The organism is Methanorbis furvi (assembly GCF_032714615.1).
Lineage (GTDB): Archaea > Halobacteriota > Methanomicrobia > Methanomicrobiales > Methanocorpusculaceae > Methanocorpusculum > Methanocorpusculum furvi.
On sequence record NZ_JAWDKA010000007.1, the window covers coordinates 1 to 57,671 of the forward strand.

Here is a 57,671-nt window from a genome sequence, read left to right on the forward strand (position 1 = left end):
GATGGGGACACGATTGCCGGCAGAGGTCGGGCGGCGAAGCCGCCTCAGACCGAGCATGACGCGAAAGCGGCATGCGAGACAATTCTACTCCCGTTCAAATCGGGAACTTGGCTTTTCCTGAGAAATCAGGATACCAATGAATTAAACAAACAAAAAATAACATGCCAAGTTGGTGAGATGGAGACACGATTGCCGGCAGAGGTCGGGCGGCGAAGCCGCCTCAGACCGAGCATGACGCGAAAGCGGCATGCGAGACAATTCTACTCCCGTTCAAATCGGGAACTTGGCTTTTCCTGAGAAATCGGGATACCAATGAATTAAACAAACAAAAAATAACATGCCAAGTTGGCGGAGTGGCCACGCAATTGCCTGCAGAGCAATTTTACGCCTGTTCAAATCAGGCACTTGGCTTTTCCTGAGAAATCAGGATACCAAATGAATCAAACAAACAAAAAATTACATGCCAAGTTGGCGGAGTGGCCACGCAATTGCCTGCAGAGCAATTTTACGCCTGTTCAAATCAGGCACTTGGCTTTTCCTGAGAAATCAGGATACAGAAAAAATTCCAAGCACCAGACCACTCCCGAAAAACACGGGAAAATCGAAACCAGCCGCACTGTATCCATGCGGGATAGCAAATGAACCGGATATGCACCTGATACTATGTCACAAAGAGCTATTGATGCGGTGTTCACCGGTCTGTATCAGCTGACCGACATCCGTGCCGTTCTTCGCAGAACCGCACCCCTGCATCAGCTGAACGATTCGGAGAAAGAAAGTACGAAGAAAGCGATCGAACAGGTTCGAAAACAGCTCATCATTCTTGAGGAGGAGCTGTTATGACCGTCCGATGCGCAGCAGGAATTGAAACGCGAACCGTTGAAGAGGGATCGATTAACTTAGACCCCATTCAGGCGGCAGGACGGCTTACCCCTGAAGCAATGAAGGCCGTTATTGCCTGGGGCGACGGCTACTCGGTCTGCGACCACTGCCACAAACCATTCCGTTTAGACTATGTCACCAACCCGCCGATCGCAGACTTTCACACCGATCTCGCCCAGTGGCTCGGCATGGACAAATCCCAAGTGGTGCCGGGCGCACGCCGTGCGTTTCAGGAGGTAACCGGAGCGCTCGTCGGCAAAGGCGAGCCGGTGATGATGACCGGTATGGGCCACTACACCGCATACCTCTCGGTCGAGGTGGTGAACGGTGTCGTCCGCGAAATTCCGCAGACACCGGATCATCACATCACCGCAGACACCGCCGCCGAACGAATCGAGGCAGCGGTCAGAGAGTTCGGATACGCGCCCAAGCTGCTCTTCATTGATGCGGTGGACTTCATGTATGGAAATATGCATGATGTGAAGGGCGTTGCAAAGGTTGCGCACCAGTACGATATCCCGGTACTCTACAATGGTGTCTACACGGTAGGCGTTCTGCCGGTGAACGGCAGAGAGCTTGGCGTTGACTTTGTGGTCGGGTCCGGCCACAAGAGTATGGCAGCCCCTGCGCCGTCGGGTGTTCTTGCAACAACCGATGAGTACGCTGATGTTGTTCTGCGGACGACGAAGATCTCAGGCGACGTGACCGGCAGAAAATTCGGCATTAAGCAGGTGGGCATCCTCGGCTGCTCGCTGATGGGTGCGCCGATCGTGGGACTGATTGCGTCGTTTCCGGCGGTGAAGGAGCGGGTGAACCACTGGGATGAGGAGCTGGCGAACCATAAGATTGTGATCGATGCATTACAGTCAATCGAAGGGACGAAGGTGGCTTCCGAGTTCCCGCGCCGTCATACGCTGACGAGAATGGACACGGCTGGATCGTTTGATGTGGTTGCCCGCACGCATAAGAAACGCGGATTTTTCCTCTCAAGTGCTCTTGCAAAGCGTGGTATCACCGGTATTATGCCCGGGGTTACGAAGCAGTGGAAATTCAATACGTATGGTCTCACACGGGAACAGGCAGAGTATCTGGCTGATTCCTTTGTGGATATTGCAGAAGAGAACGGCCTGCGGGTTGGATAAACCCTTGGACTATTTTTTTGTATGTGGTTTTGCTTGAGCCTCCCACGGAAAAACCGAACACGCAGAAAATCTCACGGAAAAAAAACATCACGGAGCAGACGTGAACATCACAGAAATATCGTTTCAAATCTGAGTTCCGTGATGTTCACGTCTGCTCTGCGATGTTTTTTTTCTGTGATATTTCAGTGTGGTCCTGCGAAGCAGTAAGCAGGCCGAAGGCATGCGTTCCGTGTTTTCCGTGGGCTGAATTTTGTTTAGAATAAAGCCGAAAATCACCCATTCCGCGAAAGGCTGCCAAGGAAAAGATCCTCTTCGGGAGCGATGGACTCGATCACCGCATGTTCGGAGAATGTGTAGCGGTAACCCCGGACCAGCACGACCGGCACGCCCTCATTTGCTTCGCCCATGAGAAGCTCGGCGGTGGAGGCGAGCGAGTCGGCAATAGCACGGCGGGTGACCTGAAGCTCGTGACCGAAGAGGTCAGCCTTGCCGCGTTCGTCGGTGATTGGAAGAATGCCGGAACAGCCGATGGCAACACCGGAGACACCGAGCCGCATGGCATGTGTGCGGGAGTCGATGATGATGACTGCGGTCTCTTTGCCGGTTCGTTCCCGTATTTCTTTTCGAATTCGCGCCGCACTTGCATCGGCGTCTTTGGGAAGGAGGGTGACCCAGCCGTCAGGAGCGTTGGACTCATCAACTCCTGCGTTTGGAAGCACGAGGTTGCCCCGCGATGCGAGTAAAAAACCGGGGATGCCGCCAAGGATGCGGTCGCTTTCATCGATAACAACCTGGGCAAGACGGGGGTCAAGCGAATATTTTTTTCCGAGCGTTTCAGCCTGCGACCCGGGCACGACGTCGGCGAGCCGGATGTTTCGTCCTTCGGTGGTGGACAGCGGAGACTCGGCGAAGAGGAGAATATCATTGTCGGCGATTGTTTGTGCGTCGGTTGCAGATAGTGCCGTAAGCACGCGGTCGACAATGTCGTCCCCCGGTTGCAGGAGGCCGGTGGATATCCCATAGACGGAAAAACCCGGATTCATTGTGATAATAATTGGCGCTGAATACCTATGTGGGTTGTGTTTGAGCGGTTGTGTGATCTTGAAACGCGAATAACGCGAATAGAACGCCTCCGGCCAAACGCGAATGGCGCGAATAGCGCGAATAGCATGCCTTCGGCCTGCTCACCGCTTTGCACGCCGTTCCGTCGTGCTCACTGCTTCGCAACTTCACGGAATAAAAAATTGCCAAAGGCGATTTTTAGAGGAAAAAAAGACTTGGTATTTTATTTTAGATAGAAGCATCCAAAGAAACAAAAAAAATTGAAAAAAATCGCCATTGGCGATTTTTCATTCGCGTTATTCGCGTTTGACCGAACGCATCAGTTGCTCAAACACCGAAACAACATCCCGCACTGCCGCAACATCATGCACCCGGACAACATCCGCACCCTGCTCAAGAAGAAAAAACAGCACGCCAAGCGTACCATACAGCCGCTCTCCCGCAGGTTTTCCCACAGTATCTCCGATAAACGCCTTTCGAGAAACCGCCGCAAGCAGCGGACGGTCAAACTCCTGCAACAAAGAAAACCTCCGGCACAGCTCCCAGTCCGCATCAAATGACCGCTCCTCAACCCACTTCCCCACTCCGGGATCAAGAATCAGATCACAAATCCCAAACCGCTCCGCCCGCTCGCACACCAGCCGCAGTGCAGAAAACGTCTCAGAAAAATCAACCGGATCACCGGGCCTGTTCCCTGCCGCCATCGCAATCACCGGAAGGCCGGAATCAGCCGCAATTTTTGCATACAAAGGATTCCCAAGCCCGTTAATATCATTGATCGCAGCAATATCATACCGCAGCGCAGCATCCAGAACCTCAGGATGCATCGTATCAAGCGACAGAACAGCTCCGCAGCCGCGAAGTTCCCGCAGCGCCGCAACAACCCGTTCACGCTCCTCAGAAACACTCAAGGGCGGAGCAGAAAGCGCAGTGCTCCGTGCACCAAGATCGATTACGTCCGCACCCTCCTGCAGCAGATCCAGCGCCCGCGTAACAATCCGGTCGCACGGAGTAAACGAGTCCGAAAAAAATGACTCGGGGCTGATGTTCAAAACCCCCATAATCTTTGGTGAACTCCCTGACCCGATCGTCACCCCCTTAACATTTACAACCATCAGAACCGCCGGAAAACCTCACTCCCGAATCTCAGGGTAGAGAGGATAGCGCAGACAAAACGTCGTGACCTCCTCTTTTGTCTCCGCAAGAACCGCCGCATCATTTACATTGTGCAGCACCCGTGAAATCCATGCGCCCACCTGCTTGCACTCCTCCTCACGCATGCCCCGTGTTGTGATCGTCGGCGTGCCAAGCCGCAGACCAGATGTCTCAAACGGTGAGAGGTGTTGACGAGGAATCGTATTTTTGTTCACCGTAATACCGGCGCGGCCGAGCGCAATCTCAGCCTGATGACCGGAGATTCCCTGTTCCGACAGATCCAGAAGGCATAAGTGATTGTCGGTTCCGCCGGTCACGAGTCTGAATCCTTCGTCCATCAGGGTTGCAGCAAGCACTTTACAGTTTTTCACCACCTGATGTGCATACTCTTTGTACTCATTGCTCAGCGCTTCGCGGAAACAGACCGCTTTTGCTGCGATCACATGCATCAGCGGGCCGCCCTGAAGTCCGGGGAACACCGCTTTGTCAATCGGGTTCGCATACTCTTTGTTGCACATGATCACTCCGCCGCGGGGACCGCGAAGGGTTTTGTGCGTCGTGGACGTAACATACGTCGTAACGCCGACCGGTGAGTTGTGCAGGCCGGTGCAGCAGAGACCGGAGATATGAGCAATGTCGGCCATGGAGCGTGCGCCCACATCCTCGGCAATTTCGGCGAACGCCTTGAAGTCGATCTCACGCGGGTACGCAGAGGCTCCGCAGACGATGAGGTCAGGTTTTACTTTTCGTGCGGTTGCTTCGATTTCTGCGTAGTCCAAGAGTTCAGATTCAAGGTTCACGCCGTAGGGGGTGATGGTATAGTATTTGCCGGAGATGTTTGCCGGGTCGCCGTGCGAGAGGTGACCGCCGTTGTTTAAGCTCTGGCTCAAAATTTTGTCACCGGGTTTTAAAAACGAGAGGTAGACCGCTTCGTTTGCCTGACTGCCGGAGTGCGGCTGAACGTTGGCATGCTCTGCGCCGAAGAGCCGGCAGAGCCGGTCTCTGGCAATGTTTTCAATCTGGTCGTGATATTCGCATCCGCCGTAGTAGCGTTTGCCGGGATACCCTTCCGCGTATTTGTTGGTGAGAATAGTTCCCATCGCTTCCATGACTTCGCGGGCAACGACGTTTTCGGATGCAATGAGTTCCAGGCCTTCGACCTGACGTTTGTACTCTTTGTTGATCAGATCTGTTATTTCAGGATCAAACTGCCGTAAGAATGACATATCAGTGGTCTGGGCAAGAAACGACATATCCCTCATATTTGTTACAGAATCATATAACCATCGCGGTCGCTATGAGGTTTGTTGAGGTATGTCGATCAAAAAACGCGAATCGCATGTCTTTGGTCAAATGCGAATTGCATGCCATCGATCAAACGCGAATCGCATGCCTGCGGCCTGCTCACCGCTTTGCACGCCGTTCCGTCGTGCTCACTGCTTCGCAGCTTCGCGGAATAGCGCGAATAGCACGAATAAAAAATCACCAATGGCGATTTTTCAAAAAAAAATAATCTTGATTTTTTCCAAACGAAGAGATTTATCTAAAAAATACATTTAGTAATATCTCAAAAATCGCCATTGGCGATTTTTTATTCGCGTTATTCGCGTTTTTGACCAGACAAATGATCCTCAGCGAACCGGATCATCGAGTACAGACCGTCAGAGATCGGATGAATCTCAAGCATCGGCGAAAACTCATGCACCGTAACACCTTTGCGCACCAGATATCCCAAATACGTCCCCACAAGACCCGTGCCCGGTCCGGAGCTTGAAAATCCCAAAATTCTACCATCCAAAGGATCCACATTCAGCTCCATCGTCCCGACCGACCCGTCCGACACATGCCACACTGAGCCGGGGCCTGCAATATTCGGCGACGCAAACGATGCTCCCTCCGCGTCCGCATCGCGGCAGACCGTATAATCAAGACCCAGCACCACGGTAAACGGAATCCGCGACAGATCAACTGTTCGCGAAACCCCGAGAATCGCATCAGCCGCCGCAAATCCCTGAAGGCGCGACACCGGCGTAAAATACGGAGCACCAACCACATCCCCGCACGCATACACTCCCGGAACCGACGTCTCCATTTTCTCATTCACCGCAATCGACCCGTCCGCATTCTTCAACAATCCCCGCACATGCGGAGAGTGCGGCTGCACACCAGTTGCAAACAGCACCGCATCACACGCAGTCGTCACGCCGCCTGCAACCACCCCTTCCACATGATTCGACCCAAGAACCCGCTCGAGCGGCGCATTCTCATAAATATGAACCGATGAGAGATCTCTCTGAGCCGCTTTATGCATTCGCGTCGGCAGCATCGAAAGAAACGAGCTTCGCGCAAACACCGACACCTCAACACCAAACGCAGAAAAAATATACGCAAACTCAGCCGCAGAAATACTGCCTCCCACAATCGCCATTCTTTTTGGCAGTTCAGGCATCGACCGGATCGACCGTGCCGTATACGTCCCGGGAAGAGAAACTCCCGGCACATCAGGCACATACATCTCTGCACCGGACGCAACAATCACCGCTTCAGCATCGTCATACAAAACGCCGTTCGCAATCACCGACCGCCCGTCAACCTCGGCAGTCACCCCGTACTCAATCTTCACTCCGGCATCCAGTGTCTCGCGTTCAAGAATCAGGGATAGCCGTTCCTGAATTTTTTCCAGACTCCGCATCACCTCAGGATACCGCACACGCACATCGCCCTCGATGACGCCCGTCTTTTGCAAAAATTCGGTGCCGCGAATACTGCGGGCAACATCATTCAGCCCGCACACCAGCATACATCCGTCATGCACGCACTGGCCGCCCAGCGCACGCTTCTCAAAAAGAGTTACATCCCTGCCGGCAGAGGCAAGCCGCACAGCCGCCATCCTGCCGGCCGGCCCTCCACCGACAATATAGATCATTTAGAACACTTCACAGCCTTCATCCGACGGAACAGATAGCTCTTCGCCGGTATAGGCATTCACTTCAATGATATCCTTTTTCCCGCGAACCTGCCACACCGGCACATACACCTTCTCAACCGTAACCTCAATATCCTCAGGTGCCGGCTTAAACTCCTTCTCCTCAGCAAAAATTGCGTCACCGGCAGTGGTCTTAATCCGCACACGCTTCGTTAACTTCTGCATCAGATCAGACCGCACCTTCTCTTCGGTATCGGCTTTCGAGTTCACCGGATTCATCACATCAGCATCAGCCGGAACGGTTCCTGCCATCGGAACAACATCGCCGAAGTCAGCTTCAAGACCATTGATGGCATTGACCCATCCCGACCCTTCAGCATCAAAACTCACCATCTTGCCCTTGTAGCTTGCTTCACCCGAACTCACATACTGATAATACCAGTACGGGATCATGCGGAGCACCGTCGGCCCCTCCTGATGAGCAATACGAACAGCGTCGCGGTCTGTGATACGAATTGGAAGCAGCTGGTCGCCGCTTGCACCGGGAATCGAACCAACCGGCGAACGGCTGAATGCGCTTGCCGCAGGAGCAGCTGCAACCTCATCCAGATCAAAATGCTCTGAATAGATACGTGCCATTGCAGATCGTGCAATATACTGCTCAAGCTGGTCGCGTGACCACATCTCCGCCTCTTTCGGACGGAAATACGCGTTGCCGGTAAAAATCAGCTTGTCACACCGGACCTTCGTCTCGCTGAGCATAATAGTGTACGGCGTCATATCGAACCGTTGAAGGAGATTGAGATCATCGGAACACAGGACAATGAGGCACTCTCGTCCCCGAACTGCCGAGAGATTAAACGCCCCGGTCTCCTCTTCCGTATCATAGCCTGCAGTCTCAAGAATGCGGCGGATCTCAATAACTGCATTTGCGTGTACAAGTTCAACCATACTATAGTAGTACTATAGCTTTGGATACCAAAAATACTTTGCAAAAAACCGGATTGGTCTCCAAGCAAGTATTTATGCACATATACTCATAAATTAGTTATAAGAACCAATTTAGGTGTTTTCTTTGAAACTTCGGAATTCAGCCCTGATAATTGCAGCATGTCTCATGCTCGTGCTCATTGCAGCACCGGTATCTGCGGCCCAGGTTTCCTATTCAACTGCGGGAATTGAATTTTTCACATCCGTAGACGGTGGAAACGAACTGGTCCCAGGAACCGAAACAGACTTTACGATTAAACTCATGAATAATGCCCAGTACCAGGTAGTTGCTGCCGAGGCTGGGATGCAGCGTCAGTACGATGTTGCAACGCCATACCAGTTGCGCGTTTCTCTTGAGGATGCGGACGGAGTTACCGTAAAGACCGGCATGCAGACTGTTTCCCAGATCAGCCCGGGACAGAGTGCTACTCTGACCTACCGTGTGTCTGTTGATCAGTATGCAACCCCCGGACCGCGTACGATGACGGTGCATGTTGTTTATAATGAACTCTACTCTGTTGAAAACTACGGCGATGCTCTTGGATACTACTGGGTCAACGATCGCGTGAAGGATGTACCTCTCGGCGTGTCGGTCAAATCCCAGGTAGCTCCTGAGGTTCTGTCGATTTCCGGCGATGATATTAGTGTAGGTACGTCTGGATTCCTGACTCTTGAGATCATGAACGCAGGCGGTATGAATGCAAAGAACGCCTACGGACGGCTCATTACTTCCACCGGATCGACGACCTCGGTCATTGTCCCGGTTGAGAACAGTGTGTTCATCGGTGATTTCCCGGCAGGGTCGACCCAGTCGGTTACGTTCAAGATCTCTGTTGCAAGCAATGCAGAAGTGAAGGAGTACCCGATCGGTCTGCAGATTGTCTATCAGGATGATTACGGTGTTGATCAGACCTCTTCCCCGGTTATCGTGGGAGTGCCGGTCAATGGAAAGGTTGAGTTCAAAGTAACGAATGTTGAGGCTGCTCTCGCACCGGGAGACAAGGGACTGGTAAAGGTTACGTATACGAATACCGGAAACACCAAGGTCTACAGTGCAACAGCACGTCTCAGCGCAGTTGATCCGTTCTCTTCCAATGATGATTCGGCATATTTAGGCGATATGGCACCGGGAGACTCGGTTGTCGGCAGTTATGAGGTGAGTGTGGATAAGGCGGCGACGGAGAAGGAGTACGGTCTTGATACCGAGATTCGCTACCGTGATGCAAATGATAACAGTATTCTTTCCAAGTCGATGAAGGCTGTTGTTGATGTAAAGGATCAGTCCGGACCGCTGTCATTCTTCACGAGTCCGCTCTTCATTATTATTGTGGTGGCAGTCATTTTAATCGGCGGCTACTATGTGTTCATGAAGCGCAAGGGTAAGGTTTAATCCTCCCTTTTTTCTTTTTGCTTTTTTATTTCTGTGAGAATTTTTTTGTAGTGTGGTTATTCCAAGTGAGACCGAGGACAAAAAAAAGTTACAGTAAGTTTGCTGCCGGTGTTCGTTTATGGGAACTTTTCTTGACGAGTGCGAGCACGGTCTCTTCAAGCGGAGTTTCCGGGACGAAGTCGTGAGCCTCGAGGCTGATGAGGGCTGCATCAAGTTCGCAGTAGGTTATGCCAAGCTCTCTTTCATCACTCTGGCCGGGCCAGAATCCTGCACTGGGTGCTTTTTTTATGATTGATACAGGAATTCCAAGCTCTTCAGCAACTGCATAGACATCCTTTTTCCACAAGTGCAGGAGCGGCTGAACGTCTGCTGCTGAGTCGCCCCATTTGGTGGTGTAGCCGATCATGTACTCGGTTTTGTTGGAGGTTCCGCAGACGAGGGAGTCTCGTGACGCGGCGATGTTGTAGAGGGTTGCCATCCGCAGTCTTGCGGTATAGTTTCCGCGGAGCAGGGGGGTGTCGGTCATGCCGGGATGTTCAAATGCTGCGTCGACGACCGTTCCAAGCGGAACGATGATCATTTCAATGCCAAGCGTTTCGCAGAGTTCGGCAGCGTCGATCTGATCCTGCGGGCTGCTTGTGGATGACGGCAGGTGAACGGCAAATACATGTTCTGGTCCGAGCGCTTTTACTGCAACTGCTGCGGCGACGGCTGAGTCGATGCCGCCGGAGACGCCGACGACGATGCCTTTGGCATGTGACGCCCAGAGTGTCTGGCGGATAAGGTCTTTTATGCGGGTGACGGCACACCCGATATCATTACACTGCATGATTCTGTCTCTCCAAATAAAGGTCCGGCAGCTGATCAGAGATCCGCTTGAGGGCATAGGCAGCTGACGGGTGGTCGGCGGAAAATGTTTTGAGGAACGCGGCGATGTCAGAGCAAAACGCGGAGCTGTCCTGCGTGGAACAGTCGCCGGTCCATCCGTGATGGCGGGCATAGAAGCAGACCTCGGTTCGCGGCACAACCGATAACGGACGAAGGGTTTTCTTTTCCGGTACCGCCAGAAGTTCGGCGGCGTCTCCACGGCATACCTGACAAAGAAGGTGTTCGGCGATGTCGTCAAGCGTGTCTGCGGTCACGACGGCGGTTGCAGATGCAACGTCGGTGGTAAACGTAACGTCGCGCCTGCCTGCAAGGATCACCGACAGCAGAGTTGAGAGGGCATGCGACTCGGCACTGCTTCCCCCCATGATAAACAGTTTTTCGCCTGAGGCGATGCCGCCGCATTTGCGGACTTCACGTTTTGCTTTTGCTTCGATGTCGGCTGCGGCGTGGCGGGAACAGAGGGCAACGCCTGCGTAATCCTGCACAATCACTGCATCGTTTCCGCACCGCGAGCATTTCATAGTACATCAATAGTTGGCGTTCGTCTGATATGTAGATTGCACTGGTTTGTGGCGAGTGGAGCACAACAAAAAGGAAAACGCGAATGGCGCGAATAGCGCGAATAAATAAATCGTAGCGTCATTTAAGTTTGGAGCGAACACTGATTTCAAAAAATGAAATATATTTCTTCTTTGAAAAATCGCCATTGGCGATTTTTTATTCGCGTTATTCGCGCCATTCCGCGAAGCTGCGAAGCAGTGAGCACGACGGAACGGCGTGCAAAGCGGTGAGCAGGCCGCAGGCATGCGATTCGCGTTTCAAAATCTCATCCCACCCACACATCACGGATCATCATGATACTTTTATCCCTACAAAGTCAATCAATACCTAATGCCTTTGTCAGCCGATGACATCAAAAACCTTCACAAATACGAAATCCGCATCCTCAACGCCTTAGAGCGAATGATGCGCCGCTACCGCTGGGTTCCCGAAGACGATCTCAGAACAGCCGTCCACCTCTCCGCCACCGAAACAAAATACCGTGTCGGTAATCTCATTCACCTTGACATGGTCAGATCCGACTCAGTCCCCTACAAAGGATACTCGCTTGTCTTCAAAGGCTACGACGCGCTCGCCCTCTCAGGCCTTGCCGCAAAAAAATCCATATCAGCACTCGGCTCCATGATCGGTGTAGGCAAAGAATCTGAAATATACGAAGCGCTCGGCTTTGGCGTCGTCGTACTCAAACTCCACAAAATCGGCCAGCGCTCATTTCAGACTGTCCGCACCAACCGCGACTACATGCCTGAAGAAGGGCACTGCCCTTGGATATTTGCCTCCGCAAAATCCGCAGCCCGCGAGTACGAAGCGCTCACCGCACTCAACGGAAAAGTCAACGTCCCGGTCCCGATCGATATCAACCGCCATGTAATCGTCATGTCCTTCATCCAAGGAGTGAACCTCAACCGTTGTCAGCTCGAAAACCCGGACGCCGTCTGGCAGGAGATACTCGAACAGGTAAAAATTGCATACAGCGAAGGCTACATCCACGGCGACCTCTCCGAGTACAACATCATGTACGACGGAGCTGTTGTCTGGATCATCGACTGGCCGCAGTGGATTACTCCGGCTCACCAGAATGCGGATGCAGCACTCCGGCATGACCTGGAAACCGTCGGCGCATTCTTCACCAAAAAGTACCAGAAAACCTACGACATCGATGAGGCAATCAGATTCGTAACCGCAGTTGGGAAGGAGGAATGAACAGACTCATCTTTGGCATCGACATTATCAACGGCTCGGTCAGGTCGGGAACCGTGCGTCCCCATTACGCCCTCGTGCGCGTAGAAAACGGAGCCGTCGTTTCCGAAGAAAAAAACGTCACCCAGTACCGACTGATTCGGTATCTCAGAACCGAACGACCTGAGATACTCGCAGTCGACAGCATTCAGGAACTTGCAAGCAACACCGCCGCACTCTATGCGTTTCTTGCAGAAATTCCAAACGACACAAAACTTGTACAGGTAACCGGCGACTGCGTTCACATGGAAAGTCTGCCGCGGGTTGCCGCACGATACAACCTCACGTTCGACAAGCAGAACCCGATCGAAGAGGCAAAAGCCTCGGCACTCCTTGCCTCCTTTGGCGCAGGATACGAGGTCCTCGCCTACGAAGGCGTCACCGACATCGTGGTCTCGCGGTGCAGATCGCCCGGTCGCGGCGGATGGAGTCAGAATCGTTATGTCCGCAAAATGCATGGAGCGGTTCGCAGCCATGCCCGCGAAATTGAGATGAAACTGGTCGCGGCAAACCTTGAGTACATGGTTTCTGTTCGTCGTGCGTTCGGCGGTGAAAGCCGTGCGGTGTTCACGGTGTATGCGCCCCGCCGCGACATTCCGATCTCGTCCTCCAAAGGAGGCGATACTCAGATACGCGTGAGTGGAAGGCGGCGGGAAAAACTTGAGTTCCGGCAGCTGACCCGCAAATCAAAGTATCTGATTCTGGGAATTGATCCAGGCACGACCATCGGCGTTGCAGCGCTCGACCTCGATGGAAATCTCGTGTATCTCGCAAGTACAAGACTGTTCTCTGCGGCTGATCTTGTATCTGAGATTGCGGGCCTTGGAAGACCATTGGTGATTGCGTCCGACAAAGCTGAGATGCCGTTTGGTGTGGAAAAAATCCGGCGAGCGTTCTCTGCGGTTGCGTGGAGTCCGAAGAAGGACATCTTGGTGAAGGAAAAATATACGCTTGCAGGCGGTCATGACTTCAAAAATGATCATGAACGTGACGCGCTGTCTGCTGCTATGTATGCTTACCGGACCTACAAAAATAAATTTGAGAGTATTCTCCGGCGTGCACCGGCAGGGTTTGACATCGATGAGCTGCGGGCACTGGTGGTCCGCGGCTGTTCACTCGAACAGGCTGTTGCGAAGCTGTCCGGCGAAGAGCCTGCGCCGCAGGCGAGGCCTCAACTCTCAGAGGCTGAGGTTGAAGCTGAAGCTGTCATCTTCGATGAGCGCGATGAAAAGATCACCCGACAGGAGGAGACGATTCGCAGACTGCGGACTCTTGTTGCGACGCTGTCACAGGAGTCGGCGGGAAAGGACAAGACGATCTCAGCTCTTCACCGGCGGCTGAATGCCGAGCGGGAGGAGCAGCGTGCAAAACTGCTTGCTTCATCCGAGATTATCGAGCGTGACAGTGAAATTTCGTCGGTGAAAAAACAGCTGCGAAAGGAGGAGAGGCGGTGTAAAAATCTGAGAACGCGGCTGGAGCGGATGAAGCTCTATATTTCTTTGCAGGCAGGAGAGGGATGCTCAGCACTGAAGGTTCTGCCGCTGCTTGCCCGCGATGCTGTTCGGAGTCTTGATGATGAGATGGGACTGTTTGCCGAGGATATTTTGTATGTTTTGCAGATTGACGGGTGGGGAAAATCTGTGATCCGCGATATTGCGGATGCGAAGGTGAAGGCGGTGATTCTGCCGAGGCATGTGTTTGCGCGTGCCCGCGAACAGCATCTGATTGAGGAGTTTCGGGAGGCTGGACTGCCGGTTCTCTCAGGGGCTGAGCTGTCGCCGCGGGTGAAGGGAAAAATCGGGGTTGTGGATACCGCGGCTCTTGATGCGGCGCTTGAGGCATGGATAGCGACGCAGACGGTGTATCAGACAGAGCGGCAGAGCGAGGCGCTGGACTCGATGGTGAAGGAGTATCAGGTGGAGCGCGAACGCGAGGTGCGGGAGCAGGGAATCGATCCTGCAACAATTCTGCCGGAGAAGTATCTGCGGACCGCACCGGAACAGAAGCCGATAGTGGTGGTGAAAAAACCGCCGAAGGTGTCTGAAGTGAAGGCGAAGGATGTTGTGCCGACAGTTTCGCCGGTTGCTGCGCCACAGAGCGAGCCACAGGTAATGGAGGTGCCTGCGGAAGAGAGGGATGTCCTTTCGTCGGTGCTGACTGCGTACCGCAAGCAGAGAAAAAAGGAAATTTCAGGTGATGAGTAATGGATGACCGTGAGCTTTTGGAAACGATCCGAGATCTGATCGGACGCGACGAGACGGCTGATGACTGTGCAGCGACCGCGTTTGAGGAAGGAAAAATACTTCAGGTTGCGACAACTGATATGCTGCATGAGACGACCGATTTTCCGAGCGGGATGACCGAGTGGGAGATGGGATGGATGAGTGTGGCGGTGAGTCTGTCGGATGTTGCAAGCTGCGGGGCACAACCAACACAGGTGCTGGTGGCGGTCGGTCTTGACCGGCCCGAGCGGTTGAGGCCGATCATGGAGGGAGCGGTTGCCTGTGCAGAGCGGTATGGGGCAAAAGTTGTCGGCGGAGATATTGACAGCCATACGGAGCTGACGATTGTAACGACCGCACTCGGTCTCGTTCCGCAGGAGTTGTACCGCAGGCGGTCCGGAGCGAAGATTGGGGACAGAGTCTGCTGCACCGGAACGCCCGGTGCGGCGCAGGCAGGTCTTGACGGATTTACCAAGTACTGGAAAAATCTGGTGACGCCGGAGCCGCAGGTTTTCGAGGGACAAAAAATTGCCAGGGCCGGGGCAACGGCGATGATGGATGTCTCAGACGGCATTGCAGTCTCGCTGTATGATATGGGCGCTGCGTCAGGCGTCGGGTTTGTGCTGTATGATGAGCTGCCGACGCTTGCGATCGCTGATGCAGAGAAGTACTTCTTGTACGGCGGGGGAGATTTTGGTCTGCTGTTTACCATTTCTCAGGAAAATCTGGCGCGGCTTGATGTGCCGGTGTCGGTCATCGGCGAGGTTGTTGAAGGAAACGGTGTTGTGCGGGGCGGCGAAGCGGTTGAAAACCGCGGGTATGCTCATGTGTGGGGATGAGTGTGGATGAAAATCTGAAACGCGAATGGCGCGAATAAAAAAATCGCCAATGGCGATTTTTCAAAGAAGAAATATATTTCATTGTTTGAAGTCGGTGTTCGTTCCAAAATTATGTGATGCTATGATTTTTTTTATTCGTGTTTCAGAAAAAAACACAGACAACTTCTTTTTTTATTCGCGCTATTCGCGTTTGACCAGAGGCATGCTATTCGCGTTTCAAAATAATAATTCAAAAAAAAATTATTTCCGATGTAAAAGCAGCTTCGGAAACTTCACCGCAATCCAGGGATTATTCTTCAGCATCGCCGCAAGCACCGACGGCACCGTCACCTCACTCAGATGAAGATCCGGAACCGACTTGATGACCTCAGCAAGCATCGTATCATCCATACGGAAAAACACATCCTTAATCAGATACGACCGCGACAAAAATTTCCCCATCCTGCTGGACCGCCACGCACCATCATACACCATCAGCGCACTCTTTGAACAGTCACCCGCAGCAACAGTCTCAGCAGCAGTACGACCCGCAAGCTGTCCTGAAAACAGCGCCTGATAAATTCCGCCGCCCGTAAACGGATCAGACATCCGGGCAGCATCGCCGCAGACGATCAAAGAATCCGCAACCGTACAGGAAAGTGGCCTACATGTTGAAACACCGCCGACAACCAGCTCGGTCACCTTACCGTTTGGAAAATGCTTCTCCATATACCGGTCAAGATAATCCTTCGCACGGTGACCGTCGCCTGACATCGTCCCGGGAATTCCAATACCAATGTTCGCCGTCCTTTGGCCTTTCGGAAAAATCCAGATATAACCGTGCGGGCACTCAGCATTACTCCAGAAAAAGACATTCATCTCAGGATCAATATCAATATCAGTCACCAGATACTGTGCACAGGAATCAAGATCAGCGAGCGGCACCGTTGTATCAATACCCGCAGCCTTCGTAAACTTCGACTCAATACCATCCGCCGCAATCACGACCTTCGCACGAACCGTGTGCGAAACACCGTGCTGATGAATCACTGCTCCTGCAATGCGGTTCCCTTCAACAAACGGCACCGCCCGTGCATGCACCGCAACCTCAACACCCGCATCAGCCGCACGCATCACCAGCTCGCGATCAAAAATTTTCCGATCCAGCGTATACCCAAGCACCTCATCACCGGACTTGCCGGAGATAAGAAAACCGGTACCATCCGGACCCGTAAACTTCGCCCGTTTGATAACTGCGGAGACCCATTTCGGATCAGGCGTGACAAACTCCAAAAGATCCTTGGTCACAATCCCTTCCGCACACCGGACCGGAGATCCGACCGCCGGACGTTTCTCCACAAGAAGAACAGACGCTCCGCGTGCCGCCGCCTCCTTCGCAGCCATCGCACCCGCAGGCCCTGCGCCGACTACCACTACATCATACGCGTCGTTCATCGTACCAGAAAAAAATAATTTTGGTTAGAGTGCTTTCAACAGATGCGGCAGCTCAAGAGCCAGCCACGGATTTGCCTTGAAGATAGCAAGCACCAGCTTTTTCACGCTCAGATCATCAATCTTCAGATCCGACATCGAGTGAACAATCGAGTTCAGTTTCTTGTCATCCATCTTGATGAACGACTCCTTCACCGCATAGTTGCGGGCAAGCGTCGTACCGACCGGACCATTGCGCCAGGTCTTATCATAGATCATCAGCGCTTTCTTGGAGGTATCGCCGTTCTTAATCGCAGTTGCCGCAATATTTCCGGCAAGGTTTCCGGTGTACATCGCATTATAGATACCGCCGCCCGTAATCGGATCAGACAGACGTGCAGCGTCTCCAACAACAATCAGATTGTCAGCAACCGTACACTCAAGCGGCTTACAGACCGACACACCGCCGACAATCAACTCGGTGACTTTGCCGTTCGGGAACTCTTTTGCGAGATACTTGTCAAGATAATCCTTTGCACGGTGGCCTTCGCCGGACTTTGTTCCGGCAATACCGATACCAATGTTCGCACACCGGGGGCCTTTCGGGAAAATCCAGATATATCCCCAGGGACATGCTTCATTGGAGACATGGAACACATTTGCCTTACAGTCAAAGTCAATATCATTGACAATATACTGGGCACAGGTTTCCAGTTCCCAGAGCGGAACGGTTGTATCAATGCCTGACCATTTCGCAAACTTCGACTCAACACCGTCAGCTGCAATCACAACCTTTGCACGCACCTCATAGGTCTTGCCGTGCTGGTGAATGATCGCGCCCGAAAGTTTTCCTTCGATAATAATTGGTGCAGACGCACGTGCATGTACCTGAATCTCAGCACCTGCCTCAGCCGCACGCCAGATAAGTTCGCGGTCGAAGATTTTGCGGTCAAGTACATATCCAACTTTACCGCCGGCAGCCTCGCCGCCGATCGTGAACCTTGTTCCGTCCGGACCAACAAGCACTGCACGTTCAATATCAGCAGATATCCATTTCGGATCCGCAGCAATAAACTCAGCAAGAGCCTCCTTGCCGATACCCTCCGCACAGCGGACCGGGGCACCAATGGCAGGACGCTTCTCCACAAGGAGAACGGACAGTCCGGCTTCAGCTGCGGCCTTTGCCGCAAGAGCGCCGCCCGGACCTCCGCCCACAACCAAAACGTCGTATGTTTCCTTCATTTCTCCACCCATTCAATAGCACCAAGAGGACAGACGGTCGAACAGATTTTGCATTTGTCTTTGCAGGTCTCGGTATCAACAGTCAGGTATGCGTCAATGAGTTCAAGCGAACCCTGCGGACACACGGACACACATGCACCGCAGTAGCCGCAAACGTCTCTACGAATATTGATCATTGCTCTATTATTTGGGGGGCGCAACGCATAAACTCTCTGGATGAGAGATAGATAAGGAGTATGGAACAGGATACTCCAAAACCCGGACTGATGTACATTGTGTTGATGATCGTTGCGATCGCCTGCGTCATCTATGGTATATCACTGATGTTTTAAAATCCGAAGATTGCCTGAGCAACAACATAGCAGATTCCAGAGACTGCTGCTGCTGCAGGAATGGTTAGAACCCAGGCGGTTATCATCTGACGGACTGCTCCCCATCGCACCGCTCCGGTCCCGCGGGTCACGCCTGTTCCCATGATAGTTCCCGTTGCAACATGGGTGGTTGAAACCGGAACACCGAACATGGTCATAAACGACAGCACAAGACCGCCGGACATCGATGCCGAAAATCCCTGATAGGGGCGAATCTTTGTGATGCCGGTACCCATTTTTTTGATAACCTTCCATCCTCCCGAGAGAATACCAAGCGATATTGCCAGAGCCGAGAGGATGATTACCCATAACGGCAGTTCGCCGTCCGCGGCAATGAATCCTGCGGCGATCAGAATTGCCATGATGATACCCATGGCATTCTGGGCATCGTTTCCTCCAAGACTCATTGCCTGAAATCCTGAGCCGACAATCTGTGCACGCTGGAACCATTTGTTCATCTTGGACGGGTGGCGGCTGTTTGCCATGATTTTAGTGAGAATGGTGGTGAAAAAGTAGGATACGATCAGACCGAGCGCGGGCGAGACACAGATGAAGAGAAGAATTGCAAGCAGGCCTTTGATCACGAACAGGTCGAGGATCATAAGGAGCGGTATTGCAATGATCGCGCCGGCGCATGCGCCAAGGATTGCAAAGGTTTTGATTTTGTCATGGGCGAGGAAAGCGACGAGCGTCATGATAAGTCCGCCGACCAGAGCGCCTGCGGCAAGATAGATGATCGTCCATGTGGTCATGGTCGGGTCAGGCCAGAAGACCGCAGAGACTCCGCCAGCGGCAAGGCCGACACCGATCAGTCCGCCGACAAGCGCATGGGATGAAGAGACCGGAATGCCGTACTGAGAGCAGGAGTTAACCCAGAGCACTGATCCAATAAGTCCGATGAAAAGTAAAACAGGTGTGAAAATTCCCGGGTCAATAATACCCTTACCAATCGTTTTTGCAACTGCGGTTGAGAAAATGAAGGGACCTGCAAGACAACAGACTGATGCGATAAGAATCGCGGTCCTTGGTGCGAGTGCACGCGTTGCTATGACGGTTGCTATGGTGTTTGATGCGTCGTTTCGTCCGTTCGAGAAGTTGAACGCGAGTGCGATCACAATGCCGAGGATGATGATTATGGTGTTGGCATCCATTGAATTCACGTGTGGCGGATGAGAATCGAGGCGAAAACGTCAGCAACGTCTTCGCATTTGTCGGTCGCGATCTCAAAGTGTTCGTAGATGTCTTTGAGTTTGATGATTCGAACAGGGTCTTTTGTCTTGAACAGATTCTGGAGGGCTTTGGACAGGATGTCGTCAGCCTGATTTTCTAATCTGTTGATCTCAATACAGCATCCTGTGATGGTTTCCGGGTCATTGAGTGTGCGAAGTCCGGCGACACCGGTTCTGATCTCTTCGGCTGCCTGACGGATGACCGAGGCGAACTCTACCATGAACTCGTCCGGCTGTTCGATCTCATAGATCAGGAGCATGTTGGTTCCCGAGTCGATGAAGTCGATTACGTCATCAAGGGCTGTTGCAAGACGGGAGATCTCTTCAGGTTCGATTGGGGTGATGAAGGTGCGGTTCAGTTCCTCGTAGACACGGTGCGCCATTGCGTCGCCACGGTGTTCGAGATCCTTCATTTGCCGGTATTTTTCCGGAATGTCGGTATAGTCGGTGAAAATTGTCTGTAGATGATCAGCTGCTTCGCAGACGATTTCCGCCTGTTCTTCGAAGAGCTCAAAAAAGATTTTATCCTGCGGGACAACCCAGCTTTTCAACCCCATGAACACGTAACCTCTATACAAGATACATGGTAGGGTATCTGACATGAACCTTTGCCTTTGCCAGCTACGGGTTGCAATTCGTTAATCAACGCATAAAACTCGTCATTTGTCGTAGCACCCTCTCGCAAAAAAAATCGGATAGGGTGATGTCTGGGAAAATTTTTGCCGGATTTTGGGAAAAGTTGTGATGAGATATTTTTAGAAAGGAGGTGGGCGGTGTAATTTTCAGACAGGGGATTTAGCCCAGACGAAACTTGAGGTCCCCAAAATTTCGTTCTGCCGAATAGTACTTATCTGAGTATGAGCATATGTGGAAAAAGAGATGACCATGCAGTACTTTTCGTACGGAGAAAAAGAGATTGCCGTACTTGCGGCAGAGGATCCGGTACTCGGAGCTGCAATGGACCGGCTCGGACGCCCCGAACGCGTGATTTTTCCGGATCTGTTTTCTGCTTTGATCAGAAGTGTTGTCGGTCAGCAAATTTCAACCAAAGCCGCTGATACCATCTGGGGCAGGATGGAGGATGCGTACGGCGATGACATCACTCCTGAAGTGATTACCCGTGCCGGAGCTGATGAGATACAGCAGTTTGGCATGTCAAAGAAAAAAGCAGGTTACATCTGCGGTATTGCTGATGCAGTCGTCACCAAAAAAGTTGACATATCCTCTTTTAGAGAAAAAAGCAATGAAGAGATCATCAAAGAGCTGACCATACTGCCCGGAGTCGGGGTGTGGACTGCGGAGATGATGCTCCTTCTTTCACTGGAACGACCTGACGTGGTAAGCTGGAATGATCTTGGGATCCGGAGAGGAATGATGCGGCTGTATAACCTTTCATCTCTGTCGAGAAATGAGTTTGAAATTTTACGCAGTCGTTACTCACCGTACGGGAGTGTTGCCTCCATCTATTTATGGGAGATAGCACACATTGATTCTTGGTAAATTTAACAAACATTGATATTTTTTCCAGTAACAACTCTCTTTAATACTACTCTGTCGTATTAGTATGTATGAGACCGATGCGGCGCAAAGCCTCACAGCTTTCAGATGCTGATACCAGAGATATTCTCCAAAACGGAGTCTGGGGGACGCTTGCCACCGTGGACGGTGACGGGCAGCCGTATGCGGTTCCGCTCAATTATGTTCTTGTCGATACCACCCTCTACATTCACTCGGCTCACGAGGGACACAAAATCGATAATCTTCGGGAGTGTCCGAAGGTGTCATTTGCCGTAGTTGCGTCAGAAAAGATGCTTGCAGATAAATTTGATACCCAGTACCGGTCTGCCATACTTTTCGGCACCGCCAGGCTCGTGACCGACCCTGAGGAAAAACAGGCTGCACTGGAGGCGCTGATGAATAAGTACTCTGCTTCGTTTCATGACAAGGCCATGGAGTACATCCGGAAAAACAGTGACCGGACAACGGTTGCTGCGATCAACGTGGTTCACGCGACCGGCAAGGAAGGAAAGTAGCATTGTATGACGTGATCATCTCAGGAGCCGGGGCGGCGGGATGTGTTGCGGCAAAGATACTGGTTGATGCCGGATACTCGGTGCTGGTCGCAGAAAAGATGTCTTTACTGCGGGAAAAGTCCTGCAACGGAATTTTGATCAGAAAAGCGGTGGCAATTGCTGAGGATGTGTTTGGTCAAATTCCGCAGGCGGTCCGATGCGATCCCCAGATCAATATGGGGTATACCCTGCAGAACGAACGGCATGTGATGTTTACGATTGACGGGCTTGGGATGAATGTCTGGCGTAATCTTTTTGATTACTGGATGGCTGTTGAGACGGATGAAGCGGGAGCCGAGATCAGGGAGAATACGGAAATAATCGGATTTCGCAATGAAGGGGATCATGTTGTGGTGAGTCTGCAAAACGAAATCGTTACAGAGGAGAAGGGGCGTGTTCTTGTCGGATGCGACGGGGTGGTGAGTGCTGTCCGACAGATACTGCGGAACGAAAAAAGAGAGTCTATTGTAACGTATCAAACCTACAGTACGGGTTCAATCGATCTGGATCCAAACTATTTTCATGCCTATCTTCAGCCTGAGTTTTCCGAGCATGCGGCATGGTGCTGTATAAAGGATGAGTTTGTAATTGTGGCAGTGAGCGCGAAGGATCAGTCGATGCTGCCTGAGTATTACCAGAGGTTTAAGGAGTATCTGGTCAGGGAGCTTGGTGCAGAGTTTGGGGATCTGGAGCGGGAGGAGTACGGGCTGCTTCCGTCGGTGACCCCAACTGATATGGGAGAGGACAGAATTTTTCTTGCAGGGGACGCGGCAAATTTTCTGAGTCCGGTCTGCGAAGGGATTGCTCCGGCGTTTGTGAGTGCGTCTGCGTTTGCGGAGGCGTATAAGAGAGTCTGCACGCCGGGAAATAATCCTGACACTGCCCTGCTGAGGAACGCATATGAGAATAATCTTGCATCAAGCAAGGAGTTCATGCGCCGGCAGTGGACGATGCTCGGACATGCGTCGCCGAAGTTTTCGTATATCACCAATGTCTGAGCTTGGGCGTTGTGGAAAAACGCGAATGACGTGAATAGCGCGAATGAAAAATCGCCAAAGGCGATTTTTAAGATAAAATAACATGGTTCGATTTTTTTTGGCAGAATAAATCATTTTGGTGTACCAAGCCCCGAGTCCCGCAGGGACGAGAGGTGCCGAGCCGGTTTAATTCTGTGGGGGTTCACCGCCTCAGGCGGTGAACCCCCACATGAGAATTGGAGCGGGGCGGCTGTCTTTATAGGGTTACAAAACCAACGCTATTGCAGAGATTTTTCTATGTTTTTGATTGGCGAAGCACTCGTTGGCGATGGGGCAGAACTAGCCCACATCGACCTCATGATCGGCGACAAAATGGGCCCGGTCGGAACGGCATTTGCAAACGGCCTGACCCAGCTTTCCGCAGGTCACACCCCGCTTCTCGGCGTTATCCGCCCGAACCTCCTCCCAAAACCGGCAGTCCTGATTGTGCCAAAAGTTACCCTTAAGCACACCGAACAGGTTACCCAGATCTTTGGCCCTGCACAGGCAGCAGTTTCCAAGGCTGTTGCCGATGCACTTGAAGACGGTGTCTTCACCGGCATGGACGTGGACGAGGTTGTTATTGTTGCAAGTGTTTTCATCTCTCCTGATGCAAAAGACTTCAACAAACTCTACCGCTTCAACTATGGTGCAACCCGCCTCGCACTTTCCCGTGCACTCGACAAGTTCCCGGACACCGCAACTGTCCTGAAGGAAAAAGACCGTGCAGCCCACGGTGTTATGGGATTCAAAGTTCAGCGGCTCTGGAACCCGCCCTACCTCCAGGTCGCCATGGACCTTGTCGATATGAGACAGGTGGAGCGTGTACTGCGTGAGGTTCCGCAGAACGATCACGTCATCTTTGAAGCAGGAACTCCGCTCATCAAACAGTTCGGCTTAAACGTCATCGGCGAAATTCGCAAGATCCGCCCGAACTGTTTCATCGTTGCAGACTTAAAGACCCTTGACACCGGCAACCTTGAAGCACGCATGGTGTCCAACGCAGGCGGCGACGCAGCAGTGGTATCAGGTCTTGCTCCGGTTGAGACGATTGCCGCATTCATTAAAGAAGCAAAGAAGTGCGGAATTTATGCAATCATCGACATGCTGAATGTTGACGAGCCGGCAAAGCTGATCGAAAGCCTTGCAAAGATGGGCGGCGCAGCACTTCTCCCGCAGTATGTTGAGATGCACCGTGCAATCGACAAGGAAGCAAGCGGCGAGTACAGCTGGGGCGACATCAAGAAGATCAAGGCAGTCGCAGCAAAGTACAATGCAAAGATCCTTGTTGCAACCGCAGGTGGTATCCGTGTGCCGGTTGTAAAGAAGGCACTCACCGCAGGTGCGGATGTTGTTGTTGTCGGCCGCGCAATCACGGCAAGCAAAGACATCAAGAACGCGGCCGAGTCCTTCCTTGCAGAGCTTGACTCTGAAGAGATCGACCAGTTCCGTGTGATGACCGATTTCTAAATCGGAATTCTTTTTATTTTTCTTTTTTTGTTTTGAATAGCACATCCTGTTTTCCCGTAAAAGAGATGTTGCCTATTACGTTCTGCCACCCACGGAAAAGCGGAACACACGGAAAAATATCACGGAGCAGACGTGAACATCACAGAAATAGAATTTTAGAGTTCCGTGCTGTTCACGTCTGCTCCGTGATGTTTTTCTGTGAAATTTCCGTGTACTCCGTTTTTCCGTGGGCGGAGTTACGACGAACGTTAGTTGTCATAAACGAATTTATGGGCAAACCACAAAAACAGATACTTTAAACACTGCCGTGCCCAATATAATCACAGTGTGAATTTATCGAGTGAAGAGAAAATGATCCCAATACTTACCAATACACTATCCGGAGAAAAGCCGTGACCGGCGGATCAGTCGGCGACGTAGTAACCAGGTACCACACCCTGAGATCACCGCTGCATCTTGAATCAGGAGCGGTGCTCGGGAATGTCGTCATCGCCTACGAACAGTACGGCTGTTCGCCAGCGCCCGGAAACACCATCCTTGTCTGTCACGCACTTTCCGGCGATGCGCACGCAGCCGGCATGCACAAAGGAGACAAACATCCCGGATGGTGGGACGGTGTGATCGGCCCTGGCAAAGCTCTTGACACCGACCGGTACTGCGTTATCGCAACCAACGTGATCGGCGGCTGTAAAGGATCGACCGGGCCTGCCTCAATCAATCCTGAAACAAAACTCCCGTACGGCCCTGACTTTCCGGTGATCACTATCCGCGACATGGTCGCAGCGCAGCACAGTTTCCTGACCGAACTGGGCATTCATGATCTCTACGCAGTGGTGGGCGGTTCCATGGGCGGCATGCAGTCTTTGCAGTGGAGCGTTGAGTACCCGGGATTTGCCCGCCGCATCGTCGTGATTGCCGCGGCCGGTTACTCAACACCGATGCATATCGCATTTGGCGCTGTGGGACGCGCTGCCATCATGACCGATCCCGCATGGAAGGGCGGCCGCTATCCAATGGACGAAAAACCCGACCACGGCCTCTCCCTCGCACGCATGATGGCTCACATCACCTATCTGTCGGATCAGTCGATGCACAAAAAGTTCGGACGAAGGCTTCAGGAAAAAACCGAGTACGGTTACGGGTTTGAGACCGAGTTCAGTGTGGAAAGCTATCTGAAGCATCAGGGCAGAAGTTTTGTGCAGCGGTTTGATCCAAACTCCTATCTCTACATCACCAAAGCCATCGACTACTATGATCTGACCAGAAACGGATCTCTTGCCGAAGGGTTGGAGGGAGCTGATGCCAAGTTCCTGATTCTCTCAGTCTCCACCGACTGGCTGTACCCGCCGTACCTGTCTGAAGAGATCGTGATGGCTCTAAACAGCCTTGGAAAGGATGTGCAGTACACCGAAGTGATGTCAGGATTCGGGCACGACGGATTCCTGCTTGAGGATGATCAGATGAACTATCTGATCGGACGGTTCCTCACTCCGTTAACGGTTGAAGATATCATGAACCGTGACCCGCCGACCATCTGCGGATGTGCAACAATTCGTGCAGCGGCCGCGACAATGATAGAGCGTGAGGTCAATCATCTGCCGGTCCTGCACACAGACGGAACACTGTGCGGAATTGTGACGTCATGGGACATTGCAAAGGCGGTTGCAGGCGAACATGTGAAGCTTGATGAGATTATGACAAAGGATGTATTGAGCGTGTCGTCGAATGATACGCTTCGTGATGCGGCACGGATTTTGGATCAGCATCACATCTCAGCCCTGCCGGTTGTAACTGGGGGAAAAGTTGTCGGTATGCTGACCAGCGAACAACTTTCAAACATTGTGGAGAGGAGATAATATGAAAATACTCGGCATTCATGCGGATCGTGTCTGGTATAAGGTGACGAAAAAAACCAAGATGGCAGAGCCTGAACCAATCCCTGAGGATGAGATGCTGGACTGCGTTCTGCTGTTCTGTTGTGTGGAAAAGTCTGATGAAGTGAATCCGGAGCTGACGGTGTCTGCAACAGTTGAGAGTATCTGCGTGCGGCTCGGGCGGCTGAAGGCAAAGAGGGTGATGCTGTTTCCTTATGCACACCTTGCGTCCGATCTTGGTTGCCCCGGAATTTCGCAGTGGATTTTGAAAACGATTCAGGTGAGGCTGAGCGAAGAAGGGGTGGAGACCAAGCGTGCGGCGTTCGGCTGGTACAAGGAGTTTGAGATCAAGAGTAAAGGTCACCCGATGGCTGATTTTTCGATGTCGGTCTGTCCTTTCATCGGCGGTGCATGCGAGGGGGAGTGCTGCCCGAAAAAGCAGGAGCATCTGGAGATCATTGGTCAGTCATAATTTTTTTCTGTTGTGGACGTACGCATCAGCCCACGGAACACACAGAACACACGGAAATTTCACAGAAAATGTACTCTCACAAAAAGATTTAGTAGATTTTTTTCTGAAAAAAGGAAATGGATAAGTGGCGAATGGGCATGATGAGAAAAGGAAACCGCAAATCCACGCAAATCTCGCTCGCTGATGCTCGCTCCGCAAATCGCATTTGCGAACCGTCGCTCTCATCCCGCCGGATTCCGGCGGGCTCGTTGCTATCGCAACCGCGACTGCAAATGCTGGGCGGCGCCAGTCGGGCGCCGCCATGGGTTGAATGGATTGCATTCGAAGTGTAGGACAATCTGAAAATTTTCGACCCCACGACATTTTACGCAGTGACACACCATGAATATTATCGATAAACAATAGGCGGCGCCTGACTGGCGCCGTCCAGCGTTTGCCGTCGCGTTTGCGATAGCAACGAGCCCGCCGGAATCCGGCGGGATGAGAGCGACGAAAAGCAAACGCGATTTGCGGAGCGAGCGTTAGCGAGCGAGATTTGCGTGGATTTGCGGTTCCTTTTTCAAGCGAAACCACGCTCACCACTTACCCTCTTACTTTTCCCAGAAAAAATCGACTAAATCTTTTCGTGGTATCACAAAATTTCACAGAAAAAAACATCACGGAGCAGACGTGAACATCACGGAAATATTTTTTCTAAATTGAAATTCCATTATGATGCCACAAAAAATTTCGTTGGTTTGCTTCAGGAAATTTTTCAAAAAAAATAATTGCAGAAAATATTTTCGTGATGCCGCATCAAAATATTTCATCACAAAATCTCAGAAAAAAAACCGTTGGTTTGCTCTTGAAAATTTTTCAAAAAATAATTGCAAAAAATATTTTTCGTGATGCCGCATGAAAATATTTCATCGCGAGATTTCTGAAAAAAAAACACCACGGAAATATTGTTTAAATTTATACTTCCGTGCAGTTCACATCTGCTCCGTGATGTTTTTCAGTGATATTTCCGTGTTTTCCGTTTTTCCGTGGGCGGCAAAAAAAATCACACAACAACCTTCACCGTACTGCCGTCAGGATTTTTCACAACCACGATTTTTTTCTCAATCCGCTGCCTGAGATCCTCCACATGGGAGATGATACCGATCAGCCGGCTGCCGGTCCTGGGCGCCGCAAGAGTTGCCAGTGTCTCGATCGCCTGATCCAGCGACACCGAGTCAAGAGACCCGAAGCCTTCGTCGATGAAAAGCGCGTCCAGCTCAATGCCGCCCGAGGTCTCCATGATAACATCCGACAGACCGAGGGCAAGAGACAGTGCCGCCTTAAACGACTCGCCGCCTGAAAGTGTTGAGGTCGGCCGCTGTTTTCCGGTGTAAAAGTCGATCACATCCATCTCAAGCCCCTCCTTTCTTCGCTGATCCGTTGCCGCACTCCGTTGCACAATTCTGAACCGTCCGTCCGTCATCGCATGCAGACGGATGTTCGCCTTCTCAAGAATGCGGCCGAGGTATGCGGACTGCACGTACTCCTCAAACTTCATCCGAACCCCTGAGCCTGCCGCATCACCGTTCGCCGCACGCGAGAGATCAGACAGCTCTGTGTACCGCGCAGAGACCGCCGCATACTTTTCCAAAAATCCTGAGATCTCAGACAGGGCCGCAGAATTCTGCATGATCCGGTAACCGAGATCTTTTTCCTCCTCCTGAAGCGCTGCATACCTGCGTTCCTCTTCGGCAAATTTTGCGGTAAGAGCAGGGATGTCAATTGCGGTACATCCTTCGGTCTTTTTCTGCAAAAGCACAATCTGACCGTCGGTCGAGGAGCGAAGTTCACGATACCGTTTCAGTTTCTCCTGCGCTGCGAGAACGTCGGCGTCACTCATCAGCGCACTGCGGTATCCGTCGCGGGTGAGACCGCGGGTGAGAAGCGCAGTGTTGAATGCCTCCTCGCTGGTGTTCTTGGTGCGCTCTGCATCGGCAAAGATCTCCTCAGCAGCGGTGCATGCCGAGGCCGCATCATATCTGGCGGATTTTATCTGTTCAAACGTTTTGATCAGATCAGTCTCCCGCGTCCGGCGAAGAGACATCTCGGACTCACGTTTTCTGATGTCTTCGTTTAGTTCAGCAGCAGAAACGTAGCCGGGCAGAAGCTGGCCTTTCAACGTCTCGGCACGTGCCTTTGCGTACTCGGCACGCTGTTTGATATTGGCAGCTGTTTCGGCAAGCTCGGCAAGTTCCTCTTCGCGGCGCGGGAATGAGTCATGCATCTGGCGGAGCTCTGCATCCAATGATGATTTTTCGGTGAGTAAATTCTGAAGCCCGGCAATCTCCGCAGTGATCAGTTTCAGCTGCTCCTCAGACGTCTGCACCTCCTCACGAATCAGTCCGTCCAGAATTCTCGCCCAGTCGGAACGCTGTGGAAGAGTAAACAGCAGCTCAGCTGCAGTAAGGAGATGCTGTTCGCCTGCACGAAGCATGCTCCGTGCTCCTGAACATTCTGACGCGGCTTTGCTTCGTGCATTTTCTTTGGCGGCAAGCTCGGTCTTTGCAGCATTCAGTTCCGCTTCGGTTGGAATGCCGGCAGGGAGGTTTGCGGGACGCGGATGAAGGGTTGAACCGCAGACCGGACAGGGAGAGCCTGCACGCAGACTTTTTGCCATGATGCCTGCCTGACCGTCGAAGAAGGCACGCTCTTTTTTTGCGACGATATCTCTGGTCTCCTCGTAGGCATCCGCTGCTCTGGTGTAGGCGATCTCTTTGAAGGAACATTCCTTCACCGTTTTCTGATGCGTCTGAAGTTCTCTTGCAAGAGCGGTGAGGGATGCGAGCCGTGCGGTTGTCTTGGCTTCGCGATGTTTTGCCTCGGCAAGTTTTTCAGGGACACTGCCCAGCTCGGAAAGCCGGTTCATGAGCCGGTCGCGCTGCACGTTCATCCGCTTCAGATCAGCCTTCCGCTCCGCAAGATCCTTTTCAATTCTCTCAAGCTCACTGCCGCCGCGCAGCTGCTGGCCCTTCACGGTCTCGTACTCGGTGAACTGAGTGACGAAACCTTTGAGTTTTCCAATCTCCTCCTGCATCAGCGGGAGGGAGAGATTGTCGCGCTGGGTTTTGGAAAGTTCAGCAGCCGCAGCCTCGGCTTTTTCCTGCGCAGCAGCAAGCCGGGCTTTTGCCTCCTCCAGCCCATTTCGTGCAGCACTCAACCGCTCAGCGGCTGAGTCCGCACGTTCTGCGTACGGCACAATCTCACGGACACGCTGCGACATCTCAAGTTTTTTGCCAAGCTGTGCCATCTCCCCTTCCTGCTCCCGCAGTTGTTGTGCGATTGCTTTCGTCTCTGAGAGCCGGTCAAGGTCTGCATTGATCTGTTTTGCATTTTCGATTGATGCACCGATCTCTGCGGCACGGTTTCTTGCAGACTGGCAGTCTCCTTTGAGAACAGACGCATGAGTCCTGTCGTCGCGGAGCTGTTCGGCTGCGGCGGCGGAGAGGTCGCTGAGACGGAAAAATCCGTCGGGTGACCCCCGCACTTCAGCTAACAGATCAGCGAACGGTGTGTTAGGAACTGCAATAAACCGGTCAGCACGATCAGCACATGACTGCCGGATCGTTTCGGTTTCCTGTTTTGCAGCCCGTGCCTGTGCAGCGATTCTGTTTTGAAACTCCTCAAACCGTTCGGTTGCGAACAGTTTTCTGAGGATGTCGGCACGATCTTTGCTGGTGCTGAACAGAAATTTTTCAAAGTCGTTCTGGGCCAGCATCGCAACCTGACGAAACTGCTGGCTGTCCAGACCAAGGAGGAGGAGGACCTCTTCGCCGACATGTTTGGGGCCGGAGATCTCTGTTCCGGTCGGCAGGACAAGGCTTGCGGTTGCTTTTTTTTCGGTTCCCTGAACAGTGTAGGCAGGAGTGCGCCTGATGGTGTAGGTCTCCTTTCGGTGAAGAAACATCAGCTCCACAAAGGGAACAGTGTCCGGTGCGGCGAAGTCGCTTGCAAGAGTTTTTGCCTCGCGGATGCTGCCGCTTGCAACACCGTAGAGGGCGTAGGTGATCGCATCAAAGATAGTGGTTTTTCCTGAACCGGTGTCGCCGGTGATCAGAAAAATTCCCGAGCCGTCAAATGCAGAAAAGTCGATCACCGTTTCTTTGGCATACGGACCAAACGATGAGATCACCAGACGAATTGGTTTCATTTCTCTCCACCCATCTCCTGTAAAATTTCCTGGACAACCGTTTCTTGCAAAGCGGTCATGGGTCTGCCGGAGACTTCTGAGAAAAATCCTGCGAAGAGATCCCGGTCTGATTTTTGCAGATCCTCCATCCGGGCACCGGCGGCGACCGCTGCCGGAGTAGAGTCGTTCACCCGTTCAACGCCGATGACCGCCGGATATTTTGCACGCAGTCTGGCCATGGTGTCTGCGGGCGGCAGCGGGTCGGTGAGTTGTACGAAAAAGAAGTCGTCGTGGGGCATTGGAACAGCGCCCGCAGTGGTGAGGTCGTCAACTGTTCCGCAGATGATGCGCAGATCGCGTAACGGTTTGAGCGGAATCTGGCGGATGGTGACGTTGCCTTTTTCAAAAAATTCCACGACGGTGACTGATTTTGCCGGGCCGCATTCGGATGGTGAGTACTTGAGGGGAGAGCCTGCGTAGCGGATGGTGGCAAGGCCGACTTTCTGCGGTTTGTGCAGATGACCAAGAGCTGCATACTCAAACTCGGCGAAATGTTTTGCATCCACCTGTTCGATGCCGCCGACGGTGATTCGTTCAGATTCGGATGACGCCGGCATCGTGCCAAATCCTGCAACGAACTGGTGCGCAACTACGGCGTAACGTTCGCCTGATTTGAGCGGGATCGAGGCAATCACTGCGGCGACCGCTTCGTCAAAGGTTGTAACGGTGATGTCGCCGAATTTTCCCGAGCTGCGTACCATCGCAGGGTCGATGTACGGCAAAAGGCAGAGGTGCAGCGGCCCGAACTCGTCAGAGAGGTCGATGACTCGAACGTCGCGCTCGCTGTCGTAGATGCCGTTGATGTAAATGCCGCAGTTGTCCATGATGCTGCTGCCGTAATGAATTCGTTCCGGCGAGTCATGATTACCGCTGATCATGAAGACGGTGATGTTTGATCGCTGAAGGTACGTGAGAAATTTGTTCAACAGATCAACTGCCGCACGTCCGGCAACCGGAGTGTCAAAAATATCTCCGGCAAGCAGTATGCCGTCTGCGTTTTCAGATACGGCAAGCTGTGCTATCCGGCGGAGAATGAATGCCTGATCCGCGAGAATATTGTATCCGTAAAACTGTTTTCCGAGGTGAAGGTCGGCGGTGTGGATGAATTTCATGAAGTGGTCACGCCGGATTTTCGTTGGTATATTTTCGGTGTGTGAGTGATTAAAGATTTACCAGTGTCCTATGGAACAAAATCACGATCATGCTAATGTGCCACATGATAACATACCACACTAATTTATATCCAAGAAACGGCAACATGGTAGGAGATTCAGATGAACGAAAGCGACACCCATTCTTACAACGGTTGCCAGGCTGCGTTCATCGTCTTTTTCTTCTTTAGCTTTAACTAAGGAACGCCGTCACGCTTTCGTATGACGGTTTTTTCAATGCTGTTTTACGAAACTGATGCTGCGCAAAAGACGCGAGTCCTTCGATAAATTGGTGGATGCTCAACATGTTTGGAATTAGTGACCCGGGAGTGTGGATTACCTATGTTATCTGCATCGTCTCGTTGATTGGCTGCTTTATTTACGGATACTTCTACTGGAACAAGGATAGTGACGACGATGGCAGTAAGTACTGAACTCACAATTGTCATCGTGCTCTTCTATCTGGTGATGATCCTTGGCCTTGGATACTACGGATACAAGAAGACGAAAAAGGTTGAAGACTACATGGTCGCGGGGCGCAACACGCATCCGATAATTATTGCCTTATCATATGGTGCGACGTTCATCAGTACGTCTGCGATTGTAGGATTTGGTGGAACCGCTGCGCAGTATGGTATGAGTCTGATGTGGCTGACCGTTCTCTGTGTAGTTGTCGGTGTGATCATTGCTTTCCTGTTCATGGGAAAACGCATCCGGCGCGTGGGAAAAGAACTTGGTGCACTGACGTATCCTGAGCTGTTTGGAAAAATGTTCGGATCCAAGTTTTTGATCTATGCATCAGGTCTGATCTTTGTTGCAGCAATGCCGCTGTACACAGCAGCAGTTCTCATCGGCGGAGCACGGTTTATTGAGACGACGCTTGGGATCCCGTACATGACGGCACTGTTCGGGTTTGCAGTAATTGTTGCGCTCTATGTTGTCATCGGCGGTCTGATCGCAGTGATGTACACGGACGCTGTGCAGGGAGCGATCATGCTGGTGGGTATGGGACTCTTGCTTGTTTTGACCTACATCTATCTTGGAGGTGTTGTCACGGCAAACAGTGCACTGGAGGCAATGGCACCACTGGTTCCGGAGAATCTTGCGGCGGTTGGTATGACCGGCTGGACGTCGATGCCTGAGTTCGGCTCACCGGTATGGATGACGGTTATCACAACGCTGGTGCTTGGTGTGGGTATTGGGGTACTTGCCCAGCCGCAGCTTGCAGTCAGATTCATGACGGCAAAGGACGGTAAGTCACTGAACCGCGCTATTCCGATGGGGGCACTCTTTATTGTGATGATGACCGGTGTTGCGTTCACGGTTGGTCCGCTGACGAATGTCTACTTCATGGAGACGACCGGCCAGCTTGCTCTTGATGCAGCCGGAGGAAATGTTGACTCGGTGATTCCGCTCTACATCAACTCGGCAATGCCTGAGCTGTTTGTGATAATTTTCATGCTCACTCTGCTTTCTGCGGCGATGTCAACGCTTTCGTCGCTTCTGCATACGATGGGAACAACGCTCGGCGGCGATATGTTTGCACGACTGAAAGGAAAGAGATACTCGGTCCGGGCAAATCAGATCGGTATTATTGTGATGATGATTGTGAGTATTGCCATTGCGGTTGCAATGCCGGGTAGTATTATCGCCCGTGCCACGGCGATGTTTATGGGGCTGTGTACGGCAGCACTGCTGCCTGCATTTATTCATGGTCTTGTGGCGAAACGTCCGTCACTTCTTGCGGCAAAGTGGAGTATGATTGCAGGAGCGGTAGGCTGGCTTCTCTGGACAGTGTTTGCCCATACCGCGGAGTCGAAGGCGCTTGGTATCTGTAATGCAATCTTCGGCGTTGATTCGCTGGTGTCAAGTCCCTGGAACTATCTGGATCCGCTGGTTGTCGGAACAGTTCTCTCAATCCTGGTGCTGGTTATCCTGATTCCTCTGGACAAACATCGTGTTACCCGCGAACAACAGCACAGTTTTGTGTGAAAAACTTTCAATACTTTTTTTTTGAAAATAGATTTTTCCCTGACTCAAGCAGACGGATTTTCAAAACTGGCTTTTTGTTGTGCCCTGTCAGTAGAGAAAACTGATGTCTGAAAAATATTCTCAAAAAATGAAAATATATTTTGGACAGAGAGAGATTAACGAAAAATCGAATTAGGGGAAAACATCTGAATGGCACTCCAATATATGGCGGTAAAACTGCGAATATTTTGCATTTATGAGTATTTTTGAAGTGTATCTCAATCAATAGGTTTACGGGGACCCAGAAATATTTATTAACAAATGTACACTATTATAGTATGCTGAGAGAATGTAAAACCTGCATGTGCAATTACGAGCCGCATGCAGTTCATTCGTTCCGGCGACATTCGGACTCCATGCGACACTCTGAAATTGCGGAAAACCGCAACTAATCTTCAGATTACGTGGGTCATCGCATAATTACGCTCTCGTAAATATATTTGCATGAAGCCGGTCGACACCGGAAATATTTTTTAAGATTTTGTCATGAGAATATTTTTTGGTTTTTTTTGAGATGACATTGCCATCTTCATTTTCCAAAAAAATAGGTGTTGTCTATTAATTCCTAGCCTCCCACGGAAAAACGGAACATACAGAATAAAAAAACATCACGGAACAGACGTGAACACCGCGGAACTCCTATCAGAAAAAATCTTGACGAAAAATTTCCGTGATGTTCACGTCTGCTCCGTGATGTTTTTTTTATTCTGTGTGTTCCGTTTTTCCGTGGGCGGAGCTACGATCAATGCCGAACAGTGTGTGCTAATAAACGATTTTATGGGCAAAGCCAAAAAAATAAAAAAAAATAAAAAAAATATTTTTGAAAAAAAATTACGCGGATTTTGTATCCGCAGTCCATGAAAGGATCATGCCGACAACCAAAACAATGATCGCTGCAATGACCGTTGCATGCATCATGACAAGGAACACATCCACATAATCCACACTCATCTTCGTACCGGCACCAAGGACAAGATTCGTCAGAACGGTCATCATGCCGATTGAGATAGCCATGCCAAGCATCCGTGTGGTCGAAAGCGTTCCTGACGCCATGCCGTACTCCTGCTCGGTGACCGAGTTCATGATAGCGGTGCTGTTCGGCGTCACAAAAATTGCAATGCCCACACCGAAAAGTCCCTGTACCGCAATCATCGTCCAGATCGCCTGCTCTGATCCGCAGGTCAGCAGCAAGACCATACCGAGTGCAATGATCGCGAGGCCCGTCGTTGTCGCGTACTTTGGTGGAGCGTTTGCAACAAATCTGTCGATGATCGCAAGAACAATCGAGCCGCATCCAAATGCCGCAACACTTGCCGCAACCACTGCCATCGCCAGCCATGAAGGATCAGCGGACGGAGCTCCGAGAAGAAATGCTGCCGCACCACCGACAACAGCAAGCACAATGCCTGGGAACAGCAGCCACTTCGGCAGAAGATGATCGTAAAATTTTCCTGCAACAATCGTAAACAGCACAAGGACCAGTCCCTGCGTGGTGACCACAAGTGCTCTGTCGAGTGCGGAAAATCCCCATGCATGCGTCATGTACATCGACACAAGCGAACCCATCGCATAAATTGCCACATAATACAACAGGTTCGCCGAGTTGTTGAAGGTGAATCCCCGATTTTCCAGAATCAGCCGCACCGGAATGAGAGGGTTTGCCGCAGTCTTTTCGTACCGGAAAAATAACCCGAGAAGGATCAGACCGGCAATCAGCAGTACGAGAGCAAGTGCGTCAGGCATCTTGGAAAATCCGTACAACCCGAGTGTCATACCGACCGTGAAAAGAACAGCGCCGGTCCAGTCATAGGGCTTGGTGTCCGTCGGCTTGTCACGCGGAATAAATGGTACCGCAAGGATGAACGAAAGGAGAGCTATCGGCACGAGAATCAGATACACCATCTGCCATCCCCAGACATCAGTTAAGGCTCCGGCAAGCAGCGGACCTGCGAGCTGACCGAGGAACACACCGGTCATCGCAATACCGATTGCAGTTCCGCGAAGTTCGACCTTCACTGCTGAGGTCACCAGAGCAATCGCGGTTCCAAACATCAGCGCATTGCCGACGCCTTCAATCGCCCGCATCAAAAGAACCATCTCACCGGTCGTCGAAAGACCGATACCAAGCGAGCCAATGCCGAGCAGCAGAACGCCGATCGTGAAAAATAATTTTTTGCTGATCTTGTCCGCGTACCGTGCGGCAGGAATCAGAAATATCGTCGAGGTCAACAGATAGATCGTCAGTATCCAGCCGAACATGCCCATCGGCAGCTGGAGATCGGCAATCAGTGACGGCAGTGCAATGTTGGTTGCCTCGCCAATGAACGGCGGCAGAAAACATGCAATCGCAACAGTTATCGCCACCAGATACTGTTGACGATTCAGGCGCAGGGATTCCATACTATTCCATTGGCAGGAGCTATCGTATTAAGATGCCGGAATGATTAGCAACTCAATTGTGAGTTATTGATTTGAGTGAGAATTACGCGGTGCGGTTCTAAGACCGATTACAGAAAAATTCCAAACAATGGAACTCATCACCACATAACTTTTTCAAAAAAAAATGAACGAAATTTTTTGCGGCATCACGCAGCGTTGCGGTTCAAAAATATGCAACCACAGAACTTCGGTCAGGAGTTTCTCCGTCCCTCTTCGATCACGGCATCGGCACGATCCGAATCAAGATGCGGGCAGAGAGTATACCACTCGGTTTTGATCTCACGCTCATCAGCGGGATCGCGGAATTTTATCAGTGTGGTAACAGCACGCTGACAGGTACGGCAGAGCGGAACCGGATGTGTACTGCCAAACATCGGGAGATCAGTCGAAGAAGAAGCACCGCAGAGGTAGCAACTGCGAAGCGAGGGGGAAGGAGATGATGAGGAATCCTGCATCTGTCGAACTCCTGACGGCGGCGGAGGAGGAGCAACGGTTTTCACGGGCGCGTGATCAGGAGCCGGGCGCGGTGCAGGTTTTCGGACCGGCGGTGTTACAACCTCCTCCTCCTCAAAGAGATCCTCCGTTTCCTCGCGGGAAATCTCAGGCACTGCTTCGCTGTACTGCGGCTCATCATACTCGTATGCATCATACTCATACGTATCAGACTCGAACTCGGCATCAGCCATCCGGTCAGCGATACCGGTCTCCATAACACCGTCGCGAATACTAAGCTCAGGATCACGGACATGCTTTGGAACATAGGACTCGGGCATTTCCTCTGAATCTGCCGCAGACTGTCTCTTCCCTTTTGCCGGCTGTTTCTTCTTGCCTCCTCCAAAGAGTGAGGAGAAAAATCCCTTCTTCTTTGGTTTGGATTTTGTGGATGAACCGCCGGTCTCCATCAGAAAATCAGATGATTCGCCAAACGAGGTATCGGCATACGTATCAAACGACTCCTTTTCCACCGTATGTTCTCCGCCGAATCCTCCGCCAAGGACATCAAAAGATTTTCCTTTGGATTTTTTCTTTCTCGATCCGCTGCCGCCTATCGAACCTCCAAGCGGATCAAACTCCTGTTTTTTCCGTGCCATAATGATGCTTCGCCGTATTTTTCTACTTTCATATGCAACGCCCATCTATTAATACCTCTTGAGTGAACTCTTACTATAGATGAGTGGCAGTGCTGAGATGAATGATGACGCCTACTGGTTTTCCCGCGGTGAAATGGAACGGGACGCGGGAAACCTCCGGCAGGCACGCCTGTGTTTTGAACGGGCGGCCGAACTGAACAAAACCATTGCAAAGTACTGGGCAGAGCTTGGTCTTGTGCTGAGCGAAGAAGGCGAAGACGTTGAGGCGGTCAGATGTCTGCGGCGGGCAACCGAAGTTGATCCGAAGTGTGCGGAGAGCTGGTGCGGCCGCGGAGTTGTCTGCTGTAGATCAGGCGACGTTGATGCGGCACTGTTTGCATTTGATCGTGCGGTGCGGCTGAACCCTGAGGTGTCGGACTACTGGCTGAACCTTGGTCTGATGTTTGCCGAACAAAACGAGTTTACCAAAGCAGTGACTGCATTTGAATGCGGTCTTGAGATCAATCTCTATGATGAGGAGCTGTGGAAGCAGAAGGCAAAGTGCCTGATGAAGCTTGGCGAGGATGTTCGGGCACGGCACTGCTTTGAACGGGCCGGAGAGATTGAGATGGAGCGGGCAACTCGCCCCTATTGAATTATGAAAAAAATACTGTACGCCCTGAGCTCATCGCTGCTGTAGAAAAACAGTAATAAAAACGAAGAGAAAAATTGAGTGGACCCGCAGGGATTCGAACCCCGGACCTCCAGCATGTAAGGCTGGCGTCATGACCAGCTAGACCACGAGTCCAGTAATGCCTTAATCTATTCTCGCTGCAGAGTAATTAACTCTGCGAAACAGCCCCAAAAGGATTGGGGGAGAAATCCCCCTGCATTTGGTATATTATGCAAGACCGAAGGACTTGAGCGTGACTTCGGTGTTGACTTTTCCGACCTGGTAAACCTTGCCGGAAGAGATCTCATTGATGATGACTTCAGCTGGAGAGAAGAGGCTCTTGTCGATCTTGTAAAAGTCGTAGCCTGCTTCCTTGAAGATATCATTGAACGGCTTGCCGTATCCGTTGGATGAGCAGCTCGGGATCTTTTCCAGATAGTCAACGATCTCCGGAGCATTCATCGTCAGATTGATCTGTCCGTGGTAGATCGTTGCGTCGTTGGTGACTCCCATGGCAAGCTTTGCGCCGCGGACCGGCGGAATTGGTGCGGTACCTGCTGCTGCAAGAATCTTGCGGGTGTCAAAGCCAAGCTCGTTTAACTTGTACACAGCGGTCTCAACACAACGTCCGGCAACCTGAATGGAGCCGACAATAGAAGAGGTCGGTGCAACAAGTGCACAGACATTGGCAACGTCAACCTTACACTTCTCTGCAATCTTTTCCATCACAGCACCGTTCGGCAGGTGGTCTGCCTCAAGACAGATGACTGCTGCGTCGCACTCATCCTCGTAGCCGATGACTTCATAAGTGTGTTTCGGCTGCAGGGACAGAGCACGTGCGGGCCCAGAACCCATTGCGAAGAAGTTTTCGTGCTTCACGGTCCAGCCTGCTTTCTGTGCACCAAGGCAGGAGATTGCCGGGAAGTCGGTGTTTACATCAATGAAGGTCATCGGGAACTTGCCAACCATGCCCTGGCGGAATGCAATATCGCCAAGACCGCCCATGCAGATACGGGTGAAGTAGTCGCCGGCGCCGAAGCCTCCCGGAACAGCCACACCACAGTCCACGATACGGGCGCCGTTGTCAAGCTCATGATATGCTACATTGAATAAGTCTGCATTCTCTACGAGTTCTTCGAAGAGATCGAGTCCGAGTTCATTTACACTAACCAAGATTATCCCCCTTAGGAATATGATTCAGATATGGGTGAGGAACATAGATAATTGTTATGTGTTAGGGTTTTGCATTTTTAATCCAGAGCCGTGTTAATCACGTGTCGCCCACGAAAAAAACATCAGTGAGAGTGAAACATCATGAAAATATTTCTGATACATCGTGTCAAGTCTCTGAATGAAATGGGATGGGGATTTTATTTTCGTACCGAATGAACTCTTTTCTGACTCAGTGATATTTTTTCTTCAGTGCACCTTGTATTTTTCTGGGGAATATGGCGAGTAACGATTACTCGAAGTTAGTATGCGAATAAAAATTAATTCATCCCCGGTCGAAACCTATTTTTGGTTTCGATTGAAATAAGGTAAGAAGAATTTGAGGTATTTGAAATGGTAGCAGTAGTTGATAAAGACAAATGTACTGGTTGTGCAACATGCGTGGATATCTGCCCGGCAGCAGCAATTGAACTGGAAAACGATATCGCAGTTGTGGACGCAAGCGGATGCGTTGACTGTGAGACCTGTGTTGATGAGTGCCCGGAAAGCGCCATCCACATGGAATAAATCAAAAATTTGTTTTCTTTTCTTTTTTAAAACTTGATCCGGTTCTTTTGGGTTCGCTATACCAAGACTTTTTGTCTACCGCGTCAAACTAATACTACTATGTTACCGCAGAGAAACGAGTATTCCAATGAGATAGAATATCTCTATCACAAATCGCTTATTCTCGAAAATCCATCAGAGATGGACCCGGTGTTATACTTTTATTTTATTGATACGATCGCCCACCTTGACTACACCTTAAGTGCGCTTGCCTACAATATCGACTCAATACGCTGTACCATGACCGCAGAGTACCTCAGGCATCGTGTGGATCTCGCAAAAGACGGGGACAACGCTCTCTTCCCTGAGTTCATGATCTGGCTTCGCGACACCAATCAGGAGATGTTTGAGAGTACGCCAATCCTCTGGCAGCTGGTCTACGACCCTGACGACCCGGCGCGGTATGCCGGATTCAGAATTGTGATGGACCCTGCCTCAAGAATTCCGCTGCCGCCGACATTTTTCCGTGATATGACTGATGATCTGTTTGCCATGCCGCTTTTGCGCAGTCTGTATCCGGCAGGTGCTCTTGGAAAACTCTTTGCCGAGTTCAAAGAAAAGCGCTGCACGAGGTAAGTGATGGATGTCGCACGCGTCTGTTCGGATCTGGTAAAGATCAAAAGCGAAAATCCCCCCGGCGACACGAGGGAGGCGGCCGAGTACATTGCCCTGCTCCTTGACTCAATGGGAATCCGTTCTGACATTACGGAGGGAACGCCCGGTCACTGCAATGTTATTTCCCGGGAACAGAACCGTACGCTGATGCTGTCCGGCCACATCGATGTGGTGCCGGCAATGGAGGAGGGCTGGGATATACCTCCATATGCAGGCGTCATCGATGACACGTATGTGCACGGCCGCGGCAGTACTGATATGAAGGGCGGATGCGCAGCAGTACTTACTGCGGTTGAACGTGCGATCAGTGAGTTTGGTGAGGTTCCTGTCTCTCTTGCGTTTGTGTGCGATGAGGAGGGAGGAGGCCGGTCAGGGACGCGGTATCTGATTGAAAAACAACTGATTCATCCGTGCGATGTACTGATTGCAGAACCAACTCCTGCATTTGCTCCGTCGGTTGGTCAGAAAGGAATCTGCCGGTTCGAGGTGGAGTTCACGGGAACGCCCGGACACTCCTCGCTGTTTCCGATTGTAGGGGACAGTGCGATCATGCAGGCATTTTCGTTCATGAAGCTGATGGATGAGCTGCACAATCGTGTGTATCCGCAGTCCGAACAGCTTGAACAGCTGATCGATCACTCCATCTCCATCAGCGATGTTGGCGGGGGACAGAATCTTGCACCGATTTTCCGACAGATTATGTACAATCCCGGTTTGATCTCAGGCGGGGAGCGGGTGAATATTGTTGCGCAAAAATGTCTGCTCACAATGGACATGCGGCTGCCGTGGGGATGCGACTGCGAGACGATACTTGCTGAGATCTGCAGATCTGTGCCGAAGTCAGCGAAGGTAACACCGATTACGAGGGCGAACGCTTCACTTACGGATCCTGAGTCATTCCTTGTGCAGAGTACGTGTGATGCGATCAGCAGCGTGTATGATGTTTCGTCAAAACCCATGGTGCAGTGGGCGGCATCTGATGCAAGGGCACTGCGAAAAGCCGGCTTTCGGGCAATTGAGTACGGGCCCGGAGAGTTGTCGTGCCTTCACGGACTGAATGAACGGGTGAGAATTGATCAGCTGCGTTTCGTTGAAGAAATTTACTTCCGGCTGATTGATACTTACCGCAAACGTTACGGATTGTAAACTCACCAACTTTTTTTTAGAATAGGAGTTACGCGGTGTACTGTTGAGTGGTGAGATCTCGCCTCGTGAGAAAAAACCGCCACGGATTCACACGGATTCCAAATTTGCCAATCGTCATTATCTTGCGTTCGGTCGGGACTCCGGCTAATCGCCTGCGTCCTTTTCGACCTCACTGGATAATGACTGGCAAATTTTTTTCGGTTTTTTGTTGAGTGGTACATGTGGTTTTGCTTGGAAAAATCAATAACATAATCACACAGATTGCATTTTCGGAAAAAAATGTGCGTGAGTACGATGCAAAAAACATACTCATCATTTCAACAAAAAATCGAAAAATTTGCCAGCTGGTATCCAGTGAGGTCGAAAAGGACGCAGGCGATTAGCCGGAGTCCCGACCGAGCGCAAGATAACAGCGATTGGCAAATTAAATATCTGTGTGAATCCGTGGCGGTTTTTTTCACACGAGACCACGTTCATCAGTTACCTGCTTACAATTTTCAGAAAAAAGGAACTGAGATCTTTTTGCAATATCACACCGCGTAACTCCTATTAGAAAAAGAAACTCAATCGTGTTGCGGTAATGCAATCGTAAAACACAGAAAAATAGTGTGATTGGTTTCTCTTGGGAATGGGATCTATTTGCGGCTCCAAGTTTATCGGATCAAATCCGATGCCATTACCAAAAGGAAACAATCCTTCTATTTCGCAGGCACAATTTTCAGGGGAGCTGGCATGCCATTTTATGGGTACACACTTCTGACAGTTCCCAGAAACACCTGAAACTGTCAGAACCATCACCAGAATCCACCTACGCCAACAGAACTCCCCAGCTCTGACGTATAGGTTCTATTCGACACTGGTCTCGCATTATGCGAGCTAGTACCAGGGTATAACCCTGATATATTGTAGGGCAGGGTCCTATATAAATATTTTAGAAGTGTCAATATACCGATGAAGTACTAAATCTGCTGATGATATATTTTATGCATCGATAATTTTTTGGAAAACCTCTCCATCTCTTGCAATCCAAAGCTCGGCTGTTGCGGCTGCGGCTTCGATAAGATCTGATAGATTCAGTTTTGCTTCCTGTGCCTCAATCAGATCAACATCAGATCTGGTAGCAGGCTTTTTTGGAACTGCACGGCATCCGGTATCTCCCGGGCACTCATGGAACGTTCCGATTTTTCGGGCGATAGCAACCGTGTCCTCCTTATCATACGTGAGAATCGGCCGGAGAATCGGCGTCTTTACCGATGCCGTAATCACTCCCATATTCTGAATTGTCTGGGACGCAACCTGTCCGAGATTTTCTCCTGACGCAAGAGCATCGTACTTTCCATGGAGCGCGAGCCGGTCTGCAACCCGCATCATAAACCGTTTGCAGTAGATGCAGGTGTAATGCGTCTCGCATGCGGATGAGACCGCATCAAAAAACGGCTCCATGTTCACAACCCACACCGGAAAATTTCTGCCGGGCGACCAGGTCGAGAGAATTCTTGCATTGTCAAGCGCGAGTCCCTTCGTTGCAGGACCCGCCCATCGTCCGCCGTCCATGAACACACCTGAGAGTACAACACCGCGCCGCATCAGAAGCCATGCCGCAACCGGCGAGTCGATACCTGCTGAAAGCAGTAGCATTGCACGGCCGGCCGTTCCAAGCGGCAGACCGCCCTGACCCTGGATGCGTTCATCATACACAATTCCGCCGTACTCGCGTGCCTCAACAAAGAGCTCGTACTCAGGATTGTCGAGGTCCACCACAAAGTCAGGAACTTTTTCCCAGACCGCGTCTGCAACAATTCGTGCAAGCTCCTGACTGGTGATCCCTTTCACCTGCTGACGTCTTGCACGCACCGCAAACCGCATGCCGGGTTTGAGTTTTTTCTCTGCAAGCGCAACGGCTGCTGAACAGATCTCCTCAGGACTGTTGCCGCAGGTTGTACAGATACTGACGTCCACAATTCCAAAGATCCGTGCAACCTCGGGAGCGATTTTTTCTGCGTCCCCATAGATCAGAACCCGTCCGCGATACTCCTCGGTCTGGTATGCAATGTCTTTTGCATCAAGAGCCGCACGAATGTTTCGCATGAGGGCTGTCATGAACTGTTTTTTTACCGGCTCACTCTTCAGCCAGAGCTCACCGATTCTCACCATTACTGCTGTGTTTGTTTCCATCGAGTAACACCTCCCGAAATATAGCCCGCAACCCTTACCCGCGAGAAACCAAATCTCTCAAGCTCTGCTGCATGTTTTGATGCAAGCTGCATTTCTCCTGCCTCAACCTCCACAACCGCCTCATCGCCGATCAGCCGCACGCGAAGGATGCCGGCAATTCCCTGTTCATGAAGAAATGTCTCTGCTGCTGCAACACGGTTGAGTTTTTCCTCGGTGATCACAACTCCAAAAGGAATCCTGGTCGCAAGACATGATGAGGGAGGAATTATCGGAACGCCGAGAGTTTCTGCAAGTGACAGAACCTCTTCTTTGTCAATCCCTGCCTCGGCAAACGGACTGCAGACGCCAAGTTCCAGAAGGGCCGCGTGTCCAGGCCGGTCTTCAGGCATATCATCCGCATGCGTGCCGTCACAGATTTTGCAGCCTTGTGCTTTCGCGAGGTCAGCAAGTGATCCCATGATCTTTTTCTTGCACAAATAACAGCGGTCCACCGGGTTTGCGGCAATGGATCTATCCTCCAGAATTTTGATCTGAATTGAATGCCATGGAACTCCGAGTTTTTTGCAGAACTTTTCCGCACGTTCTGTTTCGCCGGGCACCTCGAACTCCGAGACGACGGTTGCGGCGATTACTGAAATGTTCACCGCTTTCGCTGCGGCGAGAAGGGTCAGACTGTCCTGCCCTCCCGAGAGTGCGATCAGTATCGGGGAGTTTTTCTGCAAAATCCCGGAAAGTTTTGAAGGAACTGTTTTCATGATAAAATTCACTGTGTGAATTAGGTCTCTTTATCAGTATATGCTCTAACCTGATAAATATGCGGCGGCTTTACCTGAGGATTTTGTGGATGATGATCTGTGCTGCCTTGTATCACAACATCTATAACAATCAGGACTGAACTTATTAAGAGTGAGAAATGGCTGCAAAGAAATCCTCCAAAAAAAGTGAAGAACCAGAAGCATCAGCAAAGCTCTTCTATATCTTCTATAATCAGGAGCGTTGGGACAACTGGCTGAACACCCTTGCGGAAGCGGACTTCTCGGGCGATGATGAGAGTGAAGAGATGCCGGAAGGATACCGCATTCTTGACGGTTTTTCCGATGACATTACTCTTGCGACAATAAAGATCATCAGACTTTTCCAGAACGGAAGAATATCTCTGGAGGACGCGAGGGCCAAACTCCGCGGCGTGGAAGAGATCGTCATGAGTGAGGTGCAGAACGAGGATGTTGCTGAGATTATCGGGTCCATGCAGGTCTCCATGCTGGTGCTCTTTGCAGCAGGACAGAAATATCTTGAGCAGGCTTATCCTCCGTCTGAAGAGGTCAAAAATCTTGTCAAGGACGGACGCAAGGTCTTTGACAAAGATCCGGAAAAGGCTCTTGACATGGCATCGTCGATTGGTGCTGCTGTGATTAATGGTGCAAGCTGCTGCGGCAAATATGTGAAGGACACGGATGAGCCGACGCTTTTTGATGAGTGGCTGGTGGAGGTCGAACGCATTGCCGATGCGATGAAATCTCTGAAGAACTTCGACGAGGAAGCCGGAGAAGCCCAGTGATTGCAGGCCGCGCAAGATTTCGTTACATCAAAAAGTTGCAGCGAGCGGCAGGCTACCGGTTGCCGGACGGGGCATTTCATCCGGCGAACCTTGAGGCGATTACCGGTTCGATGAATATTGACAGTCTTGATCCCGGAACAAGGGATCAGGTCATGCGGTTTTACAAGGATTTTCTTGAGTGCAGCTGTCGCGACTCGCCGCTCTGCGGATGTCCGGAGCGCAAGTTTGTTATTGCGATTCTGGAGCTGCGCGAGATGGGACTCAGTCACCGTGAGATCCACAACCATCTGATCGATGAGTACGGTGTTGATCTTTTTCCAGCAGATATCCTGAGTTTTCTTGAGGACTCTGTTCATCTGCTGGAAGCAATCCGCAGTGTTGCCAATCTTGCGGAACAAAAAGAGCTGGTTGAGTTATCGGATGAACATATCCGTCAGATCGCACGATGAGATTTTGAAACGCGAATCGCAGGTCTTCCACACGACGTTCCGTCGTGTTTAACTCCTCCCTTCGGGAGTCGTTTCGGCCTGCTCACCGCTTCGCGGAATAGCGCGAATAAAAAAATTATTTGTATTTTTTCTGAGCAGAGATGTTCGTCTAAAAATATATGATTCAGGCCCTTCCTTAAAAATCGCCATTGACGATTTTTTTTATTCGTGCTATTCGCGTTTCAAAATCTCATCGTGTCCACAGAACATTTTCTGAAAAAATCTATTTTTCCAGACCGCATACATACTCAGCAGAAATGGCGAGGTTGTTTATTGCGGTGGAACCCTCTTTGGAGATCCGGAAAAATCTTGAGAGTACAGCACAATCACTTCTGGAAACCTCTGCACGCCTGACAATCGTGCAGGCTTCCCAGATGCATATCACGCTCAAGTTTATTGGCGAGGTCCCTGACACAAAAATTCCAAAAATCACCGATGCATTCTCCAAACTCTCCGGAGAACCGTATCAGTTTTCCGCATCAGGCGTCAGTGTCTTCGGCAGACCGCCGCGGGTGATCAAAGCTGATGTTTTGGATGGCGGAGTTTCAAAAGAGCTTGCCGCACAGATTGATGCACTCCTGTCTTTAGTCGGCATCCCAAAAGATCCAAAACCGTTTTCCCCTCACCTCACCCTCGCCCGCGTGAAGCTCTACTCGCCGGATCTTCTTCCAAAAATTGCCGCAGTGAAGGATACAGAGTTCGGCTCCTGCATAATTGACTCGGTCGCACTCAAAAAGAGTACATTAACCCCCAGTGGACCCATATATGAAACAGTTGCCGAGGTAAAACTGTGACAAGAAGTATCATAGAACAGGAGGTCTTGGACCGCGTGCTGCCAACCGACGCGGAACGTTCCGCAGCACAGGAGATGGGAAACAAACTGATCGCCGCAGTCTACGAAGTTGCAGGCGTTCCTGCAATGATGACCGGCTCGGTTGCCCGGGGCACCTGGGTTCGCGGTGACAAGGACATCGACATATTCATGCTGTTTCCACCGGAGATCTCCCGCGAGGAGCTGCAGGAGAAAGGACTTGCCGCAGCGTATGCGGTGGTCGAAAAGTTTTCAGGAACAGCTGAGGAAAAGTATGCCGAGCATCCGTATCTCAACGCGGTCATCGAAGGATTCGATGTGGATCTCGTCCCCTGTTATCATGTCAGCTCCACTGCTGAGATGCAGTGCGCTGTGGACCGGACGCCGTTTCACACCCGCTACCTTCTCCCTAAAATCGGAAATCTTCGTGAGGATGTTTTGCTGCTCAAACAGTTTGCCAAAGGCGGAGGCGTGTACGGCTCAGATCATATGACCGGCGGTTTTTCCGGATATCTTTGCGAGCTTCTTGTGTTGGCCTACGGAGGATTTTCAGAGTTCATGCAGGCCGCGTCAGAGTTCCGGTACGGCGAGGTTGTTGACATCGAAAAATATTATGCAGATACAAAAATCGTGAGAGGAAAATTTTCCGAGCCGCTTATTGTCATCGACCCAACCGATAAGGACCGAAATGTTGCAGCAGCCCTGACCCCGACGCGGTTTGCCGAGTTCATGGAGCTTGCCCGCGACTACTGTGCCTCTCCCAGTCCGCAGTACTTTGTTGCGGATCCTCCAACTCAGATGGGGATGAACGAGTTTGCCGCAACGCTTCAGAAGCGCGGGACGGCAATGCTTGCGGTACGGATGAAAACTCCTCCATATGTTGCGGACACGGTTGTTCCTCAGCTGCGGAAAACCATGGAGTCTATGAAGGCCATGCTTGTTGCCGAGGATTTTCAGATTCACCGTGCTGAAGTTTCCATGGGTGCGGAAAATTCTCTGATTCTTTTTGAGCTTCTCATTGCCCGGCTGCCGGAGATTGTTGTACGCTCTGGCCCTCCGGTCTGGAATCATGAAAATGCGGACCGGTTTGTGGAAAAATATCTGATGCAGGAGCAGTTTGCCGGCCCCTGGATTGAGGAGGATCGCTACTACACCGAGGTGCTCCGCAAGTACACGACTGCTGAGTCTCTGCTTTCGGATAAGTCGAAGATTTTGTCAGGTTCACTTGGAAAACATGTGCGGCAGGTGATGGAGGAGGACGGTTATGAGGTTCTCGCGGGCGTTGATGTCTGGTCGCTGGAGTTTTCGTTTTTCCTTTCGGCATTTTTTGCCAGGTCTTCGCATGCGATCCGCAAGCTCAGGGAGATCAGAGGCGGGCAGGAATGAGTTATGACTGGATATTTTTCTGAACACTGATTCTGCTGCTGCCTCTGGTTCTCATTGTCGGTGCGGTCGGGCTTTTGAAGTATCCGCCGGAAAAAAAATTCCCGAGTGATCGGGTACCGAACACGACGATCCAAAAAATCTCCGGAGGCATGGGATGCAGCGCAGAAAATGTTTGGAAAATATTCTTTCGTCTATGGAATTTTTCTTCTGATAGCTGTTCCACTTGTGGCTCTCTGTGTTGGAACGAGGATTAATCCGTACACTCTTCTGGTAATGATCGTTGTCGCTGAACTCATTCTCTTGGCGCTCCCGATTCTTGGTGTTGAGTGTCAGCTGAAAAAACAGTTTTCAAAATAAAAAAAATTTATGCGATCTTTTCTCCTGCAGCTGGTCCCGGCATGCAGGTGTAGATCTCTTTTACTACAAGTTTCAGCAGTTCTTTTTTGGGAAGTCCCGGCTTTTTTGCTTCCATTAACTCCCGCATCTTTTTGTAGTCCTCGGTGTCGGACTCAAGGCTTGCCGTTCCCTTTAGCTGAATACAGTTGCCGAGCTCTTTACTCCAGACAAGCAGAGCTGCCTGGGGGTTTTCGTGAACATTTTGCGCCGTCTTGTTCATGAAGTTGTTGGAGATCCAGATGGTGTCGTTGTCCATTACCCACAGACCGCCCATCGGTGCTGCGTTTGGAACGCCGGTCTTTGAAGCGGTGATCAGATGACAGACCCCGACTTTTGCGATCTGTTCTTTTATCTCGCTGGTAATTAGTGCCATAGAGATAACTTGGGCTTACTGTTATGTCTACTTTGCGGAGTTCCCCAACAACAAAATTGTTTGTAATAGGAGGTATGTGGTTTCTGTTTCAAAAAATCGTAATGCAGTACCCTACTGAAGAATTTGACTCATCACTAATTTCATGTTTCAGACCTCTCACTACCTTGCAGCATCACCCTCACATAACTCTTCTTGTAAAAAAAACAGCCAATACATGCGAGTGCCGGAGAACAACTCCGGTCAACGCATGATATTTGTGGCAGGCGGATGTCCGGGAAAAATTCCGGACAAGGGTGTCACACATTCAACAATCTGTACCTTTCTACGGGAAAGAAATTTAGTTCTTTTTTGCGCTCTTGGGTGCTGCCTTCGGTGCCTCAGTTTTTACTGCTGCTTTCGGTGCTGCCTTTGGGGCTTCTGTCTTTTTTGCCTCTTTGTGTGACATAATCTTAGATCTGATTCTTCGGTGTATAAACCTGTCTGTCATGACAGAAAAAATGCGGCTCAGATCACGTCAATTGGAAAATAACCAAAAATACGGCGATAAATCCTGACTGAAAAAGCCCCGGATTTTCTCACGCGCAAAATATTTTGAAAACGCGGCATTTTGCGCGAAATTTCTCTGTTGAACTAAGGAGATGCCGCAAAAAAATGAGATGCTTCAGAAGTGAAGCGTTGACTCAAGACTGCCGAAGGCAATCGTCTTGCCGTCGCGGAACTCTGCAATAACCTCATCCATTTTCGCATCCGGAGAGATCACAATGCGCTCAGCCCGACCGAACACGTGGAAGAGCATTCTCTCATCACTTCCGAGTTTCGGCTCAGGTCCGTGCCAGCCATGCTCGCCGAAATCGTTGAGACCCTGAATCGCAGGGAACGGGAAGTTTGGTACCGGGCCTGCTTCATATCCCGGCGGGACATGCCCGACCGACGGAATATTCCAGATTGACCAGATACACTGAGTTTTTCCGTCGCCGGATTTGTTCTGCACAATGACGGCGATATACTTTACCTCGGGAGGGATGCCGGAGAGATCAATTTTTGGCGAGATATTTCCACCGGAGAATGTACTCGAAGGGGTAATACCATTTTTTCCAAGATGAATGGTAATCTTTTCCATAGTACATACCCTCTGCCCCAAAATATTATAGATGTATAGATTGAGGATAATGTCTCTGTCAGTTCAAACCTCATCCATAAATAGGGTGAAAGGCAACACAACTCACATGGACTGCCTGACAATATATACGGACGGGGCAAGCCGAGGAAACCCGGGCGAAGCCGCTGCTGCATGGCTGATTCTTCGTGGGACCGACGTTCTTGAGTCTGATGTACTTGTTCTTGGAAAACAGACGAACAATGTCGCCGAGTACACCGCACTCATTCATGCCATCCGCTCGGCGAAAAAATTTGCTGAACCAAAAACAACCGAACTGATCATCTACTCGGACAGCGAACTCATGATATCACAGATGAACGGGACCTACAAAGTTCGCTCAGCCTCACTTCAGCCGCTGCATCAGGAGGCAAAGGAGAGTGCTTCAGCATTTGCGAAGGTCACGTATCATCATGTCCCGCGGGAAAATCCGTACATCGGATCATGTGACTGGCTGTGCAACAATGCTCTTGACAAACGTTCCGCCGCGGATCTGATCGATGACCTTCGCAAGGGTAGAGAGCCAATTGAGTGTAAGCCCATTGGAGTTGTTCACTCACCCTTTAAGGAACGCGGAAGTGCGCCGAATCAGGGCAGAAATACTCAGGAGATTAGTCGCATCGAAATTTTTCCCGAGTACCGCGACGGCCTCACCGGACTTTCCGCAGGGAACGCAGTCTTCATCCTCTGCTGGTTTGACCGTTCCGAACGTGATATTTTACAGGTTGTTCCGCACGGCAGAAAGGAACTCACCGGCGTTTTTGCAACCCGTGCGCCGGTCCGCCCGAATCCCATCTCACTGACTCTGGTAACCATCGAATCAATAGAAGGAACCACCCTGACCGTCCGGGGACTCGAAGCCTTTGACAACACGCCGGTGCTTGACATAAAACCCTACCATGCAGGGATAGATACTCCGGAAAACGAGTGATATGTGTGATTACACTTAAAGCCGGTACAAACAGATGAGAATTGACACAAATTACAATTTTTACACTGATGCGAGGGGTGGAGATCCCGATTCTACCAGCCCCACTCTTCGAAAATATCATAAGAAATTATGGAGCAAACCATTACCCAATGGAAAACATTTCGAATTGTATGACGATAAAAATGGGATTTATTTATACCATAAATCAGAATTAGGGGAGTTTCGTTTTGGGAGCGATGCTATTACACACTCATACAAAAATCAGAAACGAAAACAATGGATTGTAGAACAAATTCCCAGTGAAGTAAATGAACTTTTTGATGCAGGTTCCACTATCGGGGCCTATATTATTTTTCCAAATAACAGAATTAACGGCAACCACACAATCAATCAGGCACGCGGAATTAATCATTTCATTGACGACCGATTTGACTTGACCCTCGAATGTATCCGCCGATTTTATTTAGATCAAGACAGTCCTCTTTATGATACTTTATTGAGATATAAGGATTTTTTCGATTTATTTGATAACTTTATTGGCTATGTCAATTTCTTTTTATTGGAGGATCTGATTGAAGAAAATCACGAAATTAAATTTTATTCACCGTTCGATGAGTTCAAAACTCCTCCAAGGTTTTCTGACACAGACGAATATCTGGGATATAAAAAAGAAGTTATGAATTTCATTCGGAAAAGAAATCAAAGAATTGATGATTGCCAATTAATATGACTGAAAAGTGCCAGCCCATTGGGCGTTAGCAGCAGAATCCTTGCATTACGCGCAACACCGCCCAATACACAAAGACTATACTCTCTACCGTGCAACAGAATAGGCAATACATTATATAGACTTACATTACAGGTGAAATGAAAACATGTCAGACAAACCAGAAGGATGTGACGGACACTGCGACGGATGCTCGCAGAAGACCGATACCTGCCAGCAGCCGGCAAAAGCTGATATCAGTGTAAAGCATGTGATCCTTGTTCTCTCCGGCAAGGGAGGCGTCGGCAAGAGTACGGTCTCGGTAAACCTTTCCTATGCACTTGCCAACCATGGATACCAGACCGGTCTGCTTGACCTTGATATTCACGGCCCAAGCATTGCCAAGATGCTCGGTATTGAGGATCTGAAACTTCAGGCGCTCGGCAACAAAATGATGCCGGTGAAAGTGACCGGCTCACTGAAAGTCGTCTCAATGGCTCTTCTTCTCAACACCACCGACAGTCCGATTGTGTGGCGCGGACCCATGAAGGCTGCGGCCATCAAACAGTTCCTCGGCGATGTCGACTGGGGAGACCTTGACTATCTCGTCGTCGACCTTCCACCGGGAACGGGCGATGAGGCACTCAACATCGTACAGTTTGCACCAAACGTTGAAGGAGCGGTAATCGTTACGACCCCGCAGGATGTTGCAGTGCTTGACTCCACGAAGGCAATCAAGTTCGTTGAGATGATGGACCTCCCGGTGCTTGGTATCATTGAGAATATGTCCGGCATGATCTGTCCGCACTGCGGCGAGGTTGTTGATCTCTTCGGCAAGGGCGGCGGAGAAAAGGTGGCAACCCAATACAATATTCCGTATCTTGGTGCTATTCCGATTGATATTGAGATGCGCAAGGCAGGCGATGAAGGCAGACCGTTCATCGTCAAGAGAACGAACGAAAAGAATCCGACCAGAGATGCGGTCGACAAGGTTATGGAAAACCTGATCGCAGAAGTCGAGAAAAGAGAATAACTTCTAAATTTTTTTTAGTTGGCATCAGACCCCTGCGTCATCATAACCTTGCGGCTCAGCGGGGGTAACTATCATCATCTGCCGTTTTGTATGATAATATCTATTGCAGAATCAGAGTATGAGCCTTTCGTTCCGGTGGGTGTTGTTTTACCATTTCTGAGCTGCCCGCAAATGAGAAGTGCCGCAGGGACACGCATCATTAATTCCGCAAAGCACCAAATACTATAGTAACTATGTCAGAGAAGAGGACACTGACAATCGGTGTGGCAATCAACTTGGGCAACTACGAAAGTCTTCGCCTGGAAGTGAGCGACGTGGTACAGAACGAGGAGGAGGCCGCCGAACTCGCCGCGTATCTGAACAGAGTGCTGGACGGCTACGGCCAGAATGATGCCTCAACCCGTGCCTCGGTTGACAAATACCGCGCGAGAGTTCTGGAAAAATATGCGGAGGCTGAATCGCCCGTTCCTGCGGCTGACCCGCTCGATGAACTCTTCGGTCCTGCTCCAACTGCTGACGACATAACCGCGGACGAAGAAGTGCCGGCACCAGTCACAGAAATTCTCTTCGTAGAAGAGGAGTGCATCTCTGAAATATCTCCTGAACCAGTTATTACTGAGCAGGTTTTTGTGCCTGAGCCAGAACCAGAGCCGGTAAAGATCGAACCGGTCCAACCAGAACCTGAGCAGCCGCTCCCCGCCGCAGAGAAAACCGCTGAAGAACCCGTGGTCTACACCTGCGAAAAATGCGGAGCAACAGTTTCCAAAGTCCAGCGCGACGTGTCCAACCTCTTCATGGGCAAAACGCTCTGCAAAGCCTGCATGAAATAAGGAGAAAAAACATCATGAAAAAAAATCTGCTCATGTGGGATCAGACCCTCTTCAAAGACATCGAAGTCTTTGACATCGACTATGTTCCCGAACAGTTTGAGTACCGTGATGAACAGATTCAGGAGCTCGCCTACGCAGTCCGGCCGGCCCTTGCCGGCGGCCGCATCTTAAACACGGTCTGCCGCGGAGTGCCCGGCACCGGCAAGACCACATCCGTAAAAAAACTCTTTGAAGAGATCGAAGGAACCACCAAAAAGATCATTCCCATTCACATCAACTGCCAGATTGACGGCTCAGAGTATGCGATCTTTTCCCGCATCTACACAAAGCTCACCAAAAACCGCCAGCCGCCAACCGGCACCTCCTTTAAGATGCTCTTTGACATGATCGCCAAGTACATCGAGAACGAATCGGTCGTTCCGATCATCTGTCTTGACGATGCCAACTACCTTGTCTATGAAAAGGAGCTGAACAAAGTTCTCTACGCACTCCTCAGATCGCATGAGGCGTACGAAAATGTCAGAATCGGGGTGATCGTTATCATCAGCGATCCGGACGTGGATCTGGAGTCCTCGCTTGATGCCCGCGTAGCATCAGTTTTCCGTCCGCAGATCATTCACTTTGCACCCTACACCGCGTCCGAGGTTGCAGGCATTCTCTCCCAGCGTGTGGTGCAGGGACTGTATCCGAACGTGCTCGGCAGCGAACTCTTCGACCGCATCGTAGACCGCACCATGAAATGCGGCGATATCCGCATCGGTCTTGATCTGATCAAACGCTCTGTGATGAACGCAGAAAAGTCTGCACGAATGAACGTCTCTGACGATGACGTCACCGCGGCATTCTCCGTCTCCCGTGATCTCCGTCTTGCAGATATCGTGCGGGTACTTTCCGATGACGAGGCAGCCGTTTTGTTCCAGCTTGCCGAGATGACCAATGACGCAGATATCGTCACCACCAAAGAGGTCCACACAGCTCTTGGCGAGAGAGCAACAGGCTACACAACGTTTGTACAGATTATTGAAAAACTCGACCATCTCAGACTGGTCACCCTCAGTTATCAGAATGCAGGAAAGGGCCGCCTGCGTATTATCAGTCTCAGATATGATCCAAAACGTGTTTTAGCCTTCCGAAAAGTTCAGAGCGGATGTAAACCCTAACACGGATCATCGTTCGTTCCGTCGTGTTCACCGCTTCGCAGGAACACATGGAAAAACATCACGAAAAAAATCATTTGGTATGAAAATTAAATTTCAATTCCATTTTCATTGTGGCCGGCTCAGCATAAATTCGCAGAGCCGACCTGACAACATTCAGATTATAAATTAAGAACTTCTTTCATCGTGTAGACGGCAGGAGTTTTTCCCGGCACCCATGCTGCTGCACGGACAGCACCGCGGGCAAACACCGCACGATCATATGCACGGTGAGTCAGTTCGATCGTTTCATAATTCTGATGGAACTGTACGGTGTGATCGCCGACAACATCGCCGCCGCGAATTACGTGAACACCGATCTCGTTCTTGCGCTCGGTCATACCGCAGCGGCCGTACATCTCATCACGCACGCCGACCTCTTCTTCGATCACTTTCAGAATGGTCTTCGCGGTTCCGCTCGGTGCATCCTTCTTGTGGCGGTGGTGGGCTTCGATCACTTCGATGTCATAGTCGCCGAGACGCTTTGCTGCTTCGCGGACCAGCTCCCAGAAAATGTTGACGCCGACACTGAAGTTGGTTGTTTTCACGACAGGCACATTTTTGATCGCATGCAAAAGCTCTGCATCCTCGGCCGGAGTGAAACCGGTCGTGCCGATCACCAGTGCAACACCTTTGGCTGCTGCAATTTTTGCGTTCACCATCGTTGCCGCGGCAACCGTGAAGTCGATCATCACATCAGGCTTGTGTTCATCAATGAACGATGCAAGGCTGGTCGAGTCAACGACCGGTTTACCAAGTACGGTACCGGAGCGGACATCCACACCGCCAACCAGTTCGAGCTCCGGATTTTCGACAACCATACCTGCGATGGTCGTACCCATACGCCCCATCGCTCCGCAGATCATAACTTTAGTCATAGTTTGACAACACTTCCCGTAATTTATTGGTCATCTCCGCTGACAGGGAGTCCAGCGGCAGCCGGACATTTCCTGATGCGATGTGCCCGCGGATTTCTGCGGCACGTTTTACCGGCACCGGATTTACATCCATGAACAGGGATTTGGAGAGCTCCATCAGTTCATAATGTATTTTTCTTGCACCATCCATATCGCCTTTGACGAATGCATCGTACATCGCAACCATTCGTTTTGGTTCGATGTTTGCCGTGACTGAGATGCAGCCTTTGCCGCCGATGGAAAGCACCGGAAGCATGAGTGAGTCATCACCTGATGTCAGCACAAACGGGAGTTCGCGGTCCACTCCCTCAAGTCCGTGAATGATCGCCATCATCTGATCGATGTTGCCGCTCGCCTCTTTGACCGCCACAATATTCGGGATGGTTTTTGCCATCTCGATGATCAGATCAGGCGGCAGGTTCTGACCGGTCCTGCCCGGAATGTTGTATACTACGACCGGAAGACCAATCTCTGCGACTTTTCTGTAATGTTTTAAGAGACCGCTGCGGTTCGGCTTGTTGTAGTACGGACTGATCAGAAGAGCACCGTCAGCCCCGGCAGCTTTTGCTGCACGGGTCATCAGCAGTGCTTCTTCGGTGTTGTTGGAACCGGTTCCGGCAATGACTGGTATCCGGTTGTTTGCTGCGGAAACTGCCTCTTCGATGACTTTGATGTGTTCTGCATGCGTCATTGTTGCAGACTCGCCGGTCGAACCGCAGGGGAGAAGACCATGCACTCCTCCGCGGATAACATGCTCGATACAGGCTCGAAGACCCTCGATATCAAGCGATTGGGATGCATCATCACGGAACGGAGTGATGAGTGCGGGTATCACACCTTCGAACATAGTACTTATACGTAAGGCGCGCCTGATACATGTATCTTCGCTTAGGTTTTGCATTATTATTTCTGAGTCGCCCAGAGAAAACACAGGATGCATGCCTTCAGCTACTAACGAAAAAAATCCAACGCTCAATAATGAAAAAAGTATTTACCCATAAAACCCCGGTCTCGTGACCGGGGGCTCTGGGATTTTACCTGCGGCGGTTGTTGGTATTGACCTTGCGGGTAATGAATCCGGCAACGCGGTTACGGATACTCTTACTCTCAATAGTGGTGATCTCGGAAACAACTTTTTTGTTGTCGTCAAAGTTGTTGTTGAAGCTCTTTCCGTGCTGTTCCATAAGGGCGACGCCCATTGACTTGATATAGCTTGGCTTAATTCCCATGAGATATTCCTCAGATGTCTGTATATGTAAGTCGTTCCGATATGATAAGCATTCTGTTTGCCACTTCGTCAGGGTTTGCACCAAGAAAACGGATCAACGGCTCGGAATTTTTCGATTCTGCACTGATAATTGCCAGAGGAACACCGTCCCTGCAGCAGGAGGCAACGCCCCAGTCCATGCTGACAATGCCGGCCGGAAACTTTGCCGGATCATACTCGGCAACATCACGAATAGTTTCTCTGACAACCTGGGCAATCTCTTCAGTGTACCGAATGGTACCGACCGCACGACAGGAGGGATCAAATCTGGTCATCGTTAACAGTACGCGGACAAGGGGGTCGTCGGTACCGAATCCGATTCCGGTTCCTCGGATCACTGCCACATCCCTGATGTCACGGGGATTTTTGATCCCGTATGCGAGGGACACACCTCCCGAAGGCTGGAGATAGCGGGACAGGTTCATGACTTTTCCATGTGCCTGCTGCAATGCCTTGAGGACTAAGGACTGATCTGCTGCTGACATGAGTATCACGCAAGCCCCAGCTGATCTTTTACAAGAGTGATCTCACGAATGGCAATCTCATACATCCGGTCGCGGGGAACGAGTTCATCACCAAGAGCAATGCGGCCGCGGTCACAGCCTGCGGCAAAGGATGCGGTTTTGTATTTTTTTGCAACAGTTTTGGAAGAGACCTCGGTGATGTTTCCGCCTTTCACATATGCGCAGGCAATCACAAGACCCGAGACACTGTCGGCCACCTGCAGACAGATCTCAACAGGGGTAGTGTAATCAGCTCCAAACAGCATGTGGTTGTGGCGGCGGATGGGCTCTGCGATCTCATCATCGACTCCAGCATTTTTGAGAATTTCATAACCTCTGAGTCCGTGCCGCATCATGTCCTCATCTA

Annotated in this window: 55 protein-coding genes and 1 tRNA gene (1 of these 56 running past the window's edge); 29 read left to right on the forward strand and 27 right to left on the reverse strand. The window is 50.9% G+C overall.

The window, feature by feature from the left end:
- From McpAg1_RS06775 to pscS, 3 genes are all read left to right on the forward strand, one after another.
- Positions 1 to 297: hypothetical protein (locus McpAg1_RS06775; RefSeq protein WP_338094543.1), on the forward strand; the 297-nt coding region annotated here is incomplete at its 5' end.
- A gap of 366 nt (positions 298 to 663) precedes the next feature.
- Complete coding sequence (locus tag McpAg1_RS06780; RefSeq protein WP_338094544.1) at positions 664 to 843, forward strand: hypothetical protein; 180 nt, start codon at positions 664 to 666, stop codon at positions 841 to 843.
- Entirely contained in the window at positions 840 to 2,024 is a 1,185-nt protein-coding gene (gene pscS, locus McpAg1_RS06785; RefSeq protein ID WP_338094545.1) for an O-phospho-L-seryl-tRNA:Cys-tRNA synthase, read from the forward strand. The genes McpAg1_RS06780 and pscS overlap by 4 nt, the downstream gene beginning before the upstream one ends.
- Before the next feature lie 272 nt (positions 2,025 to 2,296).
- On the opposite strand, the gene cofE is transcribed toward pscS, so the two are convergent.
- From cofE to McpAg1_RS06810, 5 genes are all read right to left on the reverse strand, one after another.
- The gene (gene cofE, locus McpAg1_RS06790; protein ID WP_338094546.1) at positions 2,297 to 3,067 is read right to left on the reverse strand and encodes a coenzyme F420-0:L-glutamate ligase; all 771 of its coding nucleotides are present in this window, start codon (positions 3,065 to 3,067) and stop codon (positions 2,297 to 2,299) included.
- A gap of 315 nt (positions 3,068 to 3,382) precedes the next feature.
- A complete protein-coding gene (gene folP / locus McpAg1_RS06795; RefSeq protein ID WP_338094547.1) occupies positions 3,383 to 4,201 on the reverse strand; it encodes a dihydropteroate synthase in 819 nt (272 codons plus the stop codon).
- Between the two features lie 18 nt (positions 4,202 to 4,219).
- The gene (locus McpAg1_RS06800; RefSeq protein WP_338094647.1) at positions 4,220 to 5,467 is read right to left on the reverse strand and encodes a serine hydroxymethyltransferase; all 1,248 of its coding nucleotides are present in this window, start codon (positions 5,465 to 5,467) and stop codon (positions 4,220 to 4,222) included.
- A 374-nt stretch (positions 5,468 to 5,841) separates the two neighbouring features.
- The gene (locus McpAg1_RS06805; RefSeq protein WP_338094548.1) at positions 5,842 to 7,167 is read right to left on the reverse strand and encodes an FAD-dependent oxidoreductase; all 1,326 of its coding nucleotides are present in this window, start codon (positions 7,165 to 7,167) and stop codon (positions 5,842 to 5,844) included.
- Positions 7,168 to 8,118 carry a hypothetical protein gene (locus McpAg1_RS06810; RefSeq protein WP_338094549.1) on the reverse strand — a complete coding sequence of 317 codons (951 nt, stop codon included), beginning with the start codon at positions 8,116 to 8,118 and terminating at the stop codon, positions 7,168 to 7,170.
- Positions 8,119 to 8,242: 124 nt separating this feature from the next.
- On the opposite strand from McpAg1_RS06810, the gene McpAg1_RS06815 reads away from it, so the two are divergent.
- Positions 8,243 to 9,547, forward strand: a complete 1,305-nt coding sequence (locus McpAg1_RS06815; RefSeq protein WP_338094550.1) for a COG1361 S-layer family protein — start codon at positions 8,243 to 8,245, stop codon at positions 9,545 to 9,547.
- 88 nt (positions 9,548 to 9,635) lie between these two features.
- Here the strand turns inward: McpAg1_RS06815 and nadE are convergent, their stop codons facing one another.
- Positions 9,636 to 10,376: an NAD(+) synthase gene (nadE, locus tag McpAg1_RS06820; protein ID WP_338094551.1), complete on the reverse strand. Its 741-nt coding sequence runs from the start codon at positions 10,374 to 10,376 to the stop codon at positions 9,636 to 9,638.
- Positions 10,366 to 10,956, reverse strand: a complete 591-nt coding sequence (locus McpAg1_RS06825) for a tRNA lysidine(34) synthetase (RefSeq protein WP_338094552.1) — start codon at positions 10,954 to 10,956, stop codon at positions 10,366 to 10,368. Before McpAg1_RS06825 ends, nadE begins: the two co-directional genes overlap by 11 nt.
- A gap of 370 nt (positions 10,957 to 11,326) precedes the next feature.
- Between McpAg1_RS06825 and McpAg1_RS06830 the strand changes: the two genes are divergently transcribed.
- From McpAg1_RS06830 to thiL, 3 genes are read left to right on the forward strand one after another with little or no spacing between them, the layout of a single operon-like run.
- Positions 11,327 to 12,199 carry an RIO1 family regulatory kinase/ATPase domain-containing protein gene (locus McpAg1_RS06830; protein WP_338094553.1) on the forward strand — a complete coding sequence of 291 codons (873 nt, stop codon included), beginning with the start codon at positions 11,327 to 11,329 and terminating at the stop codon, positions 12,197 to 12,199.
- Positions 12,196 to 14,439, forward strand: coding sequence for a DUF460 domain-containing protein (locus McpAg1_RS06835; protein ID WP_338094554.1), 2,244 nt, complete (start codon positions 12,196 to 12,198; stop codon positions 14,437 to 14,439). Before McpAg1_RS06830 ends, McpAg1_RS06835 begins: the two co-directional genes overlap by 4 nt.
- Complete coding sequence (gene thiL, locus McpAg1_RS06840; RefSeq protein ID WP_338094555.1) at positions 14,439 to 15,296, forward strand: thiamine-phosphate kinase; 858 nt, start codon at positions 14,439 to 14,441, stop codon at positions 15,294 to 15,296. The genes McpAg1_RS06835 and thiL overlap by 1 nt, the downstream gene beginning before the upstream one ends.
- A gap of 240 nt (positions 15,297 to 15,536) precedes the next feature.
- Here the strand turns inward: thiL and McpAg1_RS06845 are convergent, their stop codons facing one another.
- The 5 genes from McpAg1_RS06845 to McpAg1_RS06865 all read right to left on the reverse strand — a co-directional run bounded on the left by McpAg1_RS06845 (position 15,537) and on the right by McpAg1_RS06865 (position 20,105).
- Complete coding sequence (locus tag McpAg1_RS06845; protein ID WP_338094556.1) at positions 15,537 to 16,709, reverse strand: NAD(P)/FAD-dependent oxidoreductase; 1,173 nt, start codon at positions 16,707 to 16,709, stop codon at positions 15,537 to 15,539.
- A 45-nt stretch (positions 16,710 to 16,754) separates the two neighbouring features.
- Entirely contained in the window at positions 16,755 to 17,948 is a 1,194-nt protein-coding gene (locus McpAg1_RS06850) for an NAD(P)/FAD-dependent oxidoreductase (protein ID WP_338094557.1), read from the reverse strand.
- Positions 17,945 to 18,124 carry a 4Fe-4S binding protein gene (locus tag McpAg1_RS06855; protein ID WP_338094558.1) on the reverse strand — a complete coding sequence of 60 codons (180 nt, stop codon included), beginning with the start codon at positions 18,122 to 18,124 and terminating at the stop codon, positions 17,945 to 17,947. The genes McpAg1_RS06850 and McpAg1_RS06855 overlap by 4 nt, the downstream gene beginning before the upstream one ends.
- A 152-nt stretch (positions 18,125 to 18,276) precedes the next feature.
- Positions 18,277 to 19,470: an inorganic phosphate transporter gene (locus McpAg1_RS06860; protein WP_338094559.1), complete on the reverse strand. Its 1,194-nt coding sequence runs from the start codon at positions 19,468 to 19,470 to the stop codon at positions 18,277 to 18,279.
- A gap of 5 nt (positions 19,471 to 19,475) precedes the next feature.
- A complete protein-coding gene (locus tag McpAg1_RS06865) occupies positions 19,476 to 20,105 on the reverse strand; it encodes a DUF47 domain-containing protein (RefSeq protein ID WP_338094560.1) in 630 nt (209 codons plus the stop codon).
- A 322-nt stretch (positions 20,106 to 20,427) separates the two neighbouring features.
- Between McpAg1_RS06865 and McpAg1_RS06870 the strand changes: the two genes are divergently transcribed.
- The 6 genes from McpAg1_RS06870 to McpAg1_RS06895 all read left to right on the forward strand — a co-directional run bounded on the left by McpAg1_RS06870 (position 20,428) and on the right by McpAg1_RS06895 (position 26,452).
- Positions 20,428 to 21,048, forward strand: a complete 621-nt coding sequence (locus McpAg1_RS06870; protein WP_338094561.1) for a DNA-3-methyladenine glycosylase family protein — start codon at positions 20,428 to 20,430, stop codon at positions 21,046 to 21,048.
- Positions 21,049 to 21,116: 68 nt separating this feature from the next.
- The gene (locus McpAg1_RS06875; protein WP_338094562.1) at positions 21,117 to 21,581 is read left to right on the forward strand and encodes a pyridoxamine 5'-phosphate oxidase family protein; all 465 of its coding nucleotides are present in this window, start codon (positions 21,117 to 21,119) and stop codon (positions 21,579 to 21,581) included.
- An 11-nt stretch (positions 21,582 to 21,592) separates the two neighbouring features.
- Complete coding sequence (locus McpAg1_RS06880) at positions 21,593 to 22,618, forward strand: NAD(P)/FAD-dependent oxidoreductase (protein WP_338094648.1); 1,026 nt, start codon at positions 21,593 to 21,595, stop codon at positions 22,616 to 22,618.
- 276 nt (positions 22,619 to 22,894) lie between these two features.
- Entirely contained in the window at positions 22,895 to 24,106 is a 1,212-nt protein-coding gene (locus McpAg1_RS06885) for a bifunctional 5,6,7,8-tetrahydromethanopterin hydro-lyase/3-hexulose-6-phosphate synthase (RefSeq protein ID WP_338094563.1), read from the forward strand.
- A 392-nt stretch (positions 24,107 to 24,498) separates the two neighbouring features.
- Positions 24,499 to 25,962 (forward strand): homoserine O-acetyltransferase MetX, encoded by a 1,464-nt coding sequence (metX, locus tag McpAg1_RS06890; protein WP_338094564.1) that lies wholly within the window; start codon positions 24,499 to 24,501, stop codon positions 25,960 to 25,962.
- A 1-nt stretch (position 25,963) separates the two neighbouring features.
- The gene (locus tag McpAg1_RS06895; protein ID WP_338094565.1) at positions 25,964 to 26,452 is read left to right on the forward strand and encodes a threonyl-tRNA synthetase editing domain-containing protein; all 489 of its coding nucleotides are present in this window, start codon (positions 25,964 to 25,966) and stop codon (positions 26,450 to 26,452) included.
- A gap of 1,042 nt (positions 26,453 to 27,494) precedes the next feature.
- On the opposite strand, the gene McpAg1_RS06900 is transcribed toward McpAg1_RS06895, so the two are convergent.
- Positions 27,495 to 30,638, reverse strand: a complete 3,144-nt coding sequence (locus McpAg1_RS06900; RefSeq protein ID WP_338094566.1) for an AAA family ATPase — start codon at positions 30,636 to 30,638, stop codon at positions 27,495 to 27,497.
- Positions 30,635 to 31,789, reverse strand: a complete 1,155-nt coding sequence (locus McpAg1_RS06905) for an exonuclease SbcCD subunit D (RefSeq protein ID WP_338094567.1) — start codon at positions 31,787 to 31,789, stop codon at positions 30,635 to 30,637. Before McpAg1_RS06905 ends, McpAg1_RS06900 begins: the two co-directional genes overlap by 4 nt.
- 344 nt (positions 31,790 to 32,133) lie before the next feature.
- Here McpAg1_RS06905 and McpAg1_RS06910 point away from each other — a divergent pair, with 344 nt between their 5' ends.
- Both McpAg1_RS06910 and McpAg1_RS06915 read left to right on the forward strand, forming a co-directional pair.
- Positions 32,134 to 32,262 carry a symporter small accessory protein gene (locus McpAg1_RS06910; protein ID WP_338094568.1) on the forward strand — a complete coding sequence of 43 codons (129 nt, stop codon included), beginning with the start codon at positions 32,134 to 32,136 and terminating at the stop codon, positions 32,260 to 32,262.
- Positions 32,246 to 33,820 carry a sodium:solute symporter family protein gene (locus tag McpAg1_RS06915; protein WP_338094569.1) on the forward strand — a complete coding sequence of 525 codons (1,575 nt, stop codon included), beginning with the start codon at positions 32,246 to 32,248 and terminating at the stop codon, positions 33,818 to 33,820. The genes McpAg1_RS06910 and McpAg1_RS06915 overlap by 17 nt, the downstream gene beginning before the upstream one ends.
- An 870-nt stretch (positions 33,821 to 34,690) precedes the next feature.
- Here McpAg1_RS06915 and McpAg1_RS06920 read toward each other — a convergent pair.
- Both McpAg1_RS06920 and McpAg1_RS06925 read right to left on the reverse strand, forming a co-directional pair.
- The gene (locus tag McpAg1_RS06920) at positions 34,691 to 36,259 is read right to left on the reverse strand and encodes an MFS transporter (protein WP_338094570.1); all 1,569 of its coding nucleotides are present in this window, start codon (positions 36,257 to 36,259) and stop codon (positions 34,691 to 34,693) included.
- 230 nt (positions 36,260 to 36,489) lie between these two features.
- Positions 36,490 to 37,389, reverse strand: a complete 900-nt coding sequence (locus tag McpAg1_RS06925; protein ID WP_338094572.1) for a hypothetical protein — start codon at positions 37,387 to 37,389, stop codon at positions 36,490 to 36,492.
- A 79-nt stretch (positions 37,390 to 37,468) separates the two neighbouring features.
- On the opposite strand from McpAg1_RS06925, the gene McpAg1_RS06930 reads away from it, so the two are divergent.
- Positions 37,469 to 38,023 carry a tetratricopeptide repeat protein gene (locus tag McpAg1_RS06930; protein WP_338094573.1) on the forward strand — a complete coding sequence of 185 codons (555 nt, stop codon included), beginning with the start codon at positions 37,469 to 37,471 and terminating at the stop codon, positions 38,021 to 38,023.
- A gap of 79 nt (positions 38,024 to 38,102) precedes the next feature.
- Here the strand turns inward: McpAg1_RS06930 and McpAg1_RS06935 are convergent.
- Together McpAg1_RS06935 and mch are read right to left on the reverse strand one after the other, a co-directional pair.
- A tRNA-Val gene (locus tag McpAg1_RS06935) sits at positions 38,103 to 38,176 on the reverse strand.
- Positions 38,177 to 38,269: 93 nt separating this feature from the next.
- Positions 38,270 to 39,214 carry a methenyltetrahydromethanopterin cyclohydrolase gene (gene mch, locus McpAg1_RS06940; protein WP_338094574.1) on the reverse strand — a complete coding sequence of 315 codons (945 nt, stop codon included), beginning with the start codon at positions 39,212 to 39,214 and terminating at the stop codon, positions 38,270 to 38,272.
- A gap of 390 nt (positions 39,215 to 39,604) precedes the next feature.
- On the opposite strand from mch, the gene McpAg1_RS06945 reads away from it, so the two are divergent.
- The 3 genes from McpAg1_RS06945 (at position 39,605) to McpAg1_RS06955 (ending at position 41,578) form a co-directional block, all read left to right on the forward strand.
- A complete protein-coding gene (locus McpAg1_RS06945) occupies positions 39,605 to 39,778 on the forward strand; it encodes a 4Fe-4S binding protein (protein ID WP_338094575.1) in 174 nt (57 codons plus the stop codon).
- Positions 39,779 to 39,958: 180 nt separating this feature from the next.
- On the forward strand, positions 39,959 to 40,393 hold the full coding sequence (locus tag McpAg1_RS06950; RefSeq protein WP_338094576.1) for a hypothetical protein: 435 nt from the start codon (positions 39,959 to 39,961) through the stop codon (positions 40,391 to 40,393).
- A 3-nt stretch (positions 40,394 to 40,396) separates the two neighbouring features.
- Positions 40,397 to 41,578, forward strand: coding sequence for a M20/M25/M40 family metallo-hydrolase (locus McpAg1_RS06955; protein ID WP_338094577.1), 1,182 nt, complete (start codon positions 40,397 to 40,399; stop codon positions 41,576 to 41,578).
- 981 nt (positions 41,579 to 42,559) lie between these two features.
- Here McpAg1_RS06955 and McpAg1_RS06960 read toward each other — a convergent pair.
- A complete protein-coding gene (locus tag McpAg1_RS06960; protein WP_338094578.1) occupies positions 42,560 to 43,753 on the reverse strand; it encodes a tRNA sulfurtransferase in 1,194 nt (397 codons plus the stop codon).
- On the reverse strand, positions 43,732 to 44,508 hold the full coding sequence (gene larE / locus McpAg1_RS06965; protein ID WP_338094579.1) for an ATP-dependent sacrificial sulfur transferase LarE: 777 nt from the start codon (positions 44,506 to 44,508) through the stop codon (positions 43,732 to 43,734). Before larE ends, McpAg1_RS06960 begins: the two co-directional genes overlap by 22 nt.
- 158 nt (positions 44,509 to 44,666) lie before the next feature.
- Between larE and McpAg1_RS06970 the strand changes: the two genes are divergently transcribed.
- The 5 genes from McpAg1_RS06970 (at position 44,667) to McpAg1_RS06990 (ending at position 48,353) form a co-directional block, all read left to right on the forward strand.
- A complete protein-coding gene (locus tag McpAg1_RS06970; RefSeq protein WP_338094581.1) occupies positions 44,667 to 45,311 on the forward strand; it encodes a DUF2150 family protein in 645 nt (214 codons plus the stop codon).
- The gene (locus McpAg1_RS06975) at positions 45,308 to 45,760 is read left to right on the forward strand and encodes a DUF5814 domain-containing protein (protein ID WP_338094582.1); all 453 of its coding nucleotides are present in this window, start codon (positions 45,308 to 45,310) and stop codon (positions 45,758 to 45,760) included. The genes McpAg1_RS06970 and McpAg1_RS06975 overlap by 4 nt, the downstream gene beginning before the upstream one ends.
- A 296-nt stretch (positions 45,761 to 46,056) precedes the next feature.
- Positions 46,057 to 46,593 carry an RNA 2',3'-cyclic phosphodiesterase gene (gene thpR, locus McpAg1_RS06980; protein WP_338094583.1) on the forward strand — a complete coding sequence of 179 codons (537 nt, stop codon included), beginning with the start codon at positions 46,057 to 46,059 and terminating at the stop codon, positions 46,591 to 46,593.
- Entirely contained in the window at positions 46,590 to 47,996 is a 1,407-nt protein-coding gene (gene cca / locus McpAg1_RS06985; protein WP_338094584.1) for a CCA tRNA nucleotidyltransferase, read from the forward strand. Before thpR ends, cca begins: the two co-directional genes overlap by 4 nt.
- A 105-nt stretch (positions 47,997 to 48,101) precedes the next feature.
- Positions 48,102 to 48,353, forward strand: coding sequence for an SdpI family protein (locus McpAg1_RS06990; RefSeq protein WP_338094585.1), 252 nt, complete (start codon positions 48,102 to 48,104; stop codon positions 48,351 to 48,353).
- A 7-nt stretch (positions 48,354 to 48,360) separates the two neighbouring features.
- Here the strand turns inward: McpAg1_RS06990 and McpAg1_RS06995 are convergent, their stop codons facing one another.
- Both McpAg1_RS06995 and McpAg1_RS07000 read right to left on the reverse strand, forming a co-directional pair.
- Positions 48,361 to 48,765 (reverse strand): pyridoxamine 5'-phosphate oxidase family protein, encoded by a 405-nt coding sequence (locus McpAg1_RS06995; protein WP_338094586.1) that lies wholly within the window; start codon positions 48,763 to 48,765, stop codon positions 48,361 to 48,363.
- Positions 48,766 to 49,426: 661 nt separating this feature from the next.
- Positions 49,427 to 49,885 (reverse strand): YbhB/YbcL family Raf kinase inhibitor-like protein, encoded by a 459-nt coding sequence (locus McpAg1_RS07000; protein ID WP_338094587.1) that lies wholly within the window; start codon positions 49,883 to 49,885, stop codon positions 49,427 to 49,429.
- Between the two features lie 106 nt (positions 49,886 to 49,991).
- Between McpAg1_RS07000 and tsaA the strand changes: the two genes are divergently transcribed.
- From tsaA to McpAg1_RS07025, 5 genes are all read left to right on the forward strand, one after another.
- Entirely contained in the window at positions 49,992 to 50,852 is an 861-nt protein-coding gene (tsaA, locus tag McpAg1_RS07005) for a tRNA (N6-threonylcarbamoyladenosine(37)-N6)-methyltransferase TrmO (protein WP_338094588.1), read from the forward strand.
- Positions 50,853 to 50,886: 34 nt separating this feature from the next.
- Entirely contained in the window at positions 50,887 to 51,582 is a 696-nt protein-coding gene (locus tag McpAg1_RS07010) for a DUF6994 family protein (RefSeq protein ID WP_338094590.1), read from the forward strand.
- Positions 51,583 to 51,727: 145 nt separating this feature from the next.
- Positions 51,728 to 52,591 carry an Mrp/NBP35 family ATP-binding protein gene (locus McpAg1_RS07015; protein WP_338094591.1) on the forward strand — a complete coding sequence of 288 codons (864 nt, stop codon included), beginning with the start codon at positions 51,728 to 51,730 and terminating at the stop codon, positions 52,589 to 52,591.
- A gap of 233 nt (positions 52,592 to 52,824) precedes the next feature.
- Positions 52,825 to 53,421, forward strand: a complete 597-nt coding sequence (locus McpAg1_RS07020) for a hypothetical protein (RefSeq protein ID WP_338094592.1) — start codon at positions 52,825 to 52,827, stop codon at positions 53,419 to 53,421.
- 14 nt (positions 53,422 to 53,435) lie between these two features.
- The gene (locus McpAg1_RS07025; protein WP_338094593.1) at positions 53,436 to 54,581 is read left to right on the forward strand and encodes an ORC1-type DNA replication protein; all 1,146 of its coding nucleotides are present in this window, start codon (positions 53,436 to 53,438) and stop codon (positions 54,579 to 54,581) included.
- 158 nt (positions 54,582 to 54,739) lie between these two features.
- Here McpAg1_RS07025 and dapB read toward each other — a convergent pair whose 3' ends face one another.
- From dapB to McpAg1_RS07050, 5 genes are all read right to left on the reverse strand, one after another.
- Positions 54,740 to 55,495 carry a 4-hydroxy-tetrahydrodipicolinate reductase gene (gene dapB, locus McpAg1_RS07030; RefSeq protein WP_338094594.1) on the reverse strand — a complete coding sequence of 252 codons (756 nt, stop codon included), beginning with the start codon at positions 55,493 to 55,495 and terminating at the stop codon, positions 54,740 to 54,742.
- Positions 55,488 to 56,381: a 4-hydroxy-tetrahydrodipicolinate synthase gene (gene dapA, locus McpAg1_RS07035; protein WP_338094595.1), complete on the reverse strand. Its 894-nt coding sequence runs from the start codon at positions 56,379 to 56,381 to the stop codon at positions 55,488 to 55,490. Before dapA ends, dapB begins: the two co-directional genes overlap by 8 nt.
- A 187-nt stretch (positions 56,382 to 56,568) precedes the next feature.
- The gene (locus tag McpAg1_RS07040) at positions 56,569 to 56,763 is read right to left on the reverse strand and encodes a 30S ribosomal protein S17e (RefSeq protein WP_338094596.1); all 195 of its coding nucleotides are present in this window, start codon (positions 56,761 to 56,763) and stop codon (positions 56,569 to 56,571) included.
- A gap of 10 nt (positions 56,764 to 56,773) precedes the next feature.
- Positions 56,774 to 57,286: a thiamine-phosphate synthase family protein gene (locus tag McpAg1_RS07045; RefSeq protein ID WP_338094597.1), complete on the reverse strand. Its 513-nt coding sequence runs from the start codon at positions 57,284 to 57,286 to the stop codon at positions 56,774 to 56,776.
- Positions 57,287 to 57,291: 5 nt separating this feature from the next.
- A protein-coding gene (locus McpAg1_RS07050) for an HD domain-containing protein (RefSeq protein WP_338094598.1) crosses the window boundary here: on the reverse strand, positions 57,292 to 57,671 show its 3' portion. It continues 172 nt past the right edge of the window; the window shows 380 of its 552 coding nt (coding positions 173–552); its start codon lies beyond the right edge, outside the window; it ends in the stop codon at positions 57,292 to 57,294.

Coding starts and splice junctions, on each gene's coding strand:
- McpAg1_RS07020 (WP_338094592.1), top strand. CDS start 52,825: ATGTCAGAGAAGAGGACACTGACAATCGGTGTGGCAATCAACTTGGGC.
- McpAg1_RS06960 (WP_338094578.1), bottom strand. CDS start 43,753: ATGGAAACAAACACAGCAGTAATGGTGAGAATCGGTGAGCTCTGGCTG.
- McpAg1_RS07000 (WP_338094587.1), bottom strand. CDS start 49,885: ATGGAAAAGATTACCATTCATCTTGGAAAAAATGGTATTACCCCTTCG.
- larE (WP_338094579.1), bottom strand. CDS start 44,508: ATGAAAACAGTTCCTTCAAAACTTTCCGGGATTTTGCAGAAAAACTCC.
- McpAg1_RS06855 (WP_338094558.1), bottom strand. CDS start 18,124: ATGATCAATATTCGTAGAGACGTTTGCGGCTACTGCGGTGCATGTGTG.
- McpAg1_RS06835 (WP_338094554.1), top strand. CDS start 12,196: ATGAACAGACTCATCTTTGGCATCGACATTATCAACGGCTCGGTCAGG.
- McpAg1_RS06780 (WP_338094544.1), top strand. CDS start 664: ATGTCACAAAGAGCTATTGATGCGGTGTTCACCGGTCTGTATCAGCTG.
- McpAg1_RS06805 (WP_338094548.1), bottom strand. CDS start 7,167: ATGATCTATATTGTCGGTGGAGGGCCGGCCGGCAGGATGGCGGCTGTG.
- McpAg1_RS06810 (WP_338094549.1), bottom strand. CDS start 8,118: ATGGTTGAACTTGTACACGCAAATGCAGTTATTGAGATCCGCCGCATT.
- McpAg1_RS06825 (WP_338094552.1), bottom strand. CDS start 10,956: ATGAAATGCTCGCGGTGCGGAAACGATGCAGTGATTGTGCAGGATTAC.
- McpAg1_RS06865 (WP_338094560.1), bottom strand. CDS start 20,105: ATGGGGTTGAAAAGCTGGGTTGTCCCGCAGGATAAAATCTTTTTTGAG.
- nadE (WP_338094551.1), bottom strand. CDS start 10,376: ATGCAGTGTAATGATATCGGGTGTGCCGTCACCCGCATAAAAGACCTT.
- McpAg1_RS07045 (WP_338094597.1), bottom strand. CDS start 57,286: ATGTCAGCAGCAGATCAGTCCTTAGTCCTCAAGGCATTGCAGCAGGCA.
- McpAg1_RS06970 (WP_338094581.1), top strand. CDS start 44,667: ATGGCTGCAAAGAAATCCTCCAAAAAAAGTGAAGAACCAGAAGCATCA.
- McpAg1_RS07040 (WP_338094596.1), bottom strand. CDS start 56,763: ATGGGAATTAAGCCAAGCTATATCAAGTCAATGGGCGTCGCCCTTATG.
- dapB (WP_338094594.1), bottom strand. CDS start 55,495: ATGACTAAAGTTATGATCTGCGGAGCGATGGGGCGTATGGGTACGACC.
- pscS (WP_338094545.1), top strand. CDS start 840: ATGACCGTCCGATGCGCAGCAGGAATTGAAACGCGAACCGTTGAAGAG.
- McpAg1_RS06910 (WP_338094568.1), top strand. CDS start 32,134: ATGTTTGGAATTAGTGACCCGGGAGTGTGGATTACCTATGTTATCTGC.
- McpAg1_RS06895 (WP_338094565.1), top strand. CDS start 25,964: ATGAAAATACTCGGCATTCATGCGGATCGTGTCTGGTATAAGGTGACG.
- cofE (WP_338094546.1), bottom strand. CDS start 3,067: ATGAATCCGGGTTTTTCCGTCTATGGGATATCCACCGGCCTCCTGCAA.
- folP (WP_338094547.1), bottom strand. CDS start 4,201: ATGGTTGTAAATGTTAAGGGGGTGACGATCGGGTCAGGGAGTTCACCA.
- McpAg1_RS07025 (WP_338094593.1), top strand. CDS start 53,436: ATGAAAAAAAATCTGCTCATGTGGGATCAGACCCTCTTCAAAGACATC.
- McpAg1_RS06920 (WP_338094570.1), bottom strand. CDS start 36,259: ATGGAATCCCTGCGCCTGAATCGTCAACAGTATCTGGTGGCGATAACT.
- McpAg1_RS06905 (WP_338094567.1), bottom strand. CDS start 31,789: ATGAAATTCATCCACACCGCCGACCTTCACCTCGGAAAACAGTTTTAC.
- McpAg1_RS06955 (WP_338094577.1), top strand. CDS start 40,397: ATGGATGTCGCACGCGTCTGTTCGGATCTGGTAAAGATCAAAAGCGAA.
- McpAg1_RS06925 (WP_338094572.1), bottom strand. CDS start 37,389: ATGGCACGGAAAAAACAGGAGTTTGATCCGCTTGGAGGTTCGATAGGC.
- McpAg1_RS06850 (WP_338094557.1), bottom strand. CDS start 17,948: ATGAAGGAAACATACGACGTTTTGGTTGTGGGCGGAGGTCCGGGCGGC.
- thiL (WP_338094555.1), top strand. CDS start 14,439: ATGGATGACCGTGAGCTTTTGGAAACGATCCGAGATCTGATCGGACGC.
- McpAg1_RS06800 (WP_338094647.1), bottom strand. CDS start 5,467: ATGTCATTCTTACGGCAGTTTGATCCTGAAATAACAGATCTGATCAAC.
- McpAg1_RS06930 (WP_338094573.1), top strand. CDS start 37,469: ATGAGTGGCAGTGCTGAGATGAATGATGACGCCTACTGGTTTTCCCGC.
- dapA (WP_338094595.1), bottom strand. CDS start 56,381: ATGTTCGAAGGTGTGATACCCGCACTCATCACTCCGTTCCGTGATGAT.
- McpAg1_RS06830 (WP_338094553.1), top strand. CDS start 11,327: ATGCCTTTGTCAGCCGATGACATCAAAAACCTTCACAAATACGAAATC.
- thpR (WP_338094583.1), top strand. CDS start 46,057: ATGGCGAGGTTGTTTATTGCGGTGGAACCCTCTTTGGAGATCCGGAAA.
- McpAg1_RS07010 (WP_338094590.1), top strand. CDS start 50,887: ATGAGAATTGACACAAATTACAATTTTTACACTGATGCGAGGGGTGGA.
- McpAg1_RS06945 (WP_338094575.1), top strand. CDS start 39,605: ATGGTAGCAGTAGTTGATAAAGACAAATGTACTGGTTGTGCAACATGC.
- McpAg1_RS06860 (WP_338094559.1), bottom strand. CDS start 19,470: ATGGATGCCAACACCATAATCATCATCCTCGGCATTGTGATCGCACTC.
- McpAg1_RS06900 (WP_338094566.1), bottom strand. CDS start 30,638: ATGAAACCAATTCGTCTGGTGATCTCATCGTTTGGTCCGTATGCCAAA.
- McpAg1_RS07015 (WP_338094591.1), top strand. CDS start 51,728: ATGTCAGACAAACCAGAAGGATGTGACGGACACTGCGACGGATGCTCG.
- McpAg1_RS06870 (WP_338094561.1), top strand. CDS start 20,428: ATGACCATGCAGTACTTTTCGTACGGAGAAAAAGAGATTGCCGTACTT.
- McpAg1_RS06915 (WP_338094569.1), top strand. CDS start 32,246: ATGGCAGTAAGTACTGAACTCACAATTGTCATCGTGCTCTTCTATCTG.
- tsaA (WP_338094588.1), top strand. CDS start 49,992: ATGGACTGCCTGACAATATATACGGACGGGGCAAGCCGAGGAAACCCG.
- McpAg1_RS06995 (WP_338094586.1), bottom strand. CDS start 48,765: ATGGCACTAATTACCAGCGAGATAAAAGAACAGATCGCAAAAGTCGGG.
- McpAg1_RS06875 (WP_338094562.1), top strand. CDS start 21,117: ATGAGACCGATGCGGCGCAAAGCCTCACAGCTTTCAGATGCTGATACC.
- McpAg1_RS06885 (WP_338094563.1), top strand. CDS start 22,895: ATGTTTTTGATTGGCGAAGCACTCGTTGGCGATGGGGCAGAACTAGCC.
- McpAg1_RS06950 (WP_338094576.1), top strand. CDS start 39,959: ATGGACCCGGTGTTATACTTTTATTTTATTGATACGATCGCCCACCTT.